Origin of the sequence: Curtobacterium flaccumfaciens, assembly GCF_004361695.1 — a bacterium.
In the GTDB taxonomy this organism is placed as follows: Bacteria; Actinomycetota; Actinomycetes; order Actinomycetales; family Microbacteriaceae; genus Curtobacterium; species Curtobacterium flaccumfaciens_B.
The window spans coordinates 1-57,671 of record NZ_SNVW01000007.1; the positions used below are offsets into that span (position 1 = coordinate 1).

Consider the following 57,671-nt stretch of genomic DNA (forward strand, 5'->3'; position numbering starts at 1 on the left):
TCGGAGTTCGCCGTGGGGTCACCCCACTTCCAGCCGCCCTTGCGCCCAGAGACGCCGATCGGGTTGTCGGAGAACGCCTTGCTCTTCCACAACCAGTCACCGCCGGAGTACTTGCCCTCCTCGAGCAGGTTCCCGTCGTTGGCGTAGAGGAACGAGGTCCAGCTGCCCCAGAGCCGCACCACCCAGTCGAACGCGTACGTGCCACCCCCGACCTTCGCCAGGCTCTCGGCCGAGGAGTGGAAGTCGTCCATCGACCACTTGCTCGTCGGGCGGGACAGGCCCGCCTTGTCGAACAGGTCGGTCGAGTAGAACATGCTGCCCGCGTTGAAGCTGTCGGGCAACGTGTAGAGGTGCCCCTGGTACATCGTCGACTCCAGCAGCACCGGGTGCGCTCCGGTGAAGTACGTGTGCAGATCCGACAGGTTCTTCGTCACGTAGTCGTCGAGCGGGGTGAGGAGGTTCTTCGACGCCAGCAGCTGCTGCCCCTCGGTCGCGACGCTGACGATGTCCGGCACATCGCCGGAGGCGATCTGCGTGAGCACCTTCGCGAGGAAGTCGTTCCAGTCCGTGCCGTTGATCGCCGTGACCTGCAGACTCGCCTTCTTGTCGAGGGCCTTGATCTTCGGCTCGATGGCCTTCTGCAGGGCGGTCGCTGCGCTCTGCTCACCGAAGTAGAGCATCTTCACCGTGCCGGAGCCGCTGCCCCCGCCGCCGGTGGTCGAGCATGCTGCCAGCGATCCGATGCCGGCCAGCGCGAGTCCTGCGCCGCCGAACTTGAACAGCGTGCGCCGGTCGATCGGGGTGCTGAATCCGTTCGCCATGGGTCGCTCCTCTCTGAGCGATCGTGGCCCCGCTAGGTCGGAGCCAATACGTATTTGCAGGGCGAGCGTACACAGCATGCGGAGCGGACGCAATACGTATTTGCTTCTGGCATGATGATGGCAACGGAGGAGGCTCAATGGCGAACCGCAAGCGCACAACGCAGTCACAGCGCGTCACCATGAAGGACGTCGCACGCCACGCCGGCGTGTCACAACCGACGGTGTCATTCGTCCTGAACGATCGCCGGGACGTTTCAATCGCTGCTGAGACGCGCACTCGTGTCCTCGAGGCCGCGAAGGAGCTGAACTTCCAGCCCAACCGGGCGGCGCAGTCGCTGCGATCGAATCGGTCCTACACAGTTGGTGTGATCGCCGACCGGCTTGTCTCGCAGCCCTACGCGGGTCACATCGTGCTCGGCGTGCAGCAGGCCGTCCAGGAAGCCGGGTACGTCTGCTTCGTGGTCGAGACCGCGCAGACGTCCGACGGAGGCAAAGCGGCCGTCGAGAACCTCGTCCAGCAAGGAGTCGCCGGCCTGGTCTACGCAGCGCCCGGGCCCGAGTACGTCACCCCGGTTGCCGGACTCGACGCGGTCCCAACGGTCTTCGTCAACTGCTTCCCACCCGAGGACGCACCCGCAGTCACCGTGCTCGCCGACGAGTACCAGGGCGGGTACGACGTCGCCGCCGCCGTCTTCGCAGCCGGCCACACCACCGTCGCCTTCCTCGGCGGCCCTGAGGACGACTACGCGTGCCAAGAACGAAAGCGCGGACTCGAGCGCGCCGCCGCCGACGCGGGCATCCCGTCGACACAGATCAGCATCACGTTCGGCACCTTCCAGGTGGGATCCGGCTATGACCTCGCGGTCGAGGCCCTCGACGACGTGGCCATCCGTCCGACGGCGATCATCTGCGGCAACGACCGCATGGCAGTCGGCGCGTTGATGGCGGCGCAGTCGATGGGGATGCGCTGCCCGGAGGACATCAGCATCGTCGGCTTCGACGACCAGCCCGACCTCGCCGACCAGATGCACCCACCGCTCACCACCGTTGCGCTGCCGCACCAGCAGATGGGCTTTGAGGCAGGAACGCTGCTGCTAGCGGAGGCGGAACAGCCCGGCCGACACCTCGTGCCCTGCGAATACGTCGCCCGCAGCTCGCTTGCGGCCCCACGACCCAAAGGAACTTGAATGACGCTCCCGTCCAGCACCCATTTCCAACCCCCGAACGGCTACGTCGGCGACGTCATCCCGTTTGAACACGACGGCACCGCGTGGTTGTTCTACCTGCTCGACGAACGGCCGGACGCTCCGCCGCTCAAGCGAGCAACGGGTATGCCCTGGGCGGTCGTGACCACAACCGACTTCGTCACCTTCACCGACAAGGGCGTCGTCCTGCCCTCCGGCGGCCCCGACGCGAGCGACTTCGACTGCTACACCGGCAGCGTCGTCCGTGATGAGGAGGGAACGCTGCACTTGTTCTACACGGGGCACAACCCCCGCATCACGACCGGGTCCGATGGCGGCGGCAAGGACGCTCAGGTCATCGCGCACGCGACGTCCTCCGGTGATCTGACCGACTGGGTCAAGCACCCCGACTGGGACTTCCCCGCACTCGCTGGCTACTCCCCCGAAGACTGGCGAGACCCTTTCGTCTTCCGTCCCAATGCCGACCGGCCCTGGCAGATGCTCCTCGCCACTCGGCGACCAGACGAGCCGTATCGGCGTTCCGGCGTCGTGGCACGGCTCGAGTCCGATGACCTCGTCACCTGGCGGGATGCCGAGCCGATCTGGGAACCGCACCGCTTCATCACGCAGGAGTGCCCTGACGTGTTCCAGTGGGGTGAGTGGTGGTACCTGGTGTACTCGGAGTTCTCCGACGCGTTCTGCACCCGCTACCGCATCGCGACGTCACCGGACGGCCCATGGTTTGCGCCGGCTGATGACACCGTCGACGGCCGAGCCTTCTACGCCGCGAAGACCGTCGCGCTCGGCGACCGCCGGTACTTCGTCGGGTGGATCGCGTCGAAGGAGGACCGGTGTGATGCCGGCGCGTGGCAGTGGGCCGGCACCATGGCGACGCTGCAGGCCCACCAGCGCGCCGACGGGACGTTGCGGTTCGACCTTCCCGATGGCATCAAAGCCGCGTACACGAACGAGGTCGACATCACGGCACGCCTCACACCGGTCAACGATGCTGCCGCAGCGGTGGGCACGGGCGCAACGACCCGGTACGCGGCTTGGGTCGGACCGGAACTCCCGTCCGAAGCGCTGGTGTCCGTGGATCTCACGCTCGACGCGGACGCCAGGTCGGTAGGGCTACTCCTGCGCACCAGCGACGATGGCGAACAGGGGTACGCACTCCGCCTCGAGCTTGATCGGAACCGGCTCGTGCTGGACCGATGGCCTCGCGGCAGCACCGGCACCGAGCAGTGGCAAATCCTCGGCGACGTTCCGCACGCCGTCGAGCTCGAGCGCCCGGTGGAGCTCGCCCCAGGCGCGCATCACCTCGAGGTGCAGTTGGACGGGGACATCTGTGTCGCCGTCGTCGACGGGGCCGTCGCGTTGAGCACGCGTCTCTACGATCGCCCCGCGGGGCGCGTCGGTGTCTTCGCGCAGGACGGCGCGTTCACCCTTGATCGTCTGACGGTCAGTACTCGCTAGCGCCAGCATCGACGAAGTGCGCCTGCCCCGGATCGCGGGCAGGCGCACTTCGTTCGTTGCGCTACTTCCAGATCGACTTGAGGTTCCAGGCTCGGAGGTCGTCGACGCGGGCTGTACCACCCGTAGCGAAGGCGCTGACACCGGCGCTGGACGAGTCCGGGAAGATCTGGTCGGTGAGGACCACCTGGCCGTCCGCACCGAACACCTCGATCGAAGAGGCGTCAACGAGGATCCGCAGATCCAAGCCACCGCGGGTCAGCTGCAGCGGCGCATCGCTGCGTGATGCAAACGCACTGCTGAAGGCCACGTTCCCAGAGCGGGTGCGGTCGATGAACACCGTTCCGGTGCTCGTGTCGTACCCAACCTGCGTGTACTGTCCGGCACCAGTTCGCACGTTGAGGCCGAAGGTCTTCGCCGATCCTGCGGTGAGGTGGGCCTGCACATCGAGAGTCTGGCCTGCCACCGGGAGCGCTGTCGTCGTGTTCGCGACAGAGACGTTCTTCACCCGCGCAGGACGACCCGCGTGCACCTTGTCGATACCGTCGACGGGCTGTTCGACGATCTTGAGCTTCCCATCGATGGTCCGCAGTGACAGGGCGCGCGGGAACGTCTCGGCGCCCTGCCATGGGGACGTCGGCACGTTTGAGGCGTACGCCCAGTTGTTCATCCAGGCGATGGCGATGCGCTCCCCGTTGGGGGCGTTCTCCCACGTGTTCTCCGCGTAGAAGTCAGCCCCGTAGTCCAACCAGTTGGCACGCTGGTACTGGGTCAATGCCGGCGCATCGCTCTGCGTGAACCCGTCGGCGAGGATGTGGCCCCATCCGCCGGTGGCGTTGTCAACGATCTGGAGCTGCGCTTGCCTGCCGCGCAGGTCGGCGATGTTCCACGACGTCCAGTCCAGCGTCTCGCTGTTTGCACCGGTCGCAGTGCGAACAGCCTTCCCGTCGACGAGGAGGTTCACCGTGGTCTGCGTGTCCCAGGGGGCAGCTTTCTGGTCCGCGGCGATGATCTGCCCAACCATGAGGTGACCCCAGCCGCCCGTGCCGTCGTTGTCGTCGACAACCTGAATCTGCGCGTCCTTGCCTTGGTACGCCGTGGCGTCGAGGCTTGCCCATCGAAGCGTCCCGGTGCCGTCGCCGGTGACTGACTGCACGACCTTGCCGTCAACGATCAGGTTGACGGCCGTGGGGTTCGCCTGTCCCCACGGGTGGTCGCCGCCGGCGATCTGCAGGTCGATGTAGGGCTTCGTGACCGTGAACGTCGGCGACGTGACCGTGCCGGTCCCGGCATCCCCATCCGGGGTGAACGTGTCCAGCACCGAGCTGCCGATCTGGTTCGGCAGTGATTCCTTTGTCGGCCCGGCGCCGATGAAGGAACCGGTCGCGGTCCAACCCTCACCGTAGGTGGGGCCGGCGAAGTCAGCGAGGACAGATCCGCTCGGAACCGTCCCTGCTGGAACGGAGCCTGGGATAGCGGGGTTGTTGCCTCCGCCGACGAGGAAGTTCAGGCGCGCTTTGTTGAGCGTGAACGGTGCCGAGGTGAGCGTCCCGGTTGCTCCGTCACCCCCGTTGTAGCTGTCAACGAGGTACTTGCCCTGGAAGCCTGCGACGGCCTGCTGGTCAGGGAGGGCGCCGGCTGCGGGTGCCGCGCCGAACGCGGAGCCGGTCGCGGTCCAGCCCGCGTAGGTTCCCGACTCGAAGTCGGCCACTGTCGCGCCGGCTGGAGCGGTGTAGGTCGCCGGGCCGTCCGGGGTGAACGATGTACCGTCGAACTGCCCGGTGAAGTACTGGACACCGGTGCTGCCGACACTGACGCTGAGCACCCACTTCATCTGCCGCTTGTTGCCATCCACGGGCAGTGCGTAGAGGTCGGGCATCTCCCAGACGCCGCTGGTTGCGCCGCGCGGACCGAAGTCGCTGGCGTGTGTCCACGACTTCAGGTCCTTCGACGTGTAGAAGGCGATTTTGTACTGATCGGAGAGGGTGACCGCCATCACCCACTCCTTCTTCGGCGCGTACCAGAACACCTTCGGGTCGCGGAAGTTCGTCGACTGGAGGTCGAGGACCGGATTGCCGGCGTACCGCGTCCACGTGCGGCCGTGATCGGTGCTGTATGCCAGCGACTGCGACTGGATGCCGGTTCCGGCCTGGACGCTGGTGTAGAACGCCACCATGGCTGGGTTCTTCTTGGTTCCGAAGCCGCTGGTGTTGCCGTTGTCGACAACCGCTCCCCCGCTGAAGAACGCGTTGCTACCCGGGTCTGGCTCGGGCCCCTTCACCGGGATGTTCTCCCAGTGGACCAGGTCTTTGCTGACTGCTCCCTCCCACGTGCCGTAGCTGAACAGGTAGTAGAGCCCGTCGTCGTAGACGAGGCCGTTCGGGTCCCCGATCCAGCCGGACGGTAGTGAGTAGTGGAACTGGGGCCGGTACGTCTCGTGGTACTGGCTGGTATCGGCCGAGCTCGCTGTCGCGGTCACGGTCGCGAGAACCAGCGCCCCCGATATCGCTGCCGCCGCGATCACGCTGATGCGTTGAAGTGGTCGAAACATGTCGCTTGGAGCCTTCCTCTCTGAAGACCATCGAGCTAATACGTATTAGCACCGCCTAGTTATTCATCCTGCACGCGGCGGGCTACCTGGTCAAGGCATAACGCACGCGAAGGCGACATCTCGTGCAGCGTCCGATCGCTCACCGAACACCAGGGTGGTCGAACCCGCCCGGCGCGTCTCGCTCGTCCTGCGCCGACAACGGCGCACTAGGGCTACCGGCGTGAGCGGAGCAAGAGCGCCACCCCCACCACAATCTCCACGACGCCGAACGGCACGAGGATCTGCGGAATCAACGTCGCTTGCGAGCGTGGGTAGAGGAAGAACAGCAAGCTAAAGACGACGATGAACAGGCACCCGCCACCGATCCAGACGAAGCCTTGAGTTCTAGACCGGCGCATGAATTGAACCTAGTCGGGGCGGCGACCTGGTGGCAGCCCGTCGATCGTCTTGAAAGCTGATCGACATCGGCATCGGCATCTCGGACGGCCGCAGTCTGGTTGCATCGATGCGCGCGCTCGAGGTCCTTTCGGGGACGCACCCGCCGTCGCCACAGGAGCCGGCTCCTGCTCAAGCGTGTCTCGCAAGCCGGTCCCCCACTGGTCGTCACGGCACCCCGGTCCACCGTGTCGCTCCACCCATCCTGCTGACCGCCGGCGCTGTCTCACATAGGTCGTCCGCGGTCCTTCGCGATAGCGGTCCGTCATACGAACACGACCGGGACCTCTCCTGGTTGGCCGTTGCTCTGCCAGCGACCTCCTACGTCGACGTCACAGTGGAGTCCGACGAGTCAGGAACCGGACACCAGACGAGCAGCATCCGAGGCCGCCAGGTCCCCGCGCCGTCACGACGAGCACGACCGTTCTGGTCGCAGAACGAGCATCAGGGTGCGCAACGCGACGAGCACTCCGACGGACAACGAGCGCGACGACGAGCGCGACGTCGTTCATCGCCGGTGCCCCGACCGAGCAGCCCGTGGAGCGCGCGGTCAGACCGGACGGCTGAACAGGTTCACGAGGTTGCCGTCCGGGTCCCGGAACAGCGTCGACCGGTTCCCCCACGGCATCGTCGTCGGCGGCAGCACCACGTCGTCGAGCCCGTCGCGCAGACGCTCGAACGCCGCGTCGACGTCCTCCACGAGGAACTCGACGATGACGCTGCCGTTCGAGCGAGCGGTCGGTGCGCCGTTCCCGAGCATCGCGACGGTCGCTGGCGTCCCGAGCGCCAGGACCGCGCCACCGGTCGCGATCTCGGCGAACACCGGGGCGGGCCGGCGGCCGACCGACCCGGTGATGCGCTCGTAGAACGCGACCATCCCGTCGAGGTCCTCGGTGATGATCCGGATCGATGCGAACTCCATGGTGTGCCTTCCCGGGCGGCCGCCGTGACCGCCCGCGTCGAGCATCCTCGAGCCCCGCGACACCGTCCTGTCGGGGTTTCCGCGATCAGGCGCCGAGCACCGGACGGAGGACGCCGTGCGGGATGTCCAGCTCGTCGATCCGGGCGACCCGCTGCGGCGCGACCTCGTCCGTCAGTTCGACGTCGAGCACGCGGTCACCACGGAACGCGCGCACGCCGTCGCGCAGCCGGCACCACGCGACGAGGTACCAGTCCTCGCCCTTGCCGATGTACCCGAGGGGTTCGACCTCCCGCTCTGACTCCGCTCCCCCGCCGTCGCGGTACCGCATCCGCACCACGCGGCCGCTGGTGAGCGCACTCGCGAGCGCCGTCGGCGCCGGCTCCCGTTCCCCCGTCTCGAGCAGGTGCACGCGCCGTGCCAGCGTGTTGGTCCGGCGGGCATCGTCTTCCGCGAGGACGGCGGTCACCTTCCGCGCAGCACTCCGCGCGGCGTCGCGGAAGGGACTGGACCGGAGCGTGCCGAGGCCGATCGCGACCGCGAGGGCCTCGTCGACCGTGAGCCCCAGGGGCGGCAGGGTCGCACGTGCGTCGATCGCGTAGCCGCCGGTCCGCCCCGGTTCCGCCCAGATCGGCACGCCGGCGTCCTGCAGGGACCGCAGGTCCCGTTCGACGGTCCGGACGCTGACGGCGAAGCGCTCGGCCAGGCTCCTGGCGGTGCGGCGGCCGGGTGCGACTGCGCGGAGTTCCTCGACGAGCGCGTAGAGGCGGTCGGTCCGGTTCACGACGCGACCATAGCGCCTGCGGCGTACGCGGACACCGCGTCGGCGGTCGCGGTCAGCTGCCGACGGAGGTGCCGTGCTCGCCCGTCGTCCGGTGGTCCAGCTCGGACCGCAGTGCCCGTACGACCGGCAGGAGGGTCTCGAGTCCGCCCGGCCCCGCCTCGAACGGCCTGCCGAGCGTCGTCCGCGGCGGGAGGACGAGGGGGCTGCCGCCGTCGAGGTCGAACCACAGTGCGTAGTCGATGCGCGAGCCGCGCGAGTCCTTCGTGGCGAGGTCGACCTCCCGGATCCCCGCCCAGGGCACGGTCATCACCGGCGAGTCTCGGTTCGGCGTCCACCCGTGCAGTCCGACGTCGTCGAAGGTCCAGATGTCCGGGCGCGGGCGCGGCAGGTCTTCGCTGGTCCGGATGCCCTTCGTCAACACCGGCAGGAAGAACGCGGGCATGTGCCCTGTCGCTCGGATCCGACCGACGATCCGACGGTCCCGACGCCCGCTCCACCACGTGCCGATCGACATCGCTACGCCGATGAGCACGACGAGCAGCTCGACCAGGACCACGCTGCCGACACGGCTGCTGCGAACCATCTCGGCGACGAAGGCCGGCGACCGGAACTCGGCGACGATGAGCGCCGGCGCAGCGACCACCAGCACCGACGCGACCAGGTGCACCGGCCACGACCGGGGCACGACGCCGTCACGGAGGCGCTGCACCCACCGGTCCGTCACGACCACCACCGGCCCATCCTGCTCCGATCGGCCGCGTCGCGAGCGGGCGGGCAGACCAGGGAGCGGAGCAGGGCAGGTATCGGTTCGCACGATGTCGGATCCGGACCGGGATCCGCGGGATCCGCCGTCCGGATCCGACATCCCTCCGGACAGGATCCACCGGGCGCCGCCGTCGCCGTCGGACGCGACCCGATGACGGCCTGGAGGCGCGGTGCCGGCTGGCACCGCGCCTCCCGGCCGTCGTCGCGAGCGTCTCAGGAACGCGACAGGCGCGTCACGGTGGCGTGGGCACCGTCCGTGAGCAGCCCGTCGAGGGCGTCGCGGTACGCCGCGACGAACCGCTCGTCGTCGACGAGGTCGCCGAACACCTGCCGGTTCCGGATGAAGGCGAGCCGGTCGTCGCGCTGGGTCCTGGCGATGGCCGTGAGCGACTCGGCCAGCCGGTCGACCACGGTGATCGGCTCGCCGGACTCGTCGGTGCCCTCGGCGTAGCGCGCCCACGACGCGACGATGCCGGCGGACAGCGCGACGGGTCGGTCGGCGGCCAGGTTCTCGCGCACGACCGGCAGGAGCCACTTCGGGATCCGGTCGCTCGACTCGGCGCAGAGCCGGGCGAGGGTGTCGCGGACCTCGGGGTTCTGGAACCGTTCGATGAGCGTCGACTTGTAGTCCTCGAGGTCGATGCCGGGCACGGGGTGCAGGGTCGGCGTGCCCTCCTCGTCCATGTAGCGGCGCAGGAACGTCGCGATCGCGGGGTCCTGCGTCGCCTCGTGGGCGTACCGGTACCCGGACAGGTACCCGAAGTAGCAGAGGCCCTGGTGGCTGGCGTTGAGCAGCCGGAGCTTCATGAGTTCGTAGGGCTCGACGTCGTCGACGAGCTGCACGTCCGCCTGCTCGTAGGGCGGACGGCCGGCGGGGTGGTCGTCCTCGAGCACCCACTGGAAGAACGGCTCGGCGACGACCGGCCAGGCGTCCTCGATGCCGAGCTCGTCACGCACCCAGGCGCGGTCCTCGTCGGCGGTGACCGGGGTGATCCGGTCGACCATCGAGTTCGGGAACGACACGTGCTCGTCCATCCAGTCCGCGAACGCCGGGTCCTGCAGGCGGGCGTAGGCGGTGAACATCTCCCGCGCGACGTGCCCGTTGCCCTGGATGTTGTCGCACGACATCACGGTGAACGGCGGGAGGTCCCGGTCGCGGCGGCGGCGCAGCGCCTCGACGACGAGCCCGAACACGGTGTGCGGCGGGCCGTCGCCGCGGAGGTCGGCGACGACGCCGGGCTCGTCCGCGACGAACTCGCCCGTGACGTGGTCGAAGTTGTAGCCGCCCTCGGTGATGGTCAGGCTGACGATCTTCGTGTCGGGGTGCGCCATCTTCTCGACGACGGCGTCGGGGTCGTCGACGGCGAGCAGGTAGTCGACGATGCTGCCGATGACGCGGGACTCGCGAGTGCCGTCCGGGTGCTTGAGGACCAGCGTGTACAGGCCGCCCTGCTCCGCCATGGTCGTCGCCATCCGGCGGTCCTGCTCGAGGACGCCGACGCCGCAGATGCCGTACTCGCGGGCGTCGCCCTGCTGCAGCAGCCGATCGATCACCATCGCCTGGTGTGCGCGGTGGAAGCCGCCGACGCCGAAGTGCACGATGCCGGCCGTGATCCCGTCGCGGTCGTAGGTCGGGACGGCGACACCGCTCGCGGCGATCTCGTCGAGGGTCTCCGGGGACAGGCGGACGGGCATCGGTACTCCTTCGTACGGCGGGTGCAGCTGTCGTCCATTCTGCGGGGGACGAACCTGAAGATGCACTCCTAGAAGATGCACCGAGTGCATCGATGCACCTAGTGTTGATTCTCGTGACCCTCTCGATCGACCGCCGTGCCGCCCTCAAGGCGAAGCACCGTGCGGCGATCCTGCAGGCCGCGCGCGACCTCGTCGAAGAGCGCGGCGGCCGCGACTTCAGCGTCGACGACCTGGCCGCACGTGCCGACATCGCCCGACGGACGGTGTTCAACCACTTCGGCTCGCTCGACGAGGTCCTGCTGGCCGTCTGCGAGCAGGAGCTCTCCGTCATCATCGACCGGTTCCTCGCCGACATGGCGAAGACCCCGATCGGCGACGGCAGCCGTGCCTCGATGTTCGACGAACTCGAGTCCGCCGCTCGCGGGGCCGACCTCGCCTCCGCGATCGCGAGCATGTACCGGATCCTCGGCGAACCCGGCAAGGACGACCCGAAGGCCGCGGTCCTCACCCAGACGGCGTTCGCCCGCGTGACCGAACGGCTTCGTGTCGAGGTCGCCCGACGCTACCCGGCGGCCGACCCCCTCGACGCCGCCCTGCTCGTCGAGTCGCTGATGAGCGGCATCGTCGTCATCGCGGAACACTGGCTGTCCACCTCCGGGCCGGCGATCGACGAGCAGTCGGTCGCCGCCTGGGACGCCCTGCTCGCACGGCTCGTGCACAGCGTCCGCAGCGGCTACATGCCCACTGACTGATCCATCCCCCAGGGGTCCACCGGCGCACCCCGCACCCGCAACAACACCTGACACGAAAGGAACGGGGCAACCGCATGGCCGGTCTCCTCTACCGTCTCGGACGGTTCTCCGCACGACGCCACTGGCTCGTGATCATCACCTGGGTGGTGATCATGGCGATCGCCGGAGTCACGTACACCCTGTTCGCGGGGACGATCTCGTCCTCGATCACGATCCCGAACACCAAGACCAGTCAGGTGCAGGACGAGCTCGCCGACAAGTTCCCGTCCGCGAACGGCGGCAACGGGACGATCGTCTTCGAGACGAAGAACGGCAAGGCGTTCACCGACGACCAGAAGTCCGACGTGGCCGACTTCCTGAAGAAGCTCGAGAAGCTCGACGGGGTGAAGGGCGCGACGAGCGGCTTCACCACCCAGCAGCGACTCGACGACGGCCGGCAGAAGATCACCGACGGCAAGCAGCAGATCGCCGACCAGGAGACGACGATCTCCGACGGTCAGAAGCAGATCGACGCCGCGAAGGCCCAGATCGCCACGCAGCAGCAGACGCTCGACGCGCAGAAGCAGCAGGTGGCCGCCCTCACCGGGCCCGCCCAGAGTGCCGCGCAGCAGCAGCTCGACGCCGGCCAGCAGCAGATCGACGCCGCGCAGCGCCAGATCGACACGCAGCAGCAGACCCTCGACGCCGGCAAGACGAAGCTCTCCGACGCCAAGCAGGAGCTCGACGAGAACGCACGGCTGCTCGACCTGTCGAAGGACATCCGCTTCGTCTCGTCGAACGGCAGCGCCGCGATCGGCACCGTGCAGTTCACGAAGTCGACCTTCGAGGTGCCCGCCGACACGAAGACCGCGATCGCGGACGACGCCGAGTCGGCCGACATCAGCGGCGTGAACGTCTACGTCTCCAACGACATCGCGCAGGGCGTCCCGTCCATCCTCGGCCCGGGTGAGATCGGCGGCGTCATCATCGCCGCGCTCGTCCTGTTCCTCATGCTCCGCACGGTCATCGGCGCCGCGGTGCCGCTCGTGTCCGCCGTGCTCGGCGTCGGCGTCGCCTCGCTCGCGGCCCTGTCGTTCTCCAGCCTCGTCGAGTTCATCTCGGTCACGCCGGTGCTGGGGGTGATGCTGGGCCTGGCGGTCGGTATCGACTACTCGCTGTTCATCCTCAACCGACACCGGACCCAGCTGAAGCAGGGCATGCAGGTGCACGAGTCGATCGGGCTCGCGAACGGCACCTCCGGCAACGCCGTGGTGTTCGCGGGTGCGACCGTGATCGTCGCCCTGCTCGCGCTGAACATCACCGGCATCCCGTTCCTCGGCCTGATGGGCACGGTCGGCGCCGTCGCGGTGTTCTTCGCCATCCTCATCGCCACCTCCTTCACCCCGGCGCTGCTGTCCCTCATCGGCATGCGGATCCTGCGGAAGAAGGAGCGGTCGCGGATCGGGAACACGGGCTCGACCCGGGTGCCGAACAAGCCGATGTCGACCTGGCGCGCGGTCATCACGCTCGTCGCCGGCGTCGCGGTGCTCGGCACGATCGCCCTGCCCGCCACGCAGATGCGCCTCGGCCTGCCGAGCGGTGCGTCCGAGGCCGTCGACTCGAGCCAGTACAAGGCGTACAAGGCGCTCGACAAGGAGTTCGGCGCCGGTCAGAACGGCCCGCTGCTCGTCGTCGCGACCCTGCCGAAGGCGGTCAGCAAGGACGACGTCACCGCGACCGAGGTCACCATCGGCGAGGCGATCGCGAAGAACGACGACGTGAAGGCCGTGCTGCCGATCGGCGCCTCGAAGGACCGCGACATCATCGCGTTCCAGGTGAAGCCCGCCGGCGGCCCGGACAGCGTCTCGACCGAGACCCTGGTGAAGGACCTCCGGACCCAGAACGTCACGGTCGACGACGGCAAGGCCACGCTCGGCGTCGCGGGCAACGCGTCGGCGAACATCGACGTGTCCGAGAAGCTCGCGAACGTGCTGCCGCTCTACCTCGTGGTGGTCGTCGGGTTGTCGCTCATCATCCTCATCATCGTGTTCCGGTCGTTCCTCGTGCCGATCACGGCGACGGCGGGCTTCATCCTGTCCGTGCTGGCGTCGTTCGGTGGCCTGACCGCGATCTACCAGTGGGGCTGGCTCGGCAGCGTGTTCGGGGTGCACGACCCCGCACCGATCCTGAGCTTCCTGCCCATCATCGAGATCGGCATCCTGTTCGGGCTCGCGATGGACTACCAGCTGTTCCTGGTGTCCGGCATGCGTGAGGCCTACGCCCACGGCGCGAGCGCGAAGGTGGCGGTCCAGCGTGGCCTGCACGCCGGTCGCGCGGTGGTCACGGCGGCCGCGATCATCATGATCTCGGTGTTCGCGGGCTTCATCTTCTCGGACTCGTCCACGATCAAGCCGATCGGCTTCGGCCTGGCGTTCGGTGTCCTCGTCGACGCGTTCGTGGTCCGGATGCTGCTCATCCCCGCCGCGATGCACCTGCTCGGCACGAGCGCCTGGTGGTTCCCGAAGTGGCTCGACCGGATCGTGCCGGACGTCGACGTCGAGGGCGCCAAGCTCGAGCGGTCGCACCCGGTCGCCGGCCACGAGGGCGGCGACGAGCACCACGGCTCTCACGCCGCGGCCGTCGAGCCGGACGCCAACCCGCACGAGGGGCACGCGCCGACGCACCGCGCGTAGGCACCAGCGCACCCGTCCTGGAGGCGCGGGTCGACCCACACGGGCCGACCCGCGCCTCCAGGCGGTTGCGGCCGGGGCGCGCGCTGCCGGACCCGGGCCGTCGGCTCGCGGTGCGCGCGGCGCTGCCGACCCCGAACGACACCGACGATGTCGTACGACCTCCACCGTGTCGTATCCCAGCGCGTGCAACTGTTGCGCCCGCGCCCGTGCGACACCGACGATGTCGTACGACCTCCACCGTGTCGCAACCCCGCACGTGCAACTGTTGCGCCCGCGCCCGTGCGACATCGGCGATGTCGTACGACGTCGACCAGGTCGCAACAGCGCGCACGCACCCCGGCGCGCGACCGCACCCCTCCCGACCATTCGCGCACGAACGGTATGGTGGGCGGATGACCGAGACCGACGTGGACCCGCTCGCCCTCGACCGGCAGCTCTGCTTCGCGCTCGCGGCGACGAGCCGGAGCGTCATCGGGCTGTACCGCGACCTGCTCGAACCGATGGGCCTGACGCACCCGCAGTACCTCGTGATGCTCGCACTGTGGGAGCACGACCCCCGCTCGGTCCGCGAGATCGCCCGCGAGCTCCGACTCGACTCGGCGACCCTCAGCCCCCTGCTCAAGCGACTCGAGGCGTCCGGGTACCTCCGTCGCACCCGCAGCACGGCCGACGAACGCCAGCTCGAGGTCTCGCTCACGACCGCCGGCCGCTCCCTGCGCGAACGCGCCCGCGCCGTCCCGCTGGCCGTCGCCGACCGGCTGGGGTGGCCGCTCGAGCGGCTCGAGGCCCTCAAGGACGAGCTGACCGAGCTCCTCGAACGAGTCGACGGCGTCGAACGGGTGTGATCCGCGATCGTTCGTGGCACAATGGTTGGTGCACGAACGAAAGGACGGACCGTGGGTCGCTTCGGACAGTGGTACGAACGGTGGAACAGCACGCTCATCGCGAAGATGGGCCCCTCGCAGATCGGTGCCGGCCACCCCGAGGGCGTCGACGACCGCACGGTGGACCGCGGGTGCCCGATCTGCGGCAAGCCCCTCTCGCGGCACCAGGTGATCCGGCCCGAGGGGCAGGTCCGTTCCTCGACGCTCGTCTGCCCGCGCGACTGAGAATCGGCCCGAGCAGGAATTGCAGTCGGCAACAGCGCGTTCCCGGTTGACGTGAAGCTCTTCGAACCCGCCACCCTCGGCGCCCTGCCCCTGTCGAACCGCATCGTCATGGCGCCGCTCACCCGCACCCGCGCCGGCGAGGCCGGTGTCCCGAACGACCTGCTCGTCGAGCACTACCGGCAGCGCGCCGGCCTCGGGCTCATCGTCACCGAGGGCACCTGGCCCGTGCAGGAGGGTCGCTCGTACCCCGGGCAGCCCGGCATCGAGACCGACGACCAGATCGCCGGCTGGCGCCGCGTCGCCGACGCCGTCCACGCCGAGGGCGGCACCATCGTGATGCAGCTCATGCACGGCGGCCGTGTCTCGCACACCGACATCTCGCAGACGCCGCGCATCGTCGCCCCGTCCGCGATCGCCGCTCCCGGCGAGACCCACACCGCCACGGGGAAGGCCGCCATGCCGGTCCCCCACGCGCTCACCACCGACGAGGTCCAGGAGGCCGTCCAGGGCTTCGTCCAGGCAGCCCGCAACGCCATCGCCGCCGGGCTCGACGGCGTCGAGGTGCACGGAGCGAACGGCTACCTCGTGCACGAGTTCATGTCGCCGGTGTCGAACACCCGCACCGACCAGTACGGCGGCTCCCCGGAGAACCGTGCCCGCTTCGCCGTCGAGGTGACCACCGCCGTCGCCGAGGCCATCGGCGCCGACCGCACCAGCATCCGTCTCTCCCCCGAGCACGGCATCCAGGGCGTCATCGAGGACGACCCCGCGGACGTCCACGCGACGTACACGGCGGTCGCCGAGGGCCTGGCCCCGCTCGGCCTCGCCTTCATCGACGTCCTGCACGCCGACCCGACGGGCGAACTCGTCCAGCACATCCGCCGGACCGTCGGCGCCCCGTTCGTCGCGAACTCCGGCTTCAGCTCGCTGACCACCCGCGACGAGGCCCTCGCCCTGGTCGACGGCGGCCACGCCGATGCCGTCGGCGTGGGTCGCGCCGCGATCGCGAACCCGGACCTCGCGCACCGCTGGGAGCACGACGCGGAGCTCAACGAGCCGCGGCCGGAGTTCTTCTACGGTCAGAGCGCCGAGGGCTACACCGACTACCCGACGCTGGCCGAGGTGCGCGCGCAGGTCGCGTAGTCGACCTGCGCCGCTGACGGACGGGAGGCGCGGTGCCAGCTGGCACCGCGCCTCCCGTCCGTCGTCGCCGCGCCCGGTAGATTCGTCAGGCCGCGATCCAGGGGGGAACCGTGCAGGCACGACCGACACCGCTCGACACCAGCGCGCTCACGGAACGGGTCCGACGCCGGGACGTCCGGCGCTCGTGGCAGCGGCTCGTCCGCGAGCACCCGGCAGCCCCGGACTCCGCCGGCCTCGTCCGGCGGTTCGTGCTCGGCTTCGCGACGTGGACCGTCCCGCTCGGCTTCCTGGCACTGGCCATCGGGATCCCGCAGACCATCGCCGAGGGTGCCGACGACGTGGTGACCGCCGTGATCGTGCAGAGCACGATCGGTGCGTTCCTGCTGCTCGCCTGGGTGCTCTGCGGGTGGGCGTGGTTCCGGCTGCACCGACGACGCCCTCGGAAGCGGGTGCACCACCGGCTCGCGCGCTTCGCGGCCGCGAACGGCATGACGTACGAACCCGGCCCGACGGGGGCCCTCCGGCGCGCACCGATGCGTCGCCGCGGGTCACTGACCCTGTACCGGGTCCTCCGGACGCCAGGTCCCCGAGGGCTCGAGTTCGCGAACCACGAGCTCACACGGTCGACCATGACGAACACGTCACCCACGTTCGGCGGGTACTGCGCCATGCGCCTGCCGGTCGCGTTGCCGAACATCCTGCTGCGCTCGGAGGACGGGCCGAAGCGGCCCCTGCACACGTCGTCGGTCGTCCGCGACTCGCAGGTGCTGTCGCTGGAGGGCGACTTCGACCGGTACTTCCGGCTGTACTGCCCGGCGGGCTACGAACGGGACGCGCTGTACCTGTTCACCCCGGACGTGATGGCCCGGCTCGTCGACCACCTGCGCGGCCTCGACGTCGAGATCGTCGACGACTGGATGTACCTCATCAGCGCCCGCGACCTCGTCACCGACCGCGCCGACCGGTGGGAGGCCCTGGCCGCGGCGGTCGACGCGCTCGACGACCGGGTCGAGCGCTGGGGTCGGTGGCGCGACGAGCGGGTCGACGAGGCCGTGCCCGCCCACGACGAACCGGTGGTGCGGGTGCGCGAGGTCGCACGGGCCGGTCGCCGGCTCCGGACCACGTGGGGTGCGGGCACGATCCTGATCGTCGGGACGGTGACGCTCGGCTTCGTCGCGCTCGTCGTGGCGGTCAGCCTGCCCTGAGCACGGGCCGATCGCCGGGCGACGCGGGCCGCCGTGTGCGACACTCGGGCCATGACGGGGGCGGATGACGTGGTGGGTGGCGAGGTGGGTCGCGGCGGGGCTGGTGGCGAGGGGGTCGGCGACGACGTCGCTCGCGCCGAACGGCGACGGCGGCGGGCGCGCCGGGAACAGGACGAGCGGCGCATCGCGCTGGTCGCGGTCGTCGTGCTGTGCGCGGTGCCGTTCCTGATGTTCGGGAACCTCGTGTCCACCCTCCGACTGATCGGGGGCAACGAGGAGGGGCTCGCGTCCATCCGCACCTACGAGGTGCTGCTCGTGCTCGCGCCGATCGCGTTCCTGGTCGCGATGGTCCTCGGGGCCCGCACCGGACGACGAGGCGTGCTGCTGCTGGCCCTGACCATGGTGCCGATCGTCCTCATCACCGCCTACGTCTTCGCGGTGCCGCAGGGCCGGTGGCACTCCCCGAACGGCTTCACGTTCCCGAGCCGCGACGTGCCGGCGTGCTACAGCGGGACCGACAGCTGCGCCGAGTACGGGGGCTGACGCGACGCTGGCTGACACCGCGTGAGCCGGCACGAAGTGAGCCGACACGAAGGCCGTCGGAACGAACGAAGCCCCGTCGCAGTGCGACGGGGCTTCGTTCTGTTCGGTGTCGTACCGACTTGTCGGTACTGTGCGCTCGAAGGGACTCGAACCCCCAACCTTCTGATCCGTAGTCAGATGCTCTATCCATTGAGCTACGAGCGCGTGGCCTTGCGGCCGTGGAAGACTCTACAACAGCTGCGGCCCGGGCGCCAATCGAGCGGGCTGGAGCGCGCCGCTCGGCGTGTCGGGCTCAGAGCCCGCCGAGCTCCTCGTCGAAGACCTCGGCGAGGAACACCTCGAGCGCCTGCCACGACCGGCGGTCGGCGCGCTCCTGGTACTGCGCGCCGTGATCGGGCGCGTCGGTCCCCGGCACCGCGAACGCATGCATGGCTCCGGCGTACGTGACGAGCTGCCAGTCGACGGACGGCGCCGCGCGCATCTCGTCCTGCCACGCCACGACCTTCTCGTCCGGCACGACCGGGTCCGAGGCGCCGGTGAGCACGAGGAGCTTCGCACGGATCTCGGACGCGTCCGAGGGGTCGTGCGTGATGAGCCCGCCGTGGAACGACACCGCACCGACGAGGTCCACCCCGGTGCGCGCGAGCTCGAGTGCCGTCGAACCGCCGAAGCAGTACCCCATCACGACGATGCGGGTGTGGTCGACGTCGGGGTCGTGCCGGAGTCGCGCGAAGCCCGCCAGCGCCCGTGCGCGCAGCAGCGGGAGGTCCTGGTAGAACGACCCCGCGACCTGACCGGCGGTGTCGTCGCCCGGACGGACGCCTTCGCCGTAGACGTCCGCGCCGAAGGCCACGTACCCGAGACGGGCGAGCATGGTGACCCGTGCTTCGACGTGCTCGTTGACGCCGTGCCAGTCGTGCACCACCAGGACGGCCGGGCGGGGTCCAGACACCGCGGCGTCCTTCGCCAGCACACCGAGCAGCGCGGTGCCGTCGTGGTCGTAGCGGACGGGCTCGACACGGATGTCGGAGCCGGCGGGTGCGGGGACGGTCTGCAGGACGTCGTCGATGGTGGTCACGTGGTCAGACGTTACGCGTCGACGTTGTCCCAGGCCTCGGGTCCCTCGGAGCCGGCGGCGTAGTCGTCGAGCGGGGTCGTGCCGGCACGCCAGGCATCGAGGAACGGCTCGACGACCTTCCACCCCTGCACGGCGCTGTCGGCGCGGACGGACAGGGTCGCGTCGCCCTCGAGCACCCCGGCGAGGACCTCGCCGTATGCGCTGAGCCGTCCGGGGTTGAAGGACACCTCGAGTGCGGTGTGGTCGATCGTGTACGGGTCGCCGGGGCCGTTGACGTTCAGCTCGAGCTGCATCTCGTCGGGGGCGATCCAGATGCAGAGCCGGTCGGGCCGCTCCGCTCCGGTCAGCCCGACGGGCACGTGCGGGGAGTCCTTGAACGTGATGAGGATCTCGCGGCGCTGCTTCCCGAGGGCCTTGCCGGACCGCAGGGTGAAGGGGACGCCGGCCCAGCGCCAGTTCGCCACCTCGAGCGTGAGCTGCGCGAGCGTCTCGGTGCCGAGCGACGGATCCACGCCGTCCTCGTCGACGTACGACGGCATCGACCGGTCGCCAACGGTGCCGGCCGTGTACCGCGCACGCTTGCCGGCCGCGACGACGTCGCCACCCCAGGGCCGGACGGCGCGGAGCACGAGTTCCTTCTGGGTCCGGAGGTCGTCCGCGTCGATCGAGGCCGGGGCCTCCATCGCGACGACGGCGAGCACCTGCAGCAGGTGGCTCTGGATCATGTCGACCAGGGCGCCGGCCTTGTCGTAGTAGCGGGCGCGCCCCTCGAGGCCGAGGGTCTCGTCGTACACGATGTCCACGCGCTCGACGTGCTGCGACGACAGCAGCGGTTCGATGATCCGGTTCGCGAAGCGCAGCCCGAGCAGGTTGAGCACCGTCGAGCGGCCGAGGAAGTGGTCGACGCGGTGGATGCGCTCCTCCGGCAGAAACGAGTGCAGGACGTCGTTGAGGTGCTCGGCGCTCTCCGCGTTGGTGCCGAACGGCTTCTCGAGCGCCAGGCGGGTGCCGGCCGGCAGCGGCAGGTCCTTCAGGACCTCGCAGCTCTTCTCGGTGACGGCCGGCGGGAGCGCGAAGTAGATCGCGGGATCGTGGTGGCAGTCGGCGAGCAGGGCCCGCAGGTCGTCGGCGCTCGTGACGTCGGCCTTCCGGTAGCTCGACGCGGCGACCACGGCCTGCAAGCGGTCCGACAGCGCGGTCTCGGCCTCGGCGCCCTCGTCCTCGTTCTTCGACGCCTGCGCGTTCTCGAAGGACTCCCGCACCTGCTGCTTCCAGTCGGCGTCCGAGATGTCCTCCACACCGGCCCCGACGAGCTGCACGTCCCAGTCGTCCTTGACCTCGAGCAGGGTGGCGAGGCCCGGCAGGAGCAGCCGCTTCGACAGGTCGCCACTGGCACCGAGGATGAGCAGGGAGGTCTGGAGGCTCGACATGCCCCAGACGGTACTCATGCGTTCCGGCACGTGGCCGGGAGACACCGATACGGTGGGACCGGTTCGGCGCGAGGGAGCACCATGAGCAGTGGGTACGGAGGGCGACGCCTGCGCGTCGTCGTGGTCGGCACGGGCATGATCGCCGGGGTCCACGCGCGCGCTGCGCGCGCGGCCGGCGCCGAGGTCCTGGGCGTGCTCGGTCGGAACGCGACCCGGTCGGCGCAGGTCGCGGCGCAGCTCGACCTGCCGCGCGGGTACGCGTCCCTCGACGAGGTCATCGCGGACGCCCCCGACGTGGTCCACATCTGCACCCCGAACGACCAGCACCACCCCCAGACGCTCGCGGTGATCGCCGCCGGCATCAACGTCGTGTGCGAGAAGCCGCTCGCGATCGACGCCGCGCAGGCCACGGAGCTCGTCACGGCCGCGGCGGAGGCCGGTGTCGTCGCCACCGTGCCGTTCGTCTACCGCTACCACCCGATCATCCGCGAGATCCGCGGGCGCATCGCGGACGGCGACCTCGGCCGGGTGCTCGCCGTGCACGGCCACTACCTGCAGGACTGGATGCTCGACGAGGACGCCTCGAGCTGGCGCGTCGACGCCGGAGCAGGAGGACTGTCACGGGCGTTCGCGGACATCGGCTCGCACTGGTGCGACCTGGTCGAGTTCGTCACCGGTGACCCGTTCGCCTCGGTGTCCGCCGTGACCGACATCGTCTACCCCACCCGCCCGGCGGCGTCGGGCCCGTCGTTCTCCGGCTCCCCCGACCCGGACCCGGTCCTCGACCCGAGCACGCGGGCGGAGGTCACGACCGAGGACACCGCGGTCGCCACGTTCCGGACGGGCACGGGCCGGATCGGCAACGTCGTGATCTCGCAGGTGTCGGCCGGCCGGAAGAACCGCCTCTGGTTCGAGGTGGACGGCTCCCGCGGGTCGGCGGCGTTCGACCAGGAGCAGCCGGAGTCGGCGTGGTTCGGCAACGAGCGCGGCGCCCAGATCGTGGTCCGCGACCCGTCCCTCGGCGTCCCCGACCAGCGTCGACTCGCGCTCGTGCCGTCGGGCCACCCGCAGGGCTACCTCGACGCGTTCGCCGCCTTCGTGGCGGACACCTACGCCGCCGTGCGGGCCGGCGGCGACCGGTCGGCGTGGCCCGAGGGGCTGCCGACCTTCGCGGATGGTGCCCGTGCCGCGCACATCATCGACGCCGTGATCGGCAGCGCTGCCGACGGCGGCTGGAGGGAGATCCGATGAAGCTGGGGATGCTGACGGCGTGCCTGCCCGGGTGGTCGCTGGACCGCATCGCCGCGTTCGCGGCCGAGCAGGGGTACGAGCGGCTCGAGGTGGGCGTCTGGCCGGGCACCGGCGGGCGGGACTTCGAGGCCGCGCACCTGCCGGTCGCCACGTTCACCGACGAGGACGCGCAGGCGACCCGAGCCCTGCTCGACCGCACCGGGCTCGAGATCAGTGCGTTCGCGTACTACGAGAACAACCTCCACCAGGACCTCGACCGTCGTGCCGAGGTCAAGGAGCACCTGTTCCACGCGATCGACGCCGCCCAGGTGCTCGGTGTGCCGTACGTCGGCACGTTCATCGGTCGCGACAACTCGAAGTCCGTGCGGGAGAACATGGTCGAGGGTGACCGGGTCCTGCCGGAGCTCGTCGACTACGCCGGCGAGCGCGGCGTGCAGCTCGTCATCGAGAACTGCGTCATGGAGGGCTGGCACCCCGACGGCTACCCCGGCAACCTCGCGTACTCGCCCGAGCTCTGGGGCTGGGTGACCGGACTCGGCTTCGGCCTGAACTGGGACCCGTCGCACCTGACCTGGATCGGCATCGACCCCGTCGAGACGATCCTGCCGTTCGCCGAGCACATCGTGCACGCGCAGGCGAAGGACCTCGAGCTCTTCCCCCGCAAGCGCGACGAGTACGGCTTCTTCGGCAAGGTCGACAAGGGCGACGACCCGTGGGACATGGGCTGGTGGCGCTTCCGCGTGCCCGGCCGTGGTGTCGTGGACTGGCCGCACGTGGTCGACCGGCTCTACGAGGCGGGCTTCGACGGCACGCTGAGCGTCGAGCACGAGGATCCGCTGTGGGGCGGCACCGACGAGAAGGTCCTGGAGGGCCTCCGCATCGCGCACCGCACGCTCCGGCCGCTCATCGCCCGCGAGGGGTGATCCGGGCGGACCGCCGTGTGAACAACACGTGACGTGTTGCGGCAACACCTGGCGGGTCTGCTGTGCGTTCTCATAGGTTCGACGCCGATGAACGCTCACACCTCTCCGCGCCGACGTCGGCGCTTCGTCGGCGGCGCGGCACTCGCGACCGCCGGCGTCCTCGTCGCCCTGTCCGTCCCGTCCGTCGCCGTCGCAGCCGACGGCGACACGACCATCGACCTCTACAACGTGAACGACTTCCACGGTCGGATCGCGCAGTCCATCTCGCAGACGAACGGCGCGCCGACGCCGCGGGACGGGGACGCCGCGGGTGCGGCGGTCCTAGCCGGTGCGCTCGACGAACTGCGCGGTGAGGACCCGACCACGTCGGCGTTCGTCAGCTCCGGCGACAACATCGGCGGGTCGACGTTCGAGTCCTTCATCCAGCAGGACCAGCCCACCATCGACGTCCTGAACCAGATGGACCTGTCGGTGAGCGCGATCGGCAACCACGAGCTCGACACGGGGCAGGACGACCTGCGTGACCGCGTGATCGGTCCGGACACCGACCGCAACGCGAAGTGGGACTACGTGTCCGCGAACATCCTCGACGAGGCGACCGGCGAGCCCGCGTTCGACCCGTACGCGGTCGAGGAGATCAGCGGCCAGCGCGTCGCCTTCATCGGCGCCACGGTCGACCTGGTCGGCCAGGGCCTCGTCAGCCCGGACGGCATCGAGGGACTCGTCATGGGCGACATCACCACCGAGGTGAACGAGGTCGCCGCGCAGATCGTCGCGGACGACGCCGCCGACGTCATGGTCCTGCTCGTGCACGACGGCGCCGAGACCGCCGCGGCAGCGGACCTGAACGGCAACAGCGCCTTCGCCCGCGCCGTCCACGGTGTCACGCCCGACGTCTCCGCGATCCTCTCCGCACACACCCACCAGACCTACGTGCACTCGGTCGTCCCCGACGGCGGCACGGTCGCCCGTCCGGTGATCCAGACCGGGTCGTACGGCTTCAACCTCGGTCACGTGCAGCTCGCCGTCGCCGCGGACGGCACGGTCACCGCACCGGTCGCCGAGAACATCCGCCTGGTCGACGGGACGTACGCGCCGGATGCGGCCGTCGCCGCCACCGTCGGCGCGGCGGTCACCGAGGGCGATCGTCTCGGAGCCGTCGAGCTCGGCACCGTCGACCGCGACCTGCGCCGCGCCGTGCAGACCAACGGCTCCGAGAACCGCGGCGGCGAGTCGACGCTCGGCAACTTCGTCGCCGAGGTGCAGCGTGCCGCGACGGCACGACAGGGCTCGCAGATCGCCTTCATGAACCCGGGTGGCCTGCGTGCCGACATCACCTCCGGTGCGGTCACCTACAAGGAGGCCGCGGTCGTCCAGCCCTTCGCGAACACCCTGGTCGTGCTCGACCTGACCGGTGCGCAGATCCAGCAGGCGCTCGAACAGCAGTGGCAGCCGTCGTCGGCGAGCCGCCCGTTCCTCAAGCTCGGCGTCTCCGACGGCTTCTCGTACACCTACGACCCGAAGGCCGCGGCGGGGTCCCGCATCACGGCGATGACGCTGGACGACGAGCCGATCGTCCCCGGCACGACCTACAAGGTGACGGTGAACTCGTTCCTCGCGGGCGGGGGCGACAACTTCGCGGCGTTCGCGGCCGCAGCGACGAAGCAGGACAGCGGCAAGGTCGACCTCGAGGCGCAGGTCGAGTACTTCCAGGCGCACCCGGACGTCGAGGTGCAGGAGGACCAGCGCTCGATCGGTGTCCGTGTGACGCCGACCCCGGCGGGTGGCTTCCAGCCCGGTGACGCCGTCACCATCGACCTGTCGTCCCTCGTCTTCAGCAGCGTGCCGGGCCAGGGTGGCTCGGTGTCGGTCAGCGCCGGCGGCACGGAGCTCGCCCGCGCGGCCGTCGACACGACGGTCGTCGACACGACCGACGAGCAGGGTCAGGCCACGCTCCGGTTCACCGTCCCGGGGGCGGTGGCGGCTCCGGAGACGCAGCCGGTCGCCCTCGCCGCCGCGGTCGCTCCGACGGCCACGACCGACGAACCGCTCGTCGTCACGCTGCCGAACGGCCGGACGATCACCCTCGCGGTGACGATCCCGCTGCCCGCCGTCGTGGACCCGGGCACCGACCCGGACGACGGCGACCCGACCACGCCGGGTGACGACGACCCGACCACGCCGGGCGTCGGTGACGACGGCTCGGGCGGCGTGGGCGTCGACCTCGACGGCGACGGGGTCGTCGACGGCACCGTTCCGGTTCGCGCCGACGGCGAGCTCGCCTTCACGGGTGCCGAGATCACGGGCCCGGCGATCGCCGCGGGGCTGCTGCTGCTCGCGGGGCTCTCGACCGCGCTGCTCGTCCGCCGGAACCGGGCGAAGCGTGACGCGACGGTCCTGACGGACTGACACCGCGCCTCCAGGCCGACCAGACGGGCCGTCTCACCACGGTGGGACGGCCCGTTCTCGTGCTGCCTGGAGGCGCGGTGCCGGTACCGCGTTCCGGCCCGCGTCGGCGGGCGGTCACCAGCACTGTCCCATCCCGGTACTTCCCTGCGGATCCGGCGATGCGCGGGGTACGCTCGGCGTGTCGCATCGCGACGCGTCGTGCTGGGTCACCTCTCGTCCGGACGGTGGTTCCGCCCGGCGGACTCCGCGACGCGGGTGCTCTCCGTCTCCAGGGAAACGACGGAGGGCACCCTCTCCACGTCCAGCTGGGCGTGCGGGGTCTTCTCGGGCGTACCGGGTCGTTTCGGGCGTACCGACCGGGAAGTTCCGACCAGGAACGCCCGATTCGACCCGGCTCGACGACCGAGGGGTCAGCGGAAGAGCTGCTCGCCGATGTACGACCCCTTGCGCGGTGCCGGCGGGACGGCGAAGACGGCGGACCCGATGTGCGAGATGTACTCGTTCAACCGGTCCGACGCCCCGAGCTTCCGCTGCAGGCGCGTGAAGTGCTCGGGGTCGTTCATGTACGCCGTGAAGAGCAGTCCCGCGTCGAGCTGCCCGTACTGGTTCAGCCCGTCCGTGTAGTTGTACGGCCGCCGGAGGATCTTCACGCCGTCGTTCGCCTCGTGCGCGGCCAGGGCGATGTGCGACGTCGGGTCGATCTTCGGCTCGCCGCCCTTCGCGGTCGCGTGGAAGTCCGGCGTGGTGTGCTCCGAGCCGCCGGAGAGCGGCGCCCCCTCGACCTTCGTCCGGCCGAACACCCGCTGTTGGTCGCTGACGACGTCCGCGTCCCAGATCTCGATGTTCATCCGGATCTTCCGCGCGACCTGGTAGGTGCCGCCGGCCATCCACCCGGCGCCGTCTCCGGCGTCGTCGACCCAGACGAACCGGTCGTAGTCCTCGTCGGTGCTGACGTTGCGGGTGCCGTCCTTGAAGCCCATCAGGTTCCGCGGCGTGGACTGTGCCGGTCCGGCCGACGCCCGCCCGAACCCGAGGACGGTCCAGCGGACGGTCGCGGTGCCGCGGGCCATCCGGGCGAGGTCGCGGACCGCGTGGTACGCCACCTGTGGGTCGTCCGCGCAGGCCTGCAGCGACAGGTCGCCGCCGGTGAGTCCCGCGTCGAGGTTGTCGCTCGGCAGGGTCGGGATGGCCGCGAGGCGCGCCGGCTTCTTCGACGCCAGCCCGAAGCGCTCGTCGAAGAGCCCCGGGCCGAGGCCGACCGTCACGGTGAGCGAGGCGGGACCGAGGTCGAGCGCCTCCCCCGTGTCCGCACCGACGCCGTCGCCGTGCGCGGGCTCGACGCTGCCGACGGTCTTGCCGGCCTGCAGCTGCGCGATGGACGCCGACCAGCGGGCGAGGAGCACCTGCAGGTCGCTCGTCACCGTCGACGACATGTCGAACGTCATGAACACGCAGTACCGCTGCGGCGCGGTCCGCACCCCGCCCTGCGGCTGCCGGGCGGCGGTCGCGTAGAACGGGTGGCTCTGCGAGAGGTCGATGGACTCGTCGCCGTTCGTCGCGGCCGTGAGGGGGTTGACCCCGGTCGCGGCGGCGGCACCGGCGATGCCCGCGACGGCACCGACGCCGGCACCGGCCGCGGCCATCCCGGCGCCGAGGAGTCCGCGCCGCGAGACGCGCCCGCGGTGCTGGTCCGCGGGCACCCCGTCGCGCGGGCCGGCCCCGTCGTGCAGGTCGGTCACGCGGTGGCGACCTTCTCGGCGAGGCGGGACAGCGGGTCCTGCAGCGCCTGGACCTGCTGCGAGACCTTGTTCGCGTCGGAGGCCTTCGTCGCGGCGTCCCACGTGGCGAAACCACCGAGGTCGTCGGCGTCGCGGTACCCGTCCATCAGCGTGTTCGTCGCGTCGAACTGCTTCGCGATCTGCTTCGTCAGCGTCGGGTCGAGCTTCGTGAGTCCGGGCTTGAGGTACGCGAAGGCCTGCCGGGCACCCTCGACGTTCGCGGCGAGGTCGACGAGGTCGATGTGGCTGTAGGCCTCCTCCTCGCCGGTGATCTTGTTCGACTGGACCTCCTCGAGCAGCCCGGCCGCGCCGTTCGCGAGGTCCTCGGGCTTGTAGTCGAGCGTCGGCACGAGCTTCGCCAGCAGTTCGACGTTCTCGGTCAGGTCCGCAGCGGTCTTCTTGGTCGCGTCGGTGATCGCGCCGGCTTCGAACAGGTCCTTCTCGACCGCGTGGAACCCGCTCCAGCCGACGGCGTCGTCGAGGTTCGACGCGCGCATGTCGATGAGGTAGTCGAGGTTGCCGGCGTTGTCGGTCGCCTTGTAGCCCTTCTTGACGAACCCGTCGACGTCGCTCTCGATGTGCTCGTAGAACGGCCGGGCGTTCGCGTAGTCGGTCTTCGCGGCGCCGAGGTCGCCCTTGTCGACGTCGGCCTGCAGCTGCTTGACCGCGGCGACCATGTCGGTGACCTGGCCGTCGACGTACTCGGCGTAGCCCTTCGTGCCCTCGTCGAGCAGGGTCGCGGCGCTGCTGTTCGCGGTCGAGGTCACCTTGCCGGTGACGGTGAAGTCGGTGAGTTCCCGGTCGGCGCCGGGGCAGTAGACCTGGTACTTCCCGCCGGTGAGCGTCGCGGTGAACCGCACCGCGTCGAGGCCGGGTGCGAGGTTCTCCTTCTCGCCGAGGATCCGCTGGTCCTGCAGGAGCTCGACCTCGGTGATGGCGGTCGACGACTCGTTCTTGACGGTGAACGTGACCGGGCCGGCGGGGACCTTCGTGGTGGAGACGGCGCACTTGTCCGAGCCGTCGTTCGTCAGCGTCACCGAGACGCGCGAGACCTTGCCGGCGCTGCTGGCTCCGCCGCTCGCCGTCGAGGACGAGTCCGCGCAGCCGGTGAGCGCGAGGGCGGCCACGACGCTGAGGGCGCCGAGGGTGAACAGGGGGCGGGCAGTCCTAGCGGAGGGCATACTCGGGGCTCCTTGTGGGGTCGTCGGCGGGTGGGCCGCGCGACGGGTCGGGGTCGGGGGTGGTGGTCGGGGCGAGCAGGCGGCGACGCCGGTCGCGCAGGGCGAGCAGCACCTGGGCGGCAGCGGCGACGCCGAGGGCGATCGGCAGCCAGGTCTTCCAGAGCAGCAGCTCGGCGCTGCGCGTGTCCGCCGCCGAGACGGCGGCCGCGGACCGCTCGACGGTGGCCGTCGGCACGGCCCACACGGTGCGGTCGAGTGTCGTGGTGCGGGCAGCCGGGAGGCCCCCGTCACCGAGCGTGAGCACCGTGCGTTCCGTGCGGGTCGCGTCCAGGACGCCACCCCGGACGGTCCACAGGGTGACGGTGTCGCGGACGGCCCAGCGTGCGGTGAAGGGGCCGGGGTTCGTGCTCGGCGAGATCCCGACGGGCAGCCGGCCGAACAGGTCGACCAGGTCGTCGAGCGTCAGCGTGGACGGCCGCTGCGCGGCCGTGCCGGTACCGGTTCCTGCGCTGGCAGCCGAGCCGGCCTCGGTGAGCCGCCAGCGGTCCGCGGCCACGCCCGCGCGGGTCACGCGGCGGTGGGCCGACGACGGCAGGGTGATCCGGGCCTCCTGGCCGTCGCCCGCCGTGCGCAGGACGGCGGCCGCACCGTCGACGGAGGCCGAGACGGACCTGGCGTCGCCGGTGACGGCGGTCGAGTGCGGCAGGTCGGCTCCGCCGGTCGGGACGGCGACCGCGAGGGCTGCGGCCGCGACGGCCAGGACCCCGGCGGTGACCAGCCGGACCACCGGCACGCGAGCAGGGGACGGACGCCGTGCCCGGGGCCACAGCGACAGGGCGAGCACCGGGACGACGTAGAGCACCCAGCCGAGCACCTCGATGACACGGGGGTCCGGCGGGATGCCGAGGACACCGGTGACGAGCGCGCCCTGCACGGAGCCGTTCGGCGCGAGCCAGCTGAGGTCGACCGTGCGCTGCTGGCCGATGACGATCCAGCCGGCCTCGTGGGCGCGGCGGAGCACGGTGAGCACCAGGCCGCCGGCGACGAACACCAGGAAGACGCCCGTGCCGGTGAAGAACCGCGACAGGTTCAGCCGCACGCCTCCCGTGTAGATGCCGTAGCCCACGACGACCGCGGCGGCGATCCCGATCACGGCGCCGAGGGCGGCGAGCCCGGTGTCGGACGACGCCTGGAAGGTCGCGAGGAGGAAGACCGCGGTCTCGAAGCCCTCCTTGAGGACCGCGAGGAACGCCATGCCGGCGAGGGCCCACGCGGTACCGCGGCCGAGCGCCTCGGTCGCGCTCGCCTCGAGCTCCTTCGTCAGGGTGCGTGCGTGCGTGCGCATCCAGACGATCATCCCGGTGACGAAGACGACGGCGACGATGCCGATCACCGCCTCCATGCCCTCCTGCTGCGCCTGCGGGAGCGCCTGCTCGACCACCTGCAGGCCGAAGCCGACCGCGATGCTGAGCACGACGGCGACCCCCACGCCGAGCCACATGGGGGCGAGGGGGACACGGTTGCGACGGAGGAACGCGGCGATGATGCCGACGATGAGCGTCGCTTCGAGGCCTTCACGGAGGCCGATGACGAGGGTGGCGAGCATGACGAAGGTGAGGCTAACCTAACCGGCGCTCGGCCCGCCAGTCGTCCGGCGTGGGGTTTGATGGTTCTCATGAACCTGCTGACCCCCGAGGGCCTGGCGTCGGTCACGAACGTGCTCGACCTCGCGGGCGTGTTCGCGTCCGCGCTGCTCGGCGGATCGCTCGCCCGGACGATGGACTTCGACCTGTTCGGGTTCCTGGTCGTGGGGTTCGTGTCCGGGCTCGGCGGCGGCATGCTGCGCGACACCCTGCTGCAGAACGGGCCGCCCGTCGCGCTCGTCGACCCGCTCTACGTCCCCGTGGCGATCGCCGGTGCACTCATCGCGTTCCTCGTGTCGTTCTCCGCACTGACCTGGGACCGGCTGTTCACCGTGCTCGACGCCGCCGTGATCGGGTTCTGGGCGGTCGTCGGCGTGCAACGCACCTTCGACGCCGGACTCGAGTGGCCCGCCGCGATCATCATGGGGACGATCACGGCGGTCGGCGGTGGTGCGATGCGGGACCTGCTGCTCCGCCGTGTGCCGGCCGTGTTCGGCGGGAACGCGCTCTACGCCACCGTGGCCGTCGCCGCCTCGGCCGTGATGGTCGTCGCCTCGCACCTCGGCTCGCCCTCCATCGGGATCGTCGCCGCGATCGTGCTCTCCCTCGGGCTGCGGTGGGGTGCCGTCCGGCGCGGCTGGGGCCTGCCGAACGGCCGCGACTGGCAGCCGAAGTCGACACTCGGATCGCTCCTGCAGCGGGGTCGTCGACTGCGTCCGGACGCCATCCGCCTGCTCCGCCGACCCGGTCGCCGTTCCGGTACCGGCAGCGTGCGGAGCGAGCACGACACGGTCGAGGACGACCCGGGGGTGTGATTCGTCGGTGCTCGGGCGTACCATCGGTACCGCCGGGTATCGACTCGGCGCACGTCGTCCGCTCCCGCACCGACGCGACCCGAACGCGGCGGTTCCGAGCAGACGTGTGGATGGGGGCTTCGCTGATGCCGCGCGGGATCAGACGCGCGGCGCGGCAGGTCTCCACCGACGATCTGCTCGCGCCAGAATGGTGATCGACCACCACCACGCCAGCCCGATGCAGCCGGACCCGACGGACCGCGACGGCCCGTCGAACCAGGAACGATGAGCGACGACGCCTCCGACTCCCCCACCCCACGGACCCCGCGCGCCGAGGTCCGCGAACGTCTCCTGATCGCCGGTGCCGAGGTGTTCGCCGAGCAGGGCGTGCACGAGGCCCGGCTCGACGAGGTCGCCGCCCGCGCCGGGTTCAGCAAGGGTGCCGTCTACTCGAACTTCTCGTCGAAGGAGGACCTCGTCGCGCAGGTCATGCAGCGCGCGACGAACCTGGTGCTCGGCGCACTGCGGGAACTCGTCCGCGCCGACATCGCCGCCGTCGAGATCGGGGACGTCGTCCGCGCGGCGTTCGGGCGGCACGACCAGAGCGCGCAGTTCGCACTGCTGTCGGAGTTCCGCGGCTACGCCATCCGGCACCCCGAGTTCCTGCCCGAGTTCGTGCGGCAGCGCCGCGAGCTGCAGGACGGCGTGCTCGAACTCGTCCGGCTGTGGTTCGGCGCGCACCCGGAGATCGACCCCGGGATGCCCCTCGAGGACCTGACGACCGTGCTCGTCGGCGCCAACGTCGGGATCATGTTCGACACGGCGGCGCTGCCCGGGGTCAACCCCGGCGAGGTCGTCGCGGCCCTGGTCGAGGCGGTCATCCGCCGGCGCTGACGGGTCCACCCCCGCGCACCACGCGGGCACGCGAGCGCCGCGGGCACGCGAGCGCCGCGGGCCGCCGCCCCTACGCCGGGCGACGGCGCGCCCGGCGCCCCTCGTGCGACCACGCCGACGACGGCAGCAAGCTCGGCGGCAGCAGGCGCGACCGGACCACCCGCGCGCCGGACACCGACGCGTCGAGGGCGACCCGGACCTGCCGAACGGCCACGAGCAACGCGTCGGCATCGACCGACGCGGCCCCGCCGGCGGCGAAGCGCTCCCGGTCGACGGCATCGACCACGGCGTCCAGGTGGGGCAGCGCTGCCGACGGCAACGACGACCGGAGCCGACCGAGCACCGCACGTGCCGTGCGCGCCGCAGCGGCAGCGTCGTCGGGTGGCGCGAGCCCCGGCGCGTACCCGTGGTCGGCGACGTCGTCGAGGACCTCTCGCCAGGCGTTCACCGCGGGCGACCGACCCGAGCGGACAGCACCGAGACGCGATCGCCTGCGGAACGCCCGGACCGCGGACGGTGACGCCAGGAGTGCGAGCGCGAGCAGGATCCCGACCCCGAGGCCGAGCGGGCCGTTGCCGCCGCCGTTCGTCGACCCGGCGGCACCAGGACCGGCGGACGCACTCGGCGTCGGGGTCGCCGAGGACGGGGCGGCCGAGGCCTCGCCGGGTGCCGGGAGCGGTGTGTCCGGAGCGGCCGGGGACGGCGTGGCCGTCGCCTCGGTCGACGAGGTCGCCGCCTGGTCGGAGTCGGGCGTGGGCTCGAACGCGACCCAGCCGGCGCCCTTGATGTACAGCTCGGGCCACGAGTGCAGCTGCCGGTTCGAGACCGTGTACTCGCCGTCCGCCTGCGTCGAGCCGGCCCGGTAGCCGACCGCGATGCGCGACGGGATGCCGAGCGTGCGGGCCATCACCGCCATCGCGGACGAGAAGTGCACGCAGTACCCCTCGCGCACCTGCAGGAACTTCGCGACGACGTCCATGCTGTCGCCGTCGTAGCCCTGCTCGACCGGCGCGGTCTCCGAGTACGTGAACAGGTCGCTCCGGAACCACTGCTCGAGCGCCCGAGCCTTCTCGTAGTCCGTGCCGGCACCGGCGGCGACCCGCTGGGCCGTGCGGGCGATCGTGGTGGGGAGTTTCTTCGGCAGCTCGCGGTCGGTGCGGAGCTCCGCTGCGGAGGGCCGGGCGAACCCGCGGCCGTCGGCACGACCGAGCAGGCCCGACGACGCGATCGCGTCGAGGTACTCGCCGGACCACGTCGAAGCACCGTAGACCTCGTACGTGGAGCCGCGCGGGGTGGCGGGCCCCGTCGACCGGACCGTGCTCGAGTTCCCCATCCAGCGCCACTGCGCCAGGTCGAGGTTGGTGGACCGCGACTCGATCGACACCGCGCCCGCCGGGACGGGCAGGTAGTTGCTCGACAGCCCGGTGATCCGGATCGTGACGTCGCCCCGGGTCGACAGCCGCGGGTTCACGCCGACGGCCCACTGCTGGGTGTCGGCGGTCTCGGAAGTGCTGGCGTCGGTGGTCGTGGGGACCCAGTCGCCGGTGCCGAACTCGTCGAGGTCGGCGAGCTTGAGGTACTCGGGCTGCCCGTCCGCCGAGCGGTACCGGAACACCTCGAGCTCGTTCGGCTGCCGCAGGTCCTGCCCGAGGTTGAGCAGGGTGCCGGGCCGTCCGGGTTGCACGGGCGACTGGATCGCCCCGGTCACGCCGGACAGCCAGCTGGCGTTGAGCGGCACGATGGCCGGCAACCCCACCGCGACGACCAGGCCGATCGCTCCGACCACGGCGGCCGGCAGGGCGCGTTGGACCGGCCGGACCGACAGCCAGAGCAGCGTGAGGAAGGCCAGTCCGGTGACGATCACCAGCCCGGGCGCGGCCGGCGCCCCGGTGACGATGCCCGGGACGATGAGGATCACGAGGGCGGGTGCCGCCGCCAGGGCCGCGGTCGGGGCGACGGCGGCGAGGAACAGCGAGACCCCGGCGACCCAGCCGATCGCCACCGTGACGATGAGCCGGATCGAGTCGGTCTGCGGCAGCGGCGCGGGGTTGAGCCGGATGGCGGCCAGTGTCTCGCCGAGCGCGCCGTCCTTGTCGAGCCACCCGAGCGGTTGGACGTCGTTCACCACGGCGGCCGCGCACGAGCAGACGATCAGGGCCACGACCAGGGCCACGAACCGGACGCCGGGCGCCCGGCGGCGGAAGGCGAGCATCGTGCCGACCAGGACCGCGGCCATCAGGACGCCGGACACCCACCACGCGGTGCCCTGCACGAGCGGCCGCATGGCCAGGGCGGCGATGAGCACGGGCACGGGTGCGAGCGCGACGACCCACGGGTTCGGCGAGTCCGGACGCTCCGGGCGTTCGGCGATCGGACGGCCCGCCGCACGCCCGGGGGCACCGCCGCGCGGGGCGCTGCCCGGGGCGACCGGTCGGGTGGAGACGCCGCTCACCGGATGCTCCCGGAGGTGTGCGCGCCGGCAACCGGGACGACGAGGGTCCGCCAACCGCCACGGTCGAGGATCCCCCGCACGACCGGGTCCGGCGGGACGATGGTGGCGAGGATGCCGCGGCTCGACCCGGTGGTCGCGGAGACGAGCTCGGCGGCCTGCTCGGCGGTGCAGTGTCCGGTGACGACGGCGGTCATCCCGTGCACGTCGCGGCCGCGGACGTCGGGGAGCACCTCGGTGACCTCGCGGGCGTCCGACCGGACCCGGACGTCGGCCAGCCCGACGAGCACGTCGGTCAGTCCCCCGGCGTCGCCGGCGTGCCGGGTGCTGCCGGACGGGCCGTCGCTGACGAGCAGCACGCGCGAGGTCCGGGCGGCGAGCGCGCGCGCGACACTGGCAGCGACGACGACGGCGTGCTCGAACGCCGCGTCGCCGCCGAGGTCGGACAGCTCGGCGAGGTCATCGCGGCCGAGGCGCTGGTACGACTCGCGCCGGACGTCGAGCGCGATCACCGCCTCTGGTGGCTGGGCCTGCGTGGTCTGCCGGACGTGGAGTTCGCCACGGCGGGCGCTCTGGGCCCAGTGCACGCGGCGGATGGGGTCGCCCGGACGGTAGGGGCGGAGCTCGCTGTCGTCCGCCGATCCGCCCTGGCCGACCCGGCCCTCGTCGGCGGAGACGGCCCCGGCGAGCGCGCCGGTCTCGAGCGCGGCGAGCGGGGTGGTGGCCGGCACGACCACCACTTCTTCGGCGGCGACCACGGGACGGTCGATGCGGAGCAGCCCGAACGGGTCCTCGACGCGGATCGTCACCGGTCCGACCAGGCAGCGCCCGCGGTGCATCGCCAGGGCCTCGACGTCGAGGACGGCCGGCGGGACGTGCGGCCCGACGGTCGCGTACGTCTCGGCGGTGGACATGCTGACGAGCCCGTCGTCGAGCTGTTCCCGGACGAGCAGCGTCGACCGGGGCCCGATCGGCAGGTTCGTCCCGCCCAGGGTGATGCGCTCCCGGTAGACCTCGCCGACCTGCACGATCGCCCGCGCGGTGCTCCTGCGACCGCGCAACGGTGCCGCGACGACGAACGCCATCACGACCCCGAGCACCACGAGCACGAGCAGCAGGAGTCCGGCGGACACCGCGACGCTCGTCGTACCGACCAGTCCCCCGCCGACCAGGCCGATGCCGACCGCGATCACGGTCCAGCCCCGAGCCGTCGGTCGCGGGAACGGGGTGCGACGCAGCAGTGACAGCCCCCGGCGCCCGTACCGGACGGCGAACGACCGCGCGGCACCCGTCCGCAGGGCGAACGACGACGGTGCCGGGGACCCGGGCATCAGGAGCGGACGGGGGTCGCCGTGAAGGGCACGACGGTGTCGGACACGATGCGGACGACGATCTCGCGTGCGGTGTCGTCGCCGGTGCCGCCGAGGCCCCGGGCGACCGGCACGAGGCGGTGGGCGAGGATCAGCGGCGCGAGCGTCGCGACGTCGTCGGGCGTGACGAACGGACGGCCGAGCAGCGCGGCGTGGGCCCGAGCGGCCTGCGCGAGGTGCAGCGTGGCACGGGGGCTGGCACCGAGCACGATGTCCGGGTGGGTGCGGGTGGCCCGGACGATCGCGACGATGTACGCCTCGACGTCGGGGGCGACGTGCACGGTGCGGACCGAGTGGATGAGGTCGCGGAGCGTGTTCACGTCGACGATCGGCCGCAGGTGGGCGAGCGGGTCGCCACCCCCTCGGTTCGTCAGCATCTGCCGCTCGGAGTCGGCGCTCGGGTACCCCATCGTCAGTCGCGCCATGAAGCGGTCACGCTGCGCCTCGGGCAGCGGGTACGTGCCCTCCATGTCGATCGGGTTCTGCGTCGCGACGATCATGAACGGGCTGTCCAGCTTGCGCGTGACGCCGTCGACAGTGACCTGCGACTCGGCCATGGCCTCGAGCAGGGCGGACTGGGTCTTCGGGCTGGTGCGGTTGATCTCGTCGCCGATCACGACGTTCGCGAACACCGGCCCGGGCGAGAACCGGAACGTGCCGGAGGACTGGTCGAAGATGTTCACGCCGGTGACGTCGGACGGCAGCATGTCCGAGGTGAACTGGATGCGGTTCACCGATCCGCCGACGGACGCGCCGAGTGCCTTCGCGAGCACGGTCTTGCCGACCCCGGGGACGTCCTCGACCAGCAGGTGCCCCTCCGCCAGCATCACCGTCAGGGCGGTCCGGATGGCCTCGGTCTTGCCGTCGATGACCGTCGACACGGCGGCGATGACGTCGTCACCGACGTCGCGGATGCGATCGATCGGGAAGGCGGGGTCGGTCGGTTCCGGCACGCAGGCCTCCTCGTCTCGGGACAGGTGTCGTGCATGCTACAACGGCCCGGTGACAGCCCCCGGAGGATGCGTCACCGACTGCGCCTCACGACCCAGCCGGGGGACACGGCACAGCCTGGAGGCCCGGATCACGTGAGCGGTCTGCTCACGTGATCCGGGCCTCCAGGTCGACCCCGCCGGGCACCCGACCCAGCCGGGTCAGGCGCGTGCTGCGCGGGCCGCGTCCGCGGCGCGGAGCACCGCGGCGGCGACCGCGACCCCTTCCTCGCGGCCGAGCTCGGTGTCCTCGTGCTCGATGTTCACCCACATGTCCGGGTCGACCTCGTACAGGGCCTCGAGGAACGCGGACCAGTACGCCTCGTCGTGCCCCTTGCCGAGCGCGACGAAGTCCCACGCCGACGGCTTCGGCCACTCGTTCGCCCACTCGTCGCCGCCGAGGTTCGTGCGCGGCTCGTCCGGCGACAACCGGCGGAACGAGTTGTCGAGGACGCCGTTGATCGCGGCGTGCGGGTTGATCCGGACGTCCTTCGCAGCGGCGTGGACGACGAGCGGCCCGAGGTCGCGGACGACGGCGACCGGGTCCATCTGCTGCCAGAACAGGTGACTTGCGTCGAGTTCGACCCCGACGTTCGTCAGCCCGCCGCGCTCCACGAGCTCGCGGATCGTCGCCGGGTTGAACACGACGTTCTGCGGGTGCAGCTCGAGTGCGACCCGCACCCCGTGCTCGCGTGCCAGGGCGTCGATCTCCTGCCAGAACGGCACGGCGACGCTCCACTGGTACTCGATGACGTCGAGCGCGGCCGAGTTCCAGGCGTTCACGATCCAGTTCGGCCGGGTACCGTCGGGTTCCCCCGCGGGCAGTCCGGACATCGTGACCACGCGGTCCTGGCCGAGCCGGGCAGCGAGCCGGATGCTGCGGCGGACGTCCTCGGCGTGCGCCGGGCCGATCGCCGGGTCCGGGTGCAGCGGGTTGCCGTTGCAGTTGAGGCCGGCGATCGTGACGCCGGTGCCGTCGAACTGCGCGCGGAAGGCGTCGCGAGCACCGTCGTCGACGAGGATCTCGTCGATCCCGGGGACGTGCACCGGGGGCAGGAACCCGCCGGTGTTCAGCTCGATGCCGGTCAGCCCGTTGTCCGCGATGACCCGCAGGGCCTCGGGCAGCGGACGGTCGTGCAGGATCGCGTTGTACAGCCCGAGCTTCACGCGTGCACCTCCTCGGCGATCGCGACGGTCGCGCCACCCGCGGCGGCCGACCGGGCAACCGCGTCGATGACGTCCATGTTGTGCACGCCGTCGTCGAAGGTGGCGTTGGCCGGCAGGGCGTCGCTCACACCCGTGACCTCGTCGAGGAAGGCGCGGGCCTGGTACTCGAACATCTGGTTCTGGCCCCAGCCGACACCGGGCGCGTCCATCGCCATGCCGCCGGCGACGTAGGGGTGGTCCGGACCGAGCACCACCTGGCGGTAGCCGCCGAGGCGTGAGCCGTCGGACTGCAGCGCGAGGCCGATCTCCGACGCACGCTCCTGGTCCCAGCGGGCGGCACCGCGTTCGCAGAACACCTCGACCACGAGACCGTTCGGGTGCCCGGAGGCGACCCGCGAGACCTCCAGCGAACCGACCACCGAGCCGTCGCCGAACCGCGCACCGAAGGTCGCGTAGTCGTCGTTCTCGACCCGCGCGGTCTCGCCCGTCAGCGGCGCCGCCTGCCCGCGGAGCGCGTGCCCCGCCGCGATCGGCCGTTCGGTGATCGAGGTCGTGAAGACGCCGCCGCTGACGCTCTGCACCCGGCCGGCCAGGAACTCGGTGACGTACGTCAGGTGCGACCCGACGTCGGCGAGCGCACCCGTGCCGGGAGCGCCGGCGAACCGCCACGAGAACGGGACGTCGGGCGAGGCGCCGTAGTCCGTCCAGTAGCGGGCGGAGACGTGCAGCACCCGGCCGAGCGTGCCGTCCTCGACGAGCTGCCGGATCGCCGCGAGTCCCGGAGCGCGCCGGTAGGTGAAGCCGACGCGTGCGATGAGCCCGCGGTCGGCGGCGAGCGCAGCCGTGGTCGCCATCGCCCGGGCGTCGTCCAGCGAGTCGGACAGGGGCTTCTCGCACAGGACGTGCTTGCCCGCGGCGAGGAGCCCCTCGACGATCTCGCGGTGCAGCGCGTTGGCGACGACGACGCTCACCACGTCGACGTCGTCCGCCGCCGCGATCGCCCGCCAGTCGGTGTCGTGCCGGGCGTACCCGAACCGCTGCGCGGCCTGGGCTGCCAGGGGCTCGTAGACGTCGCCGACCGACACGAGCCGCACGGGCGGCAGGGTCGAGCCGAACAGGGAGGGTGCGTTCCGCCACGCGGCCATGTGGGCCTTGCCCGCCATGCCCGCCCCGATGACGGCGACGCCGATGCTGTCGCTCATGGTCTCTCCTTCGAGAACTCGCTGCTCGTTCTGGAACGTTCCAGAAGCTGTCGGTAGACTGTAGCTGCAGCAGCCCATGTCCTGTCAAGGAGTCGTGTGTCCCGTCCGCCGACGATCATCGACGTCGCCACCCGCGCCGGCGTCTCGAAGTCCCTGGTCTCGATGGTGATGCGCGAGGACCCCGGGGTGTCCGACGCCCGACGCTCCGCCGTCCTCGCCGCCGCGGCCGAGCTCGGCTACCGGCCGAACCGCGCCGCCGCCATCCTCGCCGGCACACGCACCCGGACGATCGGCGTCGTCGTCGACGACTTCCGGAACCCCTGGTACGTCCCGATGCTCGACGGCGTGCGCGAGGCCCTCGCCCCGCACGGCCTCCGCCTCACCCTCGCCGACACCCTGGCGAACGCCCACCTCGGGTCGTCACCGTTCGACGACCTCGTGTCGCTCCGCGTCGACGGGGTCGTGCTCGCCGCCGAGGGCTTCACCGACCTCGTCGTCCCCGCCGACACCCCCGTGGTCGTCGCCGGCGAACGCGCCGAGGTCCCCGGCGGACTCGACGTGGTCGCGTCCGACGAAGCCGCCGGCGGTCGGTTGGCAGCGGAGCACCTCATCGACCTGGGTCACCGCCGCATCGTCCACGTCACCGGCTCGGGAGGCCCGGCTGCCGTCCGTCGCACCGCCACCGTCGCGCGGATGGCCGAGTCCGGCATCCCGGCCCTGGTCTACGGCGCCGGACCGACCTCCGAGCAGACCGGCTACGAGGGCACGCGGCGCGCACTCGAGGACCACCCCGACCTGACCGCCGTGTTCGCCGCGAACGACGTCATGGCGATGGGGGCGATCGCCGCCGTGCGCGAGGCCGGGCTCCGCGTGCCGGAGGACGTCTCGGTGATCGGGAACGACGAGACCCCCCTCGCGTCGTCGCCCCTGCTGCGCCTGACGACGGTGGACCCGCACAACGACGAGGTCGGCCGGCTCGCAGCGGCCAGGCTCGTCGAGCTCATCGGCGCCGCGCACCGACCCGCGCCGACCCGGACCCTCGTGCCGCCGTCGCTCGTCGTCCGCTCGACCACGGCTCCCCCGCGCGCCTGAGCAGATCTCACCGCAGCGCCCATCACCAAGATTCCTTGGATGTGTACGCTGAAATCCATGGATATCAACGGAGGAGGTTCGCGATTTTCGAGGGAACTGCCGTGGGCCGACCAACAGGTGCCGACGTGGCATTTTGGGCTGATTCTCCGGTCGCGGTAGGGCGGCCGAGACCGTGGACCTGACAGCGCTCTCCGTGTCGATGGTCCCGGTCGCGCTTGCTGGTGCGGCCCTCCTCGCTCTGGGTGTGCAGCTGCAGAGCAGTGGAGTCCACCGCGTCGAGATGCGGAACGGACACCGCACGAGGACTTTGTCCGGTTGGCACGTGTTCACACTCGCGTCCAGCGGGACTTGGCTTCTGGGCACGCTCACGCTCGGTCTGGCGGTCGTGCTGCAGCTGGTGAGCATCGCGTACGCCCCGCTGCTCTTGGTGCAGCCGCTCGGTGTCGTCGCTCTGGTGATCACGACCTGGTGGTCATCCCGGAGTCGCGGCGTACCCCTCGCGAAGCCCGCGCGCCGGGCGGTAGCGCTGTGCGCGGGCGGGGTGACGTGCTTCGTGGGGATCGCTGCGATCGTCAGCACCGAGCGCGCAGTCTCGCAGCCGCAGCTTGTGCAGGTCCTCATGGTCTTGGCAGCGGTCCTCGCGCTGATCGTGCTCGCTTTCCCGTGGATGACCAGGCGACGCCGGGCAATGCTCTACGTCGTCGGCGCCGGCACGCTGTACGGCCTTGTCGCAACCTTGGCGAAGGTGATCCTTGACCGCTTGTTGCACGGCCAGTTCGACGCGGGAAGTGTGACCGCGACGATCGGCGTCATCGTCGCTGTGGCTTTGGGCGGCTACTTCGTACAGAACGCGTACGCATGCGGATCGGCTGATCTGGTCGTCGCGGGACTGACAGTCATCGACCCGCTCGTCGCAGTGGGAATCGGAGTCATGGTGTTGCATGAGGCGGCCGGCGCTCCGCCGGTGGCCATCGCAGGCTTCGTCCTCGCAGCAGTTCTCGCGGTCAGCGGCGTGATCCTCCTGGCGCGCCATCACCCGCAAACAGCACGGTGACGACCAGCCAACTCAGGCGCGGGACGCGACTTCAGACAGCTGCTCCGCCTGACGACGGTCGACCCGCACAACGACGAGGTCGGCCGGCTCGCAGCGGCCAGGCTCGACGAGCTCATCGGCGCCCCGCACCGACCCGCACCGACCCGCATCCTCGTGCCGCCGTCGCTCGTCGTCCGCTCGACCACGGCTCCCCCGCGCGACTGAGCGCCGGGTCGACGGTCAGCGCAGCCGGATCAGGCCCGCGTGCGTCGGTGTGAAGCCGCACGCGCCCTCGTAGAAGGGCACCAGGTCCGCGCCGTAGTCCACGAACAGCCACTCGCAGCCAGCTGAGCGGGTCGCCTCGACCGCCAGCTGCACGACGGCGGTGCCGAGGCCCCGGTGCTGCTGATCGGGATGGGTCTTCGTGTCGATGAGGAACGCGTGGTCCGCACCGTCCCACGCGACGTTGACGAACGCCACGAGTGCGCCGTCCGGGGTCCGACCGGCGACCCACCCGAGCGACCGGGGGCGGACGCGATCCCACCAGCCAGCCGCAGCGGCACCCCCATGCGCCGCCGTGAGCGCCACGAGCTCGTGTTCTGCGATCTCGGTCCGCCAGGTCAGTGTCACGTCGTCGTGCTGCATGGCTCCTAGTCTGGTCGGGTGGGTGCTCTTCGCGCAGTGTGCTTCGACCTGGACGGGACCCTGTTCGACCACCGGGGTGCCGCACGCGCCGGGGCGACGCGGTTCCTCGAGGGCCTCGGCCCGGCCGCGACGGAGTCGGCGCTCGGGGCCTGGACCTCTGCCGAGGCCGAGCAGTTCGAGCGCTGGCGGTCCGGGCAGATCAGCTTCCAGGAGCAGCGACGTGCGCGCCTCCGCTCCGTCCTGCCACCGCTCGGCGTCGAACTGCCGCCGGACGACGCCGCCCTGGACCGGTTGTTCGAGGGCTACCTGCGCTCCTACCGCGCGTCGTGGCAGCTGTTCCCCGGCAGTGCGTCGCTGCTCCGGGAGCTCCGGGCAGGCGGCTACCGGCTGGGTCTCCTCACCAACGGGACCGAGGAACAGCAGCTCGACAAGCTCCAGCGAACCGGGCTGGACCGCGCGTTCGACGTCGTCTGCGGCGGAAGCGAGCGCTCTCCGGACGGTCGTGCTGGATGCACTCCCCGACGACGAGGCGACCAGCTAGTCGGTCAGTCGCCGGTCGAGGTGCACCCAGCGCCCCTCCGAGACGACCTCGACCGCGCCGTCGACGACCTGGATGGCGGTCTGCTCGTCGATGGCGTACGCCGGAACGCCGATGTCGGCAGCCCAGCGCTCGGCGTTCTCGAGTGTGTTCTCGGGGAACGCGTCGAGGTGCGGGAAGATCGAGAAGTCGACGACCCCGAGTGTCCGATCGTCGGGCGCGAGCGGCCACTCGACGAAGAACGCGCCGATCCGTGGGCTCATCACCGTGCTCCCGGCGCTCACCCCGACCCAGACCGTGTCGGGCAGCGAGGGCAGGAGATCGGCGAGCCCGGAGGCGCGCATCCAGTGCGCGAGGTACGTCGCGTCGCCGCCGTCGACGAGCAGGACGTCAGCCGCACGCACCCAGCTGGCCCACCGCTCCACGCCGATCGTCGGCAGCGCGGTGAGCTCGAGGACGCCGAGCGACGCCCATCCGAGCCCCGAGAAGAACCGGGAGTCGTCACCGCCCGACACCGTGTCACGGACGGAGGCCGGTCCGCACATCGGGTGTCCCCACTGAGCGGTCGGGATGACCAGCGCGTGACTCTGGTCGACCGGCTTGCCGAGGAGGGCCACGAGCGCCGCGTGGATGCTCGGGTTCGTGACGCCCCCGGATGTCAGCAAGAGCTTCACGTCGCCTCCGGGTCCGCGTGCACAGGTGGTCGGAGCCAGGATCCACCGTCGTCCGCCGGCGCGCAACGCTCCGTTCGTTCGGGTCCGTTCCGCGTCAGTCCGGCAGGGCGAGCGTGCCCAGGGACCAGAGGGCGACGCCGTGCAGGCCGAGGTCCTCGGCGAGGGCGATCCGGGCACGGTAGGAGCGGGCGTCCGACCAGTGCAGTCGACGGCCGTCGTCGAGCGCGGCGGACCACTCGCCGTTCCGCGCCGACCACCGTGCCCGGTCACCGGCGGTCTTCCGCGCCTGCGACGGGGAGACCTGCGGGTCGCCGGAGCCACCCCACACGTAGCCGTAGCCGGCGATCCCGAGGTCGATCCGGTCGGCTGACAGCCCCTCGGCCTCGGCGGCACGGACCACCCGACCCGCCCAGGGCAGCGCGCCGACCGTGCCCGGACCGCTCCACGGGCCGTGCTGGTCGTAGGTCATCAGCACGAAGCGGTCGACGTGGTCGGCGAGCGCGGCGAGGTCGTACCCGGTGTCGCGGTACCCGTCGGCGCTCGTCGAGGCCATCACGGCCATCGAGACCTCGGCGTCGTCGCCGAGCTCGTCGTGCACGGCGTCCTGGAGCGCCGCGGCGAACGCCACGAGCCCGGCACGATCACGGCTCCGGAGGGACTCGAGGTCGATCTGCACCCCGGTCACGTGCTGCTCGGCGGCGAGCTCGGCCAGCTGCGTCGCGACGCGGTCACGGTTGCCCGGATCGGACAGCAGCGCCGTCCCGATGCCCGGCGAGAAGTCGCCGATCGACTCGGAGTAGTTGCTCACGAGCAGCTCGGACGCCGCGCCGCCCGTCGTGGCCGCGCGGGCGAGCGTGCCGACGCCGTCCGGCAGGACGTTCAGCCCGGCGCCGTCGTCGGCGACCGTCACGCCGTCGATGCCGATCGTCGCAGCGCCCGGGGCGGCGGCCCGGACCTTCGCGACCATCCCCGCGCCGGGCTCCGCGTACGCCTCGACGGCGAGGCCGGTGGCCCCGTCGTCGGACTCGGTGGCGCAGCCGCCGAGCACCACCGTGAGCACGAGCGCTCCGGCGACCACGAGCCCTGTCCGCCGCATCACCCGATCACCGTAGCGTGCACGTGGGAGGCGAGCCGCGCCTCCCGGCCGGTCACCCCGCGGTCGTCAGACGGCTGCTCCTTCGAGCCGGTCGACGGCGACGGCGAGCTCCTCGAGTTCCGGGACGTCGCGTGCCTCGGCGAGGGATTCCTCGAGTGCTGCGGCGTGGATCGGGGTGGCGCGGTCGAGCAGCGCCTGTCCGGCGTGGGTGAGTTCCGTGTAGAGCCCGCGGCGGTCGTCGGCGCACAGGACGCGGGTGAGGAGGGCGCGTTCCTCGAGGCGGTTCACCAGGCGGGTCGTCGCGCTCGGGCTGAGCGCGGCTGCCCGGGCGAGCTGCTGCATCCGCATGTGGAAGCCGTCCTGGCGGCGGAGCGCGTCGAGGACCGTGAACTCGACGACGGACAGGTCCACCTCGCGGAGCGCACGCTCGAGCCGGGTCTCGATGAGCCCGTGCAGGGCAGCGAGCGTGCGCCAGCCGTGGGCGCGGACGGCGGTGGAGGTGTCGTCGACCGACATCGGGCTCCTTCTGTCTCGGGGTCGTGCGTGGTGCGGCGTTTGCGGGCGCCGTCAGTTGCTTGCGCGGATAGCCCGCGTGTGCAACTATCGATGTCCCGCGTGTGCAACAACCAGCGTACGCGGGACAGCTGCACCGCACAACGGAAGGACACCCATGCCCGCGGGACTCATCGCCCTCGCACTCGGCGGCTTCGGCATCGGCTTGACCGAGTTCGTCATCACCGGGCTGCTGCCCGAGGTCGCCGCCGACTACGGCGTGACCGAGACCACGGCGGGCTGGCTCGTCACCGGCTACGCGCTCGCCGTGATCGTCGGAGCGCTCGGCCTCACCGCCGCCACCACCCGACTCCCCCGCAAGCCCGTGCTCATCGGCCTGCTCGTGCTGTTCATCATCGGCAACACGCTCTCCGCCCTCGCGCCGGTGTACGGCGTGATGATGCTCGGCCGGGTCATCGCCGCGCTCTGCCACGGGGCGTTCTTCGGCATCGGCTCCGTCGTCGCGTCGAACATGGTCGCCCGCGAGAAGCGGGCCTCCGCAGTCGCCCTCATGTTCACGGGGCTCACGGCATCGAACGTCCTCGGAGTCCCGTTCGGCACCTTCCTCGGCCAGGCGCTCGGCTGGCGCGCGACCTTCTGGGCCATCGCCGCCATCGGTGTCGTCGCACTCGTCGGCGTGCTCGTGCTCGTCCCCGCGGTGCGGGTCACCGAGACGCCGTCGCTCTCCCGGGAACTCAGCGCCTTCCGCTCCGGGCAGGTCTGGCTCTCGCTCGGGATCACGGTGCTCGGGTACGGCGGGATGTTCGGCGCCTTCACCTACATCGCGTACACGCTGACATCGGTGTCGGGGTTCGCCTCGAGCACGGTGCCGTGGCTCCTCGTCGTGTTCGGCGTCGGGCTGTTCGTCGGGAACTTCGCCGGCGGGAAGCTCGCCTCGCGGTCGATCGACGGCACGCTCCTCGTGGTCCTCGTCGTCCTCACCGTCGTGCTCGCACTGTTCGCCGTCGTCGCGACCTCGCCCGTGCTGACCGTCATCGCCCTCGTGCTCATGGGCGCGTTCGGGTTCGCCACCGTGCCGGCGCTGCAGACGCGGGTCATGCAGTACGCCGACCACGCGCCGACCCTGGCGAGCGGGGCGAACATCGCGGCGTTCAACCTCGGCAACGCGCTCGGGGCATGGATCGGTGGGCTCACCATCGCGGCGGGGCTCGGGTACACGTCGCCGATCTGGGCCGGTGCCGGGATCACGCTGGCGGCCGTGGTGCTCACCGCCATCGCGGCGGGGGCTGCGCGGCGGTCTCGGGCGGTTCGGCCGGTCGGGGCGGGGACGGGGAGCGTCGCGACGGTCTGACCGTGCCGATTGTCCCGGCGGGTCCTTCTGGTCCGTCTGGTCCGTCTGGTCCGTCTGGTCCGTCTGCGGAACGACGAAACCCCGGTCCGACTGGACCGGGGTTTCGTGCTGCACTACTCGTTCTGGGCTTGTGCGGAGACGGAGGGATTTGAACCCTCGGTCCCCTCAAAGGGGACTCCACCTTAGCAGGGTGGTGCACTCGGCCGGACTATGCGACGTCTCCATGCACTCTCGCGAGTGCTCACACCACCATACAGGAGGACGAGACCGGTCTCGACCCGCTCGCCCTCGGCATCATCGCGGGTGGTCCCCCGAAGTGGGGACACCCGGGGGTTGTCGACGCGTACCCCGGTCAATAGCATCGTCGGGACGCGGCGATCACGTTCCGGAGGCTCGGCCTCCGTAGTCGCGACACAGCACCGACGTCGTTCCCTGCAGCTGACGCGCGACGCGCCCGATCGTGCGGCGCTCGGCCGGGGAACGGCCAGGGGGCGCGGTCCACCACCGCGCCCCCGCTCTCGGTCCCTCGGCATGCGGAGCGTCGTCGCGCCCGCGGAGTTTCGTGCGCAGCGACACGTCACGGGCCGCGGAGCGCGTGAACTGTCGCTGACCGCGAACCTCGAGCACGCGAACGCCGCGTCCGGCGCGTCCGGCGCGTCCGGCGCGTCCGGCGTGTGCGTCGCGGGCATCGCGGCCGCTGCCGTCGCCGTCGCCTGCGCCGAAGCGACACTTCCGTGCGATCGAGCCCGGGTGGGGCCGCCGAAGCGACAGTTGCACGCGGGTGTTCCGCGGCGAAGTGTCGCTTTCGCGGACGGGGCGGCGCCGGCGCCGGCGGGGGTGGCGCCTCAGGAACCGAAGGCCTTGGAGCAGGTCTGCTCGTCGGCGGACTGCCCCTGCAGGCCGTCGATCGTGTCGGGCGTCGAAGCAGGCGTCGACGACGACGCGGGCGCGGACGCTGCCGGGGCAGCCGGGGACGAAGCCGCGCCGGCTGCCGGAGCGCCAGCCCCCGCCGCCGGAGCACTCGACGCCGCCTGGCCGGCCGCCGCCTGCCCGGCTGCCGTCTGACCGTCCGCCTGGCCGGACGACTGCCCGGCGCCCGACGACTGCCCCGCCGCCGCACGCTCCGACCCGATGCCCGTGCTGTCCGCCCCGAGCGAGAACGACTGGTCCGCCTTGATCTTGGCGAACAGCTGCGTCGCGAGCTCCGTCGTCGGCTGCACCTTGCCCGAGTACACCCCCGTGCCCCCGGTCGTCCCCGGGTACTGCACGAAGTTCACCTGCGCCAGCGGCAGGTCCTGCAGCGCCCGCCCCATCTGCACCATCGTCCCGACGTCCCCGAGGCTCTGCGACAGCTGCATGTTCGACGCAGCGGCGCGTGCGAGCTTGTAGAGCGTGGTCGGCGAGGTGAGCGTGTCGTTCGACTTCACCGTGCGGAGGAGCGACGACAGGAAGACCTGCTGGCTCGAGATGCGCCCGAGGTCGGAGCCGTCCCCGACGCCGTGGCGGGAGCGCAGGAACGCGAGCGCCTGGTCCCCCTGCAGCGTCGACGTGCCCTGCGGCAGGTCGAGCCCGGTGTAGCGGTCGTGGATCGGCTGCGCGACGCAGACCGGCACGCCCCCGATCGCGTTCGACATCTCGATGACGCCCGTGAACGAGACCGCCGCCGAGTACTGCACGTCGAGGCCGGTGAGCCCCTGCACGGTCTGCACGACGCAGTTCAGCCCGCCTTCGCCCCACGCCGTGTTGATCGGCTGCGCCGCCATCGCCGGGGTGGTCCCGGAGCCGTCGGCCTTGCGGCAGGCGGGGATCGGTGTGACGAGGTCGCGCGGGATGCTGACCGCGGTGGCGTTGCTGTGGTCGGCGGAGACGTGCAGCAGGATGTTGACGTCGTTGAGGGTGGCGTCGCGCTCACCGTAGGCGGTGCCCTGGTCGGGGTCGTTGTCCGTCCCGACGACGAGCATGTTGAAGCCGCCCTTGTAGGAACTGAGCGCGTTCGAGGCGCTCCGGGCCTGCGGTGCGGACTGTCCCTGGATCTGCACGCCGTCGCCGAGGTCGTCGCTGACCTGCTTGGCTGCGATCGCGGCGACCGAGGCGGAGCTCACGAGGGCGACCGCGGCGACGCCGGACAGCACCTTCACGGCGGTGCCGGCGGGGTGCCGGTGGCGGAGACGTCCGTGTCGTGCGATCCCGGTCGCTCGGTTGAGTCGGTGGGATCGGTCGCGGACGTCGTTCACGGGCACTCCTGTCGTGTGCGGACACGGTGCACGCCCGTCCACCGGGCGCGCGGGCGGCGCCCTCCCTGTCGGGCGCCGACGGTCCCGCGCGACCCGATCGGTTCCGGGTCGCGGGGACGGCAACCGGACCACACTGCCACGGGAGCACCTGGCGAATCAGTGCGAGGGTCCCCGGAATCCCCGGGGAGTGTTCAGGCCGCCGCCCGGAACCGCTCGGGCAACGCGACGAGTGCGGTGGCGAGTTCGACCAGGGCGTCGGCGCAGTCCTCGAGCGCCCCGGCCTCGGCCGCGCGAGCCGCACGCTCGACGATCTGCATGCGATCACGCCGCGCGACGACCGCGTCGATCCCGTTCGCCAGTGCGACGTCGTCCGTGTAGAAGGCATCGAGCACGGCGCGCTGGGACAGCAGCCAGTCGGCGCTGACGGCGGCCCCGTGTCGGCGGAGCCACCACGAGCCGACCTCGACGAAGGCCCCACCCTCCGTCGCGCACTCCCGCAAGCGCTGGGCGTCGAACCGATCGATGGCGCCGTCCGACCCGACCGAGGGATCCGTGAACATCGTGCGGGCGATCCGGACCCGCTCGCTCATGTGCTCGACCGTCCAGTCCGTGATGACGACACCGACGTAGCGCTGCACGGTGACGAGCCGGAGCGTCTCGAGCGGGACCAGCGCCTCGCGCACCGGCGTGCGGGAGACCCCCATGTCGTCCGCGATGTCGTCCAGCCGGATGCGCTGCCCGCGGCGGTAGACCCCGCGGAGCACACTGTCGAGCAGGCGCGCGAACACCGCGTCGCGCAGCAGGCTCCGTCGGATGCCGTTCGGGTCGTCCCCGCCGCGTCCGGGACGGTTCGTCGATCGATCCATGTCGCCAGGATCACGCACGGCCCACGCCGCCGGCTTCGGACGAGGTCGGATCGTGGACCGTGCGGACTGTCGTCGCGGTGTGGAGGAGTGCCATGCGGAGCACGATGACAGCTCCGGACCGCGCCCGCTAAACACTCCGTATACGGAATACTACTTTCGTGCCGGGTCCGACTCCCCCGTCAGCACCGACAGGGGTTGCGTGATGTCCTCCAGGCCCTTGCGGGCGGAGTCCACCCCGAAGATCAGGGCCACGACCCCGCCGGCGATCATCACCGCCGATCCGAGCAGGTACCCCCAGAAGAGTGGTTCGCGGGACGACCCGTTCCCGATGAACGCCCCGTAGATCGCCGGCGCGATCGCACCGAAGATCTGCGCGAGGGCGAAGAAGTACGAGATGGCCTGCGACCGCAGCTCGAGCGGGAAGATCTCGCTGACGGTGAGGTACGCGCTCGACGCACCGGCCGAGGCGAAGAAGAACGAGACGCACCAGAACGCGACCTGCACGGTGGCGTTGATGGCGTCCGCTCGGAAGAGGAACGCCGAGGTCGCCAGGACGAGCCCGGACACCAGGTACGTCAGGAAGATCATCTGCCGACGACCCCAGGTGTCGAAGAACCGCCCGAGGATGATCGGGCCGAGCAGGTTGCCGATCGCGAAGGGGAAGAAGTAGATCGACGTCTGCGCGGTCTTCAGCCCGAAGAAGTTCGTGAGCACGAGCGCGTACGTGAAGAAGATCGCGTTGTACAGGAACGCCTGCGTGATCATCATCGTCGCGCCGACCAGGGTGCGGGTCGGGTACTGCTTGAGGAGCACCCGCGCGATCGTCAGGAACCCGACGCGGTCCATGGGTGTGACCGTCAACGCCTTCGACTGGTCGACCTCCGGCAGACGGTGTCCGGTCGACTTCTCGACGGACTCCTCGATCCGCGTCACGGTCGCGTCGGCCTCCTCCTCGCGCCCGTGGGTCATCAACCACCGCGGACTCTCGGGGATGTGGCGTCGCAGGAAGATGATCGCGATGCCGAGCACCGGGCCGAGGAAGAAGCCGATGCGCCACCCGATGTTCTCGGCGAAGTACGAGGTGTCGAGCAGGTAGATGTTCGCGAACGCACCGAGCGCGGCGCCACCCCAGTACGTGCCGTTGATGGCGATGTCGACGTGGCCGCGGTACTTCGAGGGGATGAGCTCGTCGATCGCGGAGTTGATCGCCGCGTACTCACCGCCGATGCCGAGACCGGCGACGAACCGGAACGCGGCGAGGAACCAGAAGTCCTGCGCGAGTCCCGCGATACCGGAACCGACGAGGTAGATCGCCAGCGTGAGGATGAAGAGCTTCCGGCGTCCCAACCGGTCGGACAGGCGCCCGAACACCAGTGCGCCGACGACCTGCCCGACGAGGTAGATGGTCCCGAGGGACGTCACCTGCTGCGTCGACAGGTTCAGGTCCGCCTGGAAGCCGGCGTTGGAGACGATCTGGATCTCCAGACCGTCCAGGACCCAGGAGACCCCGAGTCCGACGACGACACTCCAGTGGAACCGGGTCCACGGCAGTCTGTCCATCCTGGCGGGGACCAGGCTCTTGATCGCCCCGTTCGTGCTGCTCACGAAAGGGGACCGTACGCCGAGATCGCCACGGTGGTTCACATTCGGTACGAACGATCCGGCGCGGAGCCGGATCCCCCTATCGAATCCGGCTCCGACGCCGGAACCCCAATCATTGCAATTGCTATGTAAACCCACAAGCGGGCCTGGAGGCGCGGGGCGGGCCCGCCACGCGCCTCCAGGCCCGGACACGGCCGCGTCCACGGCACGGGCGTAACGTCGGAGTGGTGACCCGACCCTCCATCCGAACGGTCGGCGAGCTCCGCACCTCTGGTCACGTCCAGAAGACGGTCCGCGCCGAGATCCGCGACAACCTGCTCAGTGCCCTCCGCGAGGGCCGCGACCCGTGGCCCGGCCTCCACGGCTTCGCCACCACCGTCGTGCCCCAGCTCGAACGAGCCCTCATCGCCGGCCACGACGTCGTCCTGCTCGGCGAGCGCGGGCAGGGCAAGACCCGCCTGCTCCGCACCCTGCAGGGCCTGCTCGACGAGTGGACACCGGTCATCGCCGGGTCCGAGCTCGGCGAGCACCCCTTCGAACCGATCACCACCGCGAGCATCCGTCGAGCCGAGGACCTCGGTGACGCGATGCCCATCGAGTGGCGACGCCGCGACGACCGCTACGTCGAGAAGCTGGCGACGCCGGACACGAGCGTGGCGGACCTGATCGGCGACGTCGACCCGATGAAGGTGGCCGAGGGCCGGAGCCTCGGCGACCCGGAGACCATCCACTTCGGCCTGGTCCCCCGTGGCCACCGCGGCATCGTCGCGATCAACGAGCTCCCCGACCTCGCCGAACGCATCCAGGTCGCGATGCTCAACGTCATGGAGGAACGCGACGTCCAGATCCGCGGGTACGTGCTGCGCCTGCCGCTCGACGTGCTCGTCGTCGCGAGTGCCAACCCGGAGGACTACACGAACCGCGGCCGGATCATCACTCCGCTGAAGGACCGCTTCGGTGCCGAGATCCGCACGCACTACCCGATCGAGCTCGAGGACGAGATCGCGGTCATCCGGCAGGAGGCGCACCTGACCGCCGACGTGCCGGACGCCCTCATCGAGATCCTCGCCCGCTTCACCCGGGCACTCCGTGCATCGAGCGCGGTCGACCAGCGCAGCGGCGTCAGCGCCCGCTTCTCGATCGCGGGCGCCGAGACGGTCTCCGCGGCCGCCGTGCACCGCGCGGCCCGGCAGGGCGAGGACCACGCGGTCGCGCGTCCGATCGACCTCGAGACGGCGGTCGACGTGCTCGGCGGCAAGATCGAGTTCGAGAACGGGGAGGAGGACCGTGCCGACGAGGTGCTCGAGCACCTGCTCCGGACGGCGACGGCGGAGACCGTGCGCTCCCGCTTCACGGGACTCGACTTCGCAGTGCTGGTCGAGGCGCTCGACGGCGGCACCATGGTGACCACGGGCGAGCAGGTCAGCGCCCGTGCGTTCCTCGAAGGGCTGCCGTCGATCGGTGAGTCCGACCTGTACGACCAGGTGTGCGACCGACTCGGCGCCACGAACGACGGCGAGCGGGCGGGTGCGATCGAGCTCGCCCTCGAGGGGCTCTACCTGGCACGACGCATCAGCAAGGAGTCCGGCGGGGGCGAAGCCGTCTATGGCTAGGCAGAACCGGCGGCTGTCCCGCGACGCCCGCTACGGACGGTACGAGGACGGCCCGGATCCGCTGGCTCCCCCGGTCGACCTCGCCGAGGCGCTCGACGCGATCGGCGAGGACGTCATGGGCGGGACGTCGCCCGAGCGCGCGATCCGCGAGTTCCTCCGCCGCGGTGGTCGGGACCAGCGCGGACTCGACGACCTGGCCCGCCGCGTGGCCGAACGACGCCGTGAGCTGACGAGCAAGAACAACCTCGACGGCACGCTGCAGCAGGTCAAGCAGCTGCTCGACGAAGCCGTGCTCGCCGAACGCGGGCAGCTCGCCCGCGACACGGACATCGACGACGGCGACCGCGCCCTCGCCGAGATGCAGCTCGACAGCCTGTCCCCGTCGCCGGCGTCCGCCGTGCAGGAGCTCAGCGGCTACGACTGGAAGAGCCCGACCGCACGCCAGAAGTACGAGGAGATCAAGGACCTGCTCGGCCGCGAGGTGCTCGACCAGCGCTTCGCCGGCATGAAGCAGGCCCTCGAAGGTGCGACCGACCAGGACCGGCAGGCCGTGGCGGACATGATGCGTGACCTCAACGCCCTGCTCGAGTCGCACGCTCGTGGCGAGGACACCCCCGAGCAGTTCGACGCGTTCATGGCGGAGCACGGACAGTACTTCCCGTCGAACCCGCAGAACGTCGAGGAGCTCCTCGACGACCTCGCCGCCCGGGCGGCAGCCGCCCAGCGGATGCGGAACTCGATGACCCAGGAACAGCGGGACGAACTCGACGCCCTCGCCCAGCAGGCGTTCGGCTCACCAGACCTGATGGGGCAGCTCGCGCAGCTCGACGGGAACCTCCGGTCACTCCGCCCCGGTGAGGACTGGGGTGGCTCCGAGCGGATGGACGGCGACCAGGGGCTCGGGCTCGGCGACGGCACCGGGGTGTTCCAGGACATCGCCGACCTCGACGCCCTGGCCGATCAGATCGCACAGTCCGGCCCCGGATCCGACCTCGACGACCTCGACCTCGACGCGCTCGCCCGGCAGCTCGGCAACGAGGCGGCCGTCGACGCGAAGACCCTGCAGCAGCTCGAGAAGGCCCTGCGGAACTCCGGAGCGATGCGTCGTGGCGCGGACGGGCAACTCCGGCTCACCCCGAAGGCGATGCGGCAGCTCGGCAAGAGCCTGCTCCGCGACGTCGCCGAGCGGATGTCCGGCAGGCAGGGCGGCCGTGACCTCCGCCGGTCGGGTGCGGCCGGCGAACCGTCCGGGTCGACCCGGCAGTGGCAGTACGGCGACACCGAGCCGTGGGACGTCACCCGGTCGATCACGAACGCGCTGACGCGGACCGCGGCGTCCGGCCGGCTCGGTCCGGGCGTCCGGCTCGAGATCGACGACGTCGAGGTGCAGGAGACCGAGGCGCGGACCCAGGCCTGCGTGGCGCTCCTCGTCGACACGTCGTTCTCGATGGCGATGGAGGACCGGTGGGTGCCGATGAAGCGCACCGCCCTGGCCCTGCACACGCTCGTGTCCACACGGTTCCGCGGGGACGACCTGCAGCTCATCGCCTTCGGTCGCGAGGCCGAGGTGATGGACATCGAGCAGCTCGTCGGACTCGACGCGATGTGGGACAAGGGCACGAACCTGCACCACGCGCTGCTGCTCGCCAACCGCCACTTCCGGAAGCACCCGACGGCGCAGCCCGTGCTCCTCATCGTCACCGACGGCGAGCCGACGTCCCACCTCGAGCCGAACGGGCAGGTCTGGTTCGGGTACCCGCCGGACCCGATCACGATCGCGCTGTCCGTCCGCGAGCTCGAGAACGCCGGACGCCTCGGGGCGCAGACGACCTTCTTCCGGCTCGGGGACGACCCCGGGCTGGCCCGGTTCATCGACTCGATGGCGAAGCGGGTGGACGGCACGGTGGTCACGCCGGAGAACGACGACCTCGGGGTCGCGGTCGTCGGCTCGTACCTTGGTGCACGCCGCGGCAGCCTGTTCGGTGACGACTGGGCGGTCTGACGCGGGAACGGCGGCCTGGAGGCGCAGGGCGGGCTGGCACCGCGCCTCCAGGCCGCCGTCCGGCTGGGTCTGTTGCTCCGGTCCGGACCGTCGTATGCTGACGCCACAGCTGCCCCAGACCCCGGCCGCCGACACCGATCCACGCGCACCGACCTCGTCGGCGCGCTCGGAGCCGGCCGGACGAGTGCACCTGATCCGCCCTCGACCGGTCGACCCCCGCGGAGTCCCGGAGGGCAACGGCGCACTCCGACCGGATCACCGCGGGTTCCGCGTCCCCGCAGCCGGGACGCGGTCCGGGTCGGCGGGCTCCGGACCCGACGGTGCCCGCCGACCTGACGGTGTCCAGCTGCCCGGGCGCCGTCGGCAACGCGGCGCGTCGCTCGGTGCAGAGCGGTCCGGCTAGAAGAGCGGCCAGGGAACGGCCGGACCGTTCCCGGGCGGCGGCGGGAAGACCCCGACGGCCCGCAGGGCAGCGCAACGCGCCCGCAGGGTGTCCACCTCGGCGACGGTCAGGTGCTCGTCGAGGGCGGCGCCGAGGTCGCCGTGCAGCGCCTCGGTCACCCGGTCGATGCCCTCGAGCTCGTCGGCGTCGAGCGGTTCGCCGATCCACCCCCAGAGCACCGTGCGGAGCTTGTGCTCGACGTGGAAGGCCAGCCCGTGGTCGACGCCGAACCGGTGGCCGTCCGGCATCGCCAGCACGTGGCCGCCCTTGCGGTCGGCGTTGTTCACGACGACGTCGAACACGGCCATCCGACGGAGCGCGACCGTGTCCTCGTGCACGAGGGTGACGGGGCGGTCCTGCTCGTCGATCGCCTCGAGCACCGGCAGCCACGGGGACCCCTCGGCCTCGGCGTCGTCGGTGGGGACGAGGTCGACGGCGTCCTGCTCGGGGTCGACGTCCTGCCAGCGCTGGACCATGCCGCGCCCGAACGGCCCGTCACCCATCCACGTCGGTGGCACGACGCCCCAGCCGAACGCTTCGGACACCAGGTACGCGGCGACCTCGCGATCGGCGAGCGTGCCGTCGGGGAAGTCCCACAGCGGCCGCTCGCCCTCGATCGGTTTGTAGACGACGGACTCGCCGTCGAGGTCGGCGAGGAACGTGGCGTTCGAGGCTTCTCGGATGCGCGCCCGGATGGACAGCGATCCGTCGCTCATGCGTCGCCGGGCGGACGGCCGGCGGCGACGACCTGCCGTGTGCGCTCGACGAACGCGCGGGCGGTGCCGACCGGGATCTTCACCTGGAACAGCTCTGCGGGCTCGGGGATCTCGACGACGGCCTCGATCTCCTCGCCGTCGTCGTCCGTCTCGGTGACGATCTCGATCTCGTCGTCGATCGGGTACGCCTCGATGACGACCTGCGCCGTGGCCGGGTCGAAGCCGAGGCTCAGGGCGCCGGCGCGGAACTCGGGCTCGACCGGCTGGTCGAGCGGCGCCCCGTCGCGCAGTTCGGTCGGGGCGGACGGCGGGACGCTGAAGCGGTTGTCCTCGACCGTGGCGACCTCGTCGAGGAGCTCGTCGATCTTGTCCGCGAGGACCGCCGACTGCTCCTTCTCGAGCGCCACGCTCGTGACGCGGCGGCCGTCTCGGGCCTGGATGTAGAAGGAGCGCTCGCCCGGGAGGCCGACCGTCCCGACGACGAGACGGTCCGGCCAGTCGAAGCCGTGCACGATGGTGGGCATACCCCGCATTGTAGGAGCGCCGGGTGACACTCGTTCAGGGTCTGGCAGGGCCTGGCTCACCCGGTGCGTCGTCGTGCCCGGCTCCGCCACCGACCGCGGCGTCGCCGGTCGGCGCGGGTGCGGCGGCCAGCCAGGCGAGGTCGCCCGACTCGGTGTTCGACGCGACGACCTCGGGACGGTGCTCGCCGTAGCGCACGATGGACACCGAGGCCGGTCCGACGGCGATGCGCTGGAACAGGTCGAGGTGCATGCCGAGCGCGTCGGCGAGGACGGACTTGATGACGTCCCCGTGGCTCACGGCGACCCACACGGCGGCGGGACCGTGCGCCGCCTCGACCTCGGCGTCGATGCGGCGGATCGCTGCGACCGCGCGGGACTGCATGCCCTGCATGGACTCACCGCCCGGGAAGACGACGGCGCTCGGGTTCGCCTGGACCGTGCGCCACAGCGGCTCCTTCGCCAGGTCGGCGAGCTTCTGGCCCTGCCACTCGCCGTAGTCGCACTCGGTGATCGCCCGTTCGATCCGGGTCTCCGGGGAGCCGACCTGTCGTTCGAGCAGCGCGCGCGAGGTCTGCCGGCACCGCTCGAGCGGGCTCGACACCACCGCGGCGAGCGGCACGGCGGCGATCCGCTCCGCCGTGCGGGCGGCCTGTTGCCGGCCGACGGCGTCGAGCGCCACCCCTGCCGTCCGGCCGGCGAGCACTCCGGTCGCGTTCGCGGTGGTGCGTCCGTGCCGGACGAGGAGGACGGTCGCCATGTGCCCGATCCTAGGCCGCTGCGACCGACACTCCGTCGGCGCCGGGACGGTCGCCGACCGCCGGGTCCGTGACCACCCGCCCGTCGACGACGGTCACGAGCTCGTCGAGGACGTCCCGGTGCACCATGTCGTGGGTGACGAGCAGCGTCGCCGTGCCGCGCTCGTGCGTCAGCTCGGCGATCAGGCCCATGATCGCCGCACCCCGCTCCTGGTCGAGCGCGCTGGTCGGCTCGTCGACGAGCAGGACGTCGGGATCGTGCACGAGCGCCCGGGCGATCGCCACCCGCTGTCGCTGACCACCGGAGAGCTGCGCGGGACGCTTGTCGGCGTGCGCGGTGAGCCCGACCGCGTCGAGGAGTTCGTCCACCCGCGCCGGTGACGCGGCGGTCCGGGACCGGCGCCGCGCACCGCCGAGGTGCGCCATCACGAGCACCTGCTCGCGGGCCGTCAGGGCCGGCAGGAGGTTCGACTGCTGGAAGACGATGCCGATCCGTTCCCGTCGGAGCGCGGTGGCCTCGTCACGGGTCAGTGCGGCGGCGTCGACCACCTCGGGACCCGGGCCGCCGAGAAGCACCCGCCCGGAGTCCGGACGGATGAGCGTCGCAGCGACGGCGAGCAACGAGGACTTGCCCGAGCCGGACGGTCCGGTGATGCCCGTCACCACCCCGGCCGGCGCGGTGAGGGACACGTGGTCGACTGCGGTCACCCGGCGGTCGCCGTCGGGGAAGGTCAGGGTGACGTCGTCGAGGGTGATCATCGGTTGCTCCCGAGTGCGGTGAGGGGGTCTGCGGCGGTGACGGTCCGGAGGGCGACGGCCGCTCCGGCGAGTCCGAGTGCGGCCATCACGACCGCGGGGACGACGGTGGTGAGGGGGCTCATCAGGAACGGCAGGGCTCCCCCGGCGAGCGCACCGAGGCCGACCACGGCCGCCATCCCGACGGCGATCCCCGCGACGAGCACGACGAGCGCCTGACCGAGGGCGTCGCGGACGAGCGAACCGGTGCTCGCCCCGAGGGCCTTGAGCACGGCGACGTCGCCTGCTCGCTGCATCGTCCACACGGTGAAGAAGGCGCCGACGACCAGGGCGGAGACGCCGAAGAGCATCGCGATCATCAGGGCGAGGGAGCCGATCTCGGATCTGAAGGTCTCGAGTGCGGTCAGCGATCCGAGGTGCGATGCCGCGGAGGTGTGCGTCGCTGCCGCGACCGCGTCCCAGTCGGGCGAACCGCTCACGGCGAGCAACGTCGGGGAGCCGTCCCCGCCGAGCCGACGGTCGGCGGCGGACCAGGCGTCGGGCGTCATAGCGAGCACCGGTGTGTGGCTGTACCAGGCCTCGCCGCCGACCGACGCGACCCGGTAGGTCG

At 71.2% G+C, this 57,671-nt stretch carries 48 protein-coding genes, 2 tRNA genes and 1 pseudogene (1 of these 51 running past the window's edge); 21 read left to right on the forward strand and 30 right to left on the reverse strand.

Annotated elements, in window-relative coordinates:
- The coding region (locus EDF64_RS10925) for an extracellular solute-binding protein (RefSeq protein WP_133520027.1) at positions 1 to 821 on the reverse strand (821 nt) is incomplete at its 3' end.
- Positions 822 to 958: 137 nt separating this feature from the next.
- Between EDF64_RS10925 and EDF64_RS10930 the strand changes: the two genes are divergently transcribed.
- Together EDF64_RS10930 and EDF64_RS10935 are read left to right on the forward strand one after the other, a co-directional pair.
- A complete protein-coding gene (locus tag EDF64_RS10930; RefSeq protein ID WP_133520028.1) occupies positions 959 to 2,008 on the forward strand; it encodes a LacI family DNA-binding transcriptional regulator in 1,050 nt (349 codons plus the stop codon).
- Positions 2,009 to 3,481, forward strand: a complete 1,473-nt coding sequence (locus EDF64_RS10935; RefSeq protein ID WP_133520029.1) for a glycoside hydrolase family 32 protein — start codon at positions 2,009 to 2,011, stop codon at positions 3,479 to 3,481.
- A gap of 61 nt (positions 3,482 to 3,542) precedes the next feature.
- Here EDF64_RS10935 and EDF64_RS10940 read toward each other — a convergent pair whose 3' ends face one another.
- The 5 genes from EDF64_RS10940 to EDF64_RS10960 form a co-directional block, all read right to left on the reverse strand.
- Positions 3,543 to 6,029: a GH32 C-terminal domain-containing protein gene (locus EDF64_RS10940; protein WP_133520030.1), complete on the reverse strand. Its 2,487-nt coding sequence runs from the start codon at positions 6,027 to 6,029 to the stop codon at positions 3,543 to 3,545.
- 985 nt (positions 6,030 to 7,014) lie between these two features.
- Positions 7,015 to 7,386 (reverse strand): VOC family protein, encoded by a 372-nt coding sequence (locus EDF64_RS10945; protein WP_133520031.1) that lies wholly within the window; start codon positions 7,384 to 7,386, stop codon positions 7,015 to 7,017.
- A gap of 85 nt (positions 7,387 to 7,471) precedes the next feature.
- Positions 7,472 to 8,167: a helix-turn-helix transcriptional regulator gene (locus EDF64_RS10950; RefSeq protein ID WP_133520032.1), complete on the reverse strand. Its 696-nt coding sequence runs from the start codon at positions 8,165 to 8,167 to the stop codon at positions 7,472 to 7,474.
- A gap of 52 nt (positions 8,168 to 8,219) precedes the next feature.
- Entirely contained in the window at positions 8,220 to 8,900 is a 681-nt protein-coding gene (locus tag EDF64_RS10955) for a hypothetical protein (RefSeq protein ID WP_133520033.1), read from the reverse strand.
- Positions 8,901 to 9,145: 245 nt separating this feature from the next.
- Positions 9,146 to 10,627 carry a mannitol dehydrogenase family protein gene (locus EDF64_RS10960; protein ID WP_133520034.1) on the reverse strand — a complete coding sequence of 494 codons (1,482 nt, stop codon included), beginning with the start codon at positions 10,625 to 10,627 and terminating at the stop codon, positions 9,146 to 9,148.
- A gap of 113 nt (positions 10,628 to 10,740) precedes the next feature.
- Between EDF64_RS10960 and EDF64_RS10965 the strand changes: the two genes are divergently transcribed.
- The 7 genes from EDF64_RS10965 (at position 10,741) to EDF64_RS10995 (ending at position 18,051) form a co-directional block, all read left to right on the forward strand.
- Positions 10,741 to 11,379, forward strand: coding sequence for a TetR/AcrR family transcriptional regulator (locus tag EDF64_RS10965; RefSeq protein ID WP_166645696.1), 639 nt, complete (start codon positions 10,741 to 10,743; stop codon positions 11,377 to 11,379).
- A 74-nt stretch (positions 11,380 to 11,453) separates the two neighbouring features.
- Positions 11,454 to 14,051: an MMPL family transporter gene (locus tag EDF64_RS10970; RefSeq protein WP_133520036.1), complete on the forward strand. Its 2,598-nt coding sequence runs from the start codon at positions 11,454 to 11,456 to the stop codon at positions 14,049 to 14,051.
- A 392-nt stretch (positions 14,052 to 14,443) separates the two neighbouring features.
- The gene (locus tag EDF64_RS10975; protein ID WP_133520037.1) at positions 14,444 to 14,896 is read left to right on the forward strand and encodes a MarR family winged helix-turn-helix transcriptional regulator; all 453 of its coding nucleotides are present in this window, start codon (positions 14,444 to 14,446) and stop codon (positions 14,894 to 14,896) included.
- Between the two features lie 51 nt (positions 14,897 to 14,947).
- Positions 14,948 to 15,160, forward strand: coding sequence for a hypothetical protein (locus EDF64_RS10980; protein ID WP_175477544.1), 213 nt, complete (start codon positions 14,948 to 14,950; stop codon positions 15,158 to 15,160).
- A 51-nt stretch (positions 15,161 to 15,211) separates the two neighbouring features.
- Positions 15,212 to 16,303, forward strand: coding sequence for an alkene reductase (locus EDF64_RS10985; protein WP_133520038.1), 1,092 nt, complete (start codon positions 15,212 to 15,214; stop codon positions 16,301 to 16,303).
- A 110-nt stretch (positions 16,304 to 16,413) separates the two neighbouring features.
- The gene (locus EDF64_RS10990) at positions 16,414 to 17,508 is read left to right on the forward strand and encodes a hypothetical protein (RefSeq protein ID WP_133520039.1); all 1,095 of its coding nucleotides are present in this window, start codon (positions 16,414 to 16,416) and stop codon (positions 17,506 to 17,508) included.
- A gap of 51 nt (positions 17,509 to 17,559) precedes the next feature.
- Complete coding sequence (locus EDF64_RS10995) at positions 17,560 to 18,051, forward strand: hypothetical protein (RefSeq protein WP_133520040.1); 492 nt, start codon at positions 17,560 to 17,562, stop codon at positions 18,049 to 18,051.
- 131 nt (positions 18,052 to 18,182) lie between these two features.
- Here the strand turns inward: EDF64_RS10995 and EDF64_RS11000 are convergent.
- The 3 genes from EDF64_RS11000 to EDF64_RS11010 form a co-directional block, all read right to left on the reverse strand.
- Positions 18,183 to 18,255 (reverse strand) — tRNA-Arg (locus EDF64_RS11000).
- 88 nt (positions 18,256 to 18,343) lie between these two features.
- Positions 18,344 to 19,129 carry a dienelactone hydrolase family protein gene (locus EDF64_RS11005; RefSeq protein WP_133520041.1) on the reverse strand — a complete coding sequence of 262 codons (786 nt, stop codon included), beginning with the start codon at positions 19,127 to 19,129 and terminating at the stop codon, positions 18,344 to 18,346.
- Between the two features lie 11 nt (positions 19,130 to 19,140).
- Positions 19,141 to 20,559, reverse strand: coding sequence for a glucose-6-phosphate dehydrogenase (locus EDF64_RS11010; RefSeq protein ID WP_133520042.1), 1,419 nt, complete (start codon positions 20,557 to 20,559; stop codon positions 19,141 to 19,143).
- 81 nt (positions 20,560 to 20,640) lie between these two features.
- Between EDF64_RS11010 and EDF64_RS11015 the strand changes: the two genes are divergently transcribed.
- From EDF64_RS11015 to EDF64_RS11025, 3 genes are all read left to right on the forward strand, one after another.
- Positions 20,641 to 21,810, forward strand: coding sequence for a Gfo/Idh/MocA family protein (locus tag EDF64_RS11015; RefSeq protein ID WP_166645697.1), 1,170 nt, complete (start codon positions 20,641 to 20,643; stop codon positions 21,808 to 21,810).
- On the forward strand, positions 21,807 to 22,733 hold the full coding sequence (locus tag EDF64_RS11020) for a sugar phosphate isomerase/epimerase family protein (protein ID WP_133520043.1): 927 nt from the start codon (positions 21,807 to 21,809) through the stop codon (positions 22,731 to 22,733). The genes EDF64_RS11015 and EDF64_RS11020 overlap by 4 nt, the downstream gene beginning before the upstream one ends.
- Before the next feature lie 87 nt (positions 22,734 to 22,820).
- The gene (locus EDF64_RS11025; RefSeq protein ID WP_133520044.1) at positions 22,821 to 25,142 is read left to right on the forward strand and encodes a bifunctional metallophosphatase/5'-nucleotidase; all 2,322 of its coding nucleotides are present in this window, start codon (positions 22,821 to 22,823) and stop codon (positions 25,140 to 25,142) included.
- Positions 25,143 to 25,552: 410 nt separating this feature from the next.
- Here EDF64_RS11025 and efeB read toward each other — a convergent pair whose 3' ends face one another.
- From efeB to efeU, 3 genes are read right to left on the reverse strand one after another with little or no spacing between them, the layout of a single operon-like run.
- Positions 25,553 to 26,881 carry an iron uptake transporter deferrochelatase/peroxidase subunit gene (efeB, locus tag EDF64_RS11030; protein ID WP_243736349.1) on the reverse strand — a complete coding sequence of 443 codons (1,329 nt, stop codon included), beginning with the start codon at positions 26,879 to 26,881 and terminating at the stop codon, positions 25,553 to 25,555.
- Positions 26,878 to 28,101, reverse strand: a complete 1,224-nt coding sequence (efeO, locus tag EDF64_RS11035) for an iron uptake system protein EfeO (protein WP_133520045.1) — start codon at positions 28,099 to 28,101, stop codon at positions 26,878 to 26,880. The genes efeB and efeO overlap by 4 nt, the downstream gene beginning before the upstream one ends.
- Positions 28,088 to 29,707, reverse strand: coding sequence for an iron uptake transporter permease EfeU (gene efeU / locus EDF64_RS11040; RefSeq protein ID WP_133520046.1), 1,620 nt, complete (start codon positions 29,705 to 29,707; stop codon positions 28,088 to 28,090). Before efeU ends, efeO begins: the two co-directional genes overlap by 14 nt.
- 69 nt (positions 29,708 to 29,776) lie before the next feature.
- Here efeU and EDF64_RS11045 point away from each other — a divergent pair, with 69 nt between their 5' ends.
- The gene (locus EDF64_RS11045) at positions 29,777 to 30,559 is read left to right on the forward strand and encodes a trimeric intracellular cation channel family protein (protein WP_133520047.1); all 783 of its coding nucleotides are present in this window, start codon (positions 29,777 to 29,779) and stop codon (positions 30,557 to 30,559) included.
- Between the two features lie 264 nt (positions 30,560 to 30,823).
- Positions 30,824 to 31,432, forward strand: a complete 609-nt coding sequence (locus EDF64_RS11050; protein WP_133520048.1) for a TetR/AcrR family transcriptional regulator — start codon at positions 30,824 to 30,826, stop codon at positions 31,430 to 31,432.
- Positions 31,433 to 31,502: 70 nt separating this feature from the next.
- Here EDF64_RS11050 and EDF64_RS11055 read toward each other — a convergent pair whose 3' ends face one another.
- From EDF64_RS11055 to EDF64_RS11075, 5 genes are all read right to left on the reverse strand, one after another.
- Entirely contained in the window at positions 31,503 to 33,884 is a 2,382-nt protein-coding gene (locus EDF64_RS11055; RefSeq protein WP_133520049.1) for a transglutaminaseTgpA domain-containing protein, read from the reverse strand.
- Positions 33,881 to 35,212 (reverse strand): DUF58 domain-containing protein, encoded by a 1,332-nt coding sequence (locus EDF64_RS11060; protein ID WP_133520050.1) that lies wholly within the window; start codon positions 35,210 to 35,212, stop codon positions 33,881 to 33,883. The genes EDF64_RS11055 and EDF64_RS11060 overlap by 4 nt, the downstream gene beginning before the upstream one ends.
- Positions 35,212 to 36,204: an AAA family ATPase gene (locus tag EDF64_RS11065; RefSeq protein WP_243736350.1), complete on the reverse strand. Its 993-nt coding sequence runs from the start codon at positions 36,202 to 36,204 to the stop codon at positions 35,212 to 35,214. Before EDF64_RS11065 ends, EDF64_RS11060 begins: the two co-directional genes overlap by 1 nt.
- A 198-nt stretch (positions 36,205 to 36,402) precedes the next feature.
- Positions 36,403 to 37,407, reverse strand: coding sequence for a sugar phosphate isomerase/epimerase family protein (locus EDF64_RS11070; RefSeq protein WP_133520051.1), 1,005 nt, complete (start codon positions 37,405 to 37,407; stop codon positions 36,403 to 36,405).
- On the reverse strand, positions 37,404 to 38,609 hold the full coding sequence (locus EDF64_RS11075) for a Gfo/Idh/MocA family protein (RefSeq protein WP_133520052.1): 1,206 nt from the start codon (positions 38,607 to 38,609) through the stop codon (positions 37,404 to 37,406). The genes EDF64_RS11070 and EDF64_RS11075 overlap by 4 nt, the downstream gene beginning before the upstream one ends.
- Positions 38,610 to 38,705: 96 nt before the next feature.
- Here EDF64_RS11075 and EDF64_RS11080 point away from each other — a divergent pair, with 96 nt between their 5' ends.
- The 3 genes from EDF64_RS11080 (at position 38,706) to EDF64_RS11090 (ending at position 40,959) form a co-directional block, all read left to right on the forward strand.
- Complete coding sequence (locus tag EDF64_RS11080) at positions 38,706 to 39,701, forward strand: LacI family DNA-binding transcriptional regulator (RefSeq protein WP_133520053.1); 996 nt, start codon at positions 38,706 to 38,708, stop codon at positions 39,699 to 39,701.
- A gap of 322 nt (positions 39,702 to 40,023) precedes the next feature.
- Positions 40,024 to 40,755 (forward strand): multidrug DMT transporter permease, encoded by a 732-nt coding sequence (locus EDF64_RS11085; protein ID WP_243736351.1) that lies wholly within the window; start codon positions 40,024 to 40,026, stop codon positions 40,753 to 40,755.
- Positions 40,756 to 40,803: 48 nt separating this feature from the next.
- Entirely contained in the window at positions 40,804 to 40,959 is a 156-nt protein-coding gene (locus EDF64_RS11090) for a substrate-binding domain-containing protein (protein ID WP_243736367.1), read from the forward strand.
- Positions 40,960 to 40,974: 15 nt separating this feature from the next.
- On the opposite strand, the gene EDF64_RS11095 is transcribed toward EDF64_RS11090, so the two are convergent.
- Positions 40,975 to 41,379, reverse strand: a complete 405-nt coding sequence (locus tag EDF64_RS11095) for a GNAT family N-acetyltransferase (RefSeq protein WP_133520054.1) — start codon at positions 41,377 to 41,379, stop codon at positions 40,975 to 40,977.
- A 36-nt stretch (positions 41,380 to 41,415) separates the two neighbouring features.
- Here EDF64_RS11095 and EDF64_RS18670 point away from each other — a divergent pair.
- Positions 41,416 to 41,856 (forward strand): annotated as a pseudogene (locus EDF64_RS18670) (HAD family hydrolase); the annotation flags it as partial.
- Positions 41,857 to 41,916: 60 nt separating this feature from the next.
- Here the strand turns inward: EDF64_RS18670 and EDF64_RS11105 are convergent.
- The 3 genes from EDF64_RS11105 to EDF64_RS11115 form a co-directional block, all read right to left on the reverse strand.
- Positions 41,917 to 42,591 (reverse strand): Type 1 glutamine amidotransferase-like domain-containing protein, encoded by a 675-nt coding sequence (locus EDF64_RS11105; RefSeq protein WP_133520055.1) that lies wholly within the window; start codon positions 42,589 to 42,591, stop codon positions 41,917 to 41,919.
- Positions 42,592 to 42,685: 94 nt separating this feature from the next.
- Positions 42,686 to 43,687, reverse strand: coding sequence for a glycosyl hydrolase family 18 protein (locus EDF64_RS11110; RefSeq protein WP_243736368.1), 1,002 nt, complete (start codon positions 43,685 to 43,687; stop codon positions 42,686 to 42,688).
- 66 nt (positions 43,688 to 43,753) lie between these two features.
- Complete coding sequence (locus EDF64_RS11115; RefSeq protein WP_133520057.1) at positions 43,754 to 44,203, reverse strand: MarR family winged helix-turn-helix transcriptional regulator; 450 nt, start codon at positions 44,201 to 44,203, stop codon at positions 43,754 to 43,756.
- Between the two features lie 154 nt (positions 44,204 to 44,357).
- Here EDF64_RS11115 and EDF64_RS11120 point away from each other — a divergent pair, with 154 nt between their 5' ends.
- The gene (locus EDF64_RS11120; protein WP_133520058.1) at positions 44,358 to 45,551 is read left to right on the forward strand and encodes an MFS transporter; all 1,194 of its coding nucleotides are present in this window, start codon (positions 44,358 to 44,360) and stop codon (positions 45,549 to 45,551) included.
- A 133-nt stretch (positions 45,552 to 45,684) separates the two neighbouring features.
- Here EDF64_RS11120 and EDF64_RS11125 read toward each other — a convergent pair.
- The 4 genes from EDF64_RS11125 to EDF64_RS11140 all read right to left on the reverse strand — a co-directional run bounded on the left by EDF64_RS11125 (position 45,685) and on the right by EDF64_RS11140 (position 50,256).
- Positions 45,685 to 45,774: transfer RNA gene (locus EDF64_RS11125), tRNA-Ser, on the reverse strand.
- Positions 45,775 to 46,396: 622 nt separating this feature from the next.
- Positions 46,397 to 47,785: an LCP family protein gene (locus EDF64_RS11130; protein ID WP_133520059.1), complete on the reverse strand. Its 1,389-nt coding sequence runs from the start codon at positions 47,783 to 47,785 to the stop codon at positions 46,397 to 46,399.
- 191 nt (positions 47,786 to 47,976) lie between these two features.
- Positions 47,977 to 48,651, reverse strand: coding sequence for a GntR family transcriptional regulator (locus EDF64_RS11135; protein ID WP_133520060.1), 675 nt, complete (start codon positions 48,649 to 48,651; stop codon positions 47,977 to 47,979).
- Between the two features lie 150 nt (positions 48,652 to 48,801).
- The gene (locus EDF64_RS11140) at positions 48,802 to 50,256 is read right to left on the reverse strand and encodes an MFS transporter (RefSeq protein ID WP_347813186.1); all 1,455 of its coding nucleotides are present in this window, start codon (positions 50,254 to 50,256) and stop codon (positions 48,802 to 48,804) included.
- A gap of 221 nt (positions 50,257 to 50,477) precedes the next feature.
- On the opposite strand from EDF64_RS11140, the gene EDF64_RS11145 reads away from it, so the two are divergent.
- The gene (locus tag EDF64_RS11145; RefSeq protein WP_133520061.1) at positions 50,478 to 51,866 is read left to right on the forward strand and encodes an AAA family ATPase; all 1,389 of its coding nucleotides are present in this window, start codon (positions 50,478 to 50,480) and stop codon (positions 51,864 to 51,866) included.
- A complete protein-coding gene (locus EDF64_RS11150) occupies positions 51,859 to 53,868 on the forward strand; it encodes a vWA domain-containing protein (protein WP_133520062.1) in 2,010 nt (669 codons plus the stop codon). Before EDF64_RS11145 ends, EDF64_RS11150 begins: the two co-directional genes overlap by 8 nt.
- A 399-nt stretch (positions 53,869 to 54,267) precedes the next feature.
- Here EDF64_RS11150 and EDF64_RS11155 read toward each other — a convergent pair whose 3' ends face one another.
- The 5 genes in view from EDF64_RS11155 to EDF64_RS11175 are tightly spaced (at most 34 nt apart) and all read right to left on the reverse strand, a layout consistent with a single transcriptional unit that may run on beyond the window.
- Positions 54,268 to 55,026 carry an SCO1664 family protein gene (locus tag EDF64_RS11155; protein WP_133520063.1) on the reverse strand — a complete coding sequence of 253 codons (759 nt, stop codon included), beginning with the start codon at positions 55,024 to 55,026 and terminating at the stop codon, positions 54,268 to 54,270.
- Positions 55,023 to 55,550 carry a DUF3090 domain-containing protein gene (locus EDF64_RS11160; protein WP_133520064.1) on the reverse strand — a complete coding sequence of 176 codons (528 nt, stop codon included), beginning with the start codon at positions 55,548 to 55,550 and terminating at the stop codon, positions 55,023 to 55,025. The genes EDF64_RS11155 and EDF64_RS11160 overlap by 4 nt, the downstream gene beginning before the upstream one ends.
- 34 nt (positions 55,551 to 55,584) lie before the next feature.
- Positions 55,585 to 56,307, reverse strand: coding sequence for a histidine phosphatase family protein (locus EDF64_RS11165; protein WP_133520065.1), 723 nt, complete (start codon positions 56,305 to 56,307; stop codon positions 55,585 to 55,587).
- A 10-nt stretch (positions 56,308 to 56,317) separates the two neighbouring features.
- Positions 56,318 to 57,064 (reverse strand): ABC transporter ATP-binding protein, encoded by a 747-nt coding sequence (locus tag EDF64_RS11170; RefSeq protein ID WP_133520066.1) that lies wholly within the window; start codon positions 57,062 to 57,064, stop codon positions 56,318 to 56,320.
- Positions 57,061 to 57,671, reverse strand: partial view of an FtsX-like permease family protein gene (locus tag EDF64_RS11175; RefSeq protein WP_133520067.1) — the 3' portion only. It continues 505 nt past the right edge of the window; only the last 611 of its 1,116 coding nucleotides appear in the window; the start codon falls outside the window, past its right edge; the stop codon is at positions 57,061 to 57,063. The genes EDF64_RS11170 and EDF64_RS11175 overlap by 4 nt, the downstream gene beginning before the upstream one ends.

What these genes read in the sequence shown, in the direction of transcription:
- EDF64_RS10940 (WP_133520030.1), bottom strand. Translation starts at nt 6,029, where the DNA reads ATGTTTCGACCACTTCAACGCATCAGCGTGATCGCGGCGGCAGCGATA.
- EDF64_RS10945 (WP_133520031.1), bottom strand. Translation starts at nt 7,386, where the DNA reads ATGGAGTTCGCATCGATCCGGATCATCACCGAGGACCTCGACGGGATG.
- EDF64_RS11135 (WP_133520060.1), bottom strand. Translation starts at nt 48,651, where the DNA reads ATGGATCGATCGACGAACCGTCCCGGACGCGGCGGGGACGACCCGAAC.
- EDF64_RS11025 (WP_133520044.1), top strand. Translation starts at nt 22,821, where the DNA reads ATGAACGCTCACACCTCTCCGCGCCGACGTCGGCGCTTCGTCGGCGGC.
- EDF64_RS10930 (WP_133520028.1), top strand. Translation starts at nt 959, where the DNA reads ATGGCGAACCGCAAGCGCACAACGCAGTCACAGCGCGTCACCATGAAG.
- EDF64_RS11165 (WP_133520065.1), bottom strand. Translation starts at nt 56,307, where the DNA reads ATGGCGACCGTCCTCCTCGTCCGGCACGGACGCACCACCGCGAACGCG.
- efeO (WP_133520045.1), bottom strand. Translation starts at nt 28,101, where the DNA reads ATGCCCTCCGCTAGGACTGCCCGCCCCCTGTTCACCCTCGGCGCCCTC.
- EDF64_RS10995 (WP_133520040.1), top strand. Translation starts at nt 17,560, where the DNA reads ATGACGGGGGCGGATGACGTGGTGGGTGGCGAGGTGGGTCGCGGCGGG.
- efeU (WP_133520046.1), bottom strand. Translation starts at nt 29,707, where the DNA reads ATGCTCGCCACCCTCGTCATCGGCCTCCGTGAAGGCCTCGAAGCGACG.
- EDF64_RS11075 (WP_133520052.1), bottom strand. Translation starts at nt 38,609, where the DNA reads ATGAGCGACAGCATCGGCGTCGCCGTCATCGGGGCGGGCATGGCGGGC.
- EDF64_RS11120 (WP_133520058.1), top strand. Translation starts at nt 44,358, where the DNA reads ATGCCCGCGGGACTCATCGCCCTCGCACTCGGCGGCTTCGGCATCGGC.
- EDF64_RS11060 (WP_133520050.1), bottom strand. Translation starts at nt 35,212, where the DNA reads ATGCCCGGGTCCCCGGCACCGTCGTCGTTCGCCCTGCGGACGGGTGCC.
- EDF64_RS10970 (WP_133520036.1), top strand. Translation starts at nt 11,454, where the DNA reads ATGGCCGGTCTCCTCTACCGTCTCGGACGGTTCTCCGCACGACGCCAC.
- EDF64_RS11170 (WP_133520066.1), bottom strand. Translation starts at nt 57,064, where the DNA reads ATGATCACCCTCGACGACGTCACCCTGACCTTCCCCGACGGCGACCGC.
- EDF64_RS11150 (WP_133520062.1), top strand. Translation starts at nt 51,859, where the DNA reads ATGGCTAGGCAGAACCGGCGGCTGTCCCGCGACGCCCGCTACGGACGG.
- EDF64_RS11160 (WP_133520064.1), bottom strand. Translation starts at nt 55,550, where the DNA reads ATGCCCACCATCGTGCACGGCTTCGACTGGCCGGACCGTCTCGTCGTC.
- EDF64_RS11115 (WP_133520057.1), bottom strand. Translation starts at nt 44,203, where the DNA reads ATGTCGGTCGACGACACCTCCACCGCCGTCCGCGCCCACGGCTGGCGC.
- EDF64_RS11050 (WP_133520048.1), top strand. Translation starts at nt 30,824, where the DNA reads ATGAGCGACGACGCCTCCGACTCCCCCACCCCACGGACCCCGCGCGCC.
- EDF64_RS11155 (WP_133520063.1), bottom strand. Translation starts at nt 55,026, where the DNA reads ATGAGCGACGGATCGCTGTCCATCCGGGCGCGCATCCGAGAAGCCTCG.
- EDF64_RS11095 (WP_133520054.1), bottom strand. Translation starts at nt 41,379, where the DNA reads ATGCAGCACGACGACGTGACACTGACCTGGCGGACCGAGATCGCAGAA.
- EDF64_RS10975 (WP_133520037.1), top strand. Translation starts at nt 14,444, where the DNA reads ATGACCGAGACCGACGTGGACCCGCTCGCCCTCGACCGGCAGCTCTGC.
- EDF64_RS11015 (WP_166645697.1), top strand. Translation starts at nt 20,641, where the DNA reads ATGAGCAGTGGGTACGGAGGGCGACGCCTGCGCGTCGTCGTGGTCGGC.
- EDF64_RS11010 (WP_133520042.1), bottom strand. Translation starts at nt 20,559, where the DNA reads ATGTCGAGCCTCCAGACCTCCCTGCTCATCCTCGGTGCCAGTGGCGAC.
- EDF64_RS10960 (WP_133520034.1), bottom strand. Translation starts at nt 10,627, where the DNA reads ATGCCCGTCCGCCTGTCCCCGGAGACCCTCGACGAGATCGCCGCGAGC.
- EDF64_RS11110 (WP_243736368.1), bottom strand. Translation starts at nt 43,687, where the DNA reads ATGCGGCGGACAGGGCTCGTGGTCGCCGGAGCGCTCGTGCTCACGGTG.
- EDF64_RS10935 (WP_133520029.1), top strand. Translation starts at nt 2,009, where the DNA reads ATGACGCTCCCGTCCAGCACCCATTTCCAACCCCCGAACGGCTACGTC.
- EDF64_RS11045 (WP_133520047.1), top strand. Translation starts at nt 29,777, where the DNA reads ATGAACCTGCTGACCCCCGAGGGCCTGGCGTCGGTCACGAACGTGCTC.
- EDF64_RS11020 (WP_133520043.1), top strand. Translation starts at nt 21,807, where the DNA reads ATGAAGCTGGGGATGCTGACGGCGTGCCTGCCCGGGTGGTCGCTGGAC.